General features: G+C 70.6%; 57 protein-coding genes, 4 tRNA genes, 1 other RNA gene and 4 pseudogenes. 37 read left to right on the forward strand and 29 right to left on the reverse strand.

Translation table 11 applies throughout. The features are described from left to right. Window positions 1–1,758, reverse strand: a 1,758-nt coding sequence (locus ACWBNA_RS15840; RefSeq protein WP_482704976.1) for a DNA polymerase III subunit gamma and tau, incomplete at its 3' end; no start/stop codon positions are given. Between the two features lie 59 nt (window positions 1,759–1,817). Further along, an RNA gene (gene ffs / locus ACWBNA_RS15845) (signal recognition particle sRNA small type) lies at window positions 1,818–1,916 on the reverse strand. 72 nt (window positions 1,917–1,988) lie between these two features. Between ffs and ACWBNA_RS15850 the strand changes: the two genes are divergently transcribed. Next, window positions 1,989–2,076, forward strand: a tRNA-Ser gene (locus tag ACWBNA_RS15850). Window positions 2,077–2,188: 112 nt separating this feature from the next. Here the strand turns inward: ACWBNA_RS15850 and ACWBNA_RS15855 are convergent. Next, a pseudogene (locus ACWBNA_RS15855) lies at window positions 2,189–2,831 on the reverse strand (site-specific integrase); the annotation flags it as partial. Between the two features lie 56 nt (window positions 2,832–2,887). Here ACWBNA_RS15855 and ACWBNA_RS15860 point away from each other — a divergent pair. The 6 genes and pseudogenes from ACWBNA_RS15860 to ACWBNA_RS15885 form a co-directional block, all read left to right on the forward strand. Then, window positions 2,888–3,067, forward strand: a pseudogene (locus ACWBNA_RS15860) (hypothetical protein); the annotation flags it as partial. 618 nt (window positions 3,068–3,685) lie between these two features. Further along, entirely contained in the window at window positions 3,686–4,789 is a 1,104-nt protein-coding gene (locus ACWBNA_RS15865) for an SCO4651 family lipoprotein (protein WP_482704977.1), read from the forward strand. Between the two features lie 304 nt (window positions 4,790–5,093). Further along, complete coding sequence (locus tag ACWBNA_RS15870) at window positions 5,094–7,532, forward strand: helicase-associated domain-containing protein (protein WP_482704978.1); 2,439 nt, start codon at window positions 5,094–5,096, stop codon at window positions 7,530–7,532. A 28-nt stretch (window positions 7,533–7,560) separates the two neighbouring features. Beyond that, a pseudogene (locus ACWBNA_RS15875) lies at window positions 7,561–7,841 on the forward strand (type II toxin-antitoxin system VapB family antitoxin). 19 nt (window positions 7,842–7,860) lie between these two features. Beyond that, on the forward strand, window positions 7,861–8,256 hold the full coding sequence (locus ACWBNA_RS15880; RefSeq protein ID WP_482704979.1) for an SMI1/KNR4 family protein: 396 nt from the start codon (window positions 7,861–7,863) through the stop codon (window positions 8,254–8,256). 54 nt (window positions 8,257–8,310) lie between these two features. Beyond that, entirely contained in the window at window positions 8,311–8,814 is a 504-nt protein-coding gene (locus tag ACWBNA_RS15885; RefSeq protein WP_482704980.1) for a DUF5990 family protein, read from the forward strand. A 45-nt stretch (window positions 8,815–8,859) separates the two neighbouring features. Here the strand turns inward: ACWBNA_RS15885 and ACWBNA_RS15890 are convergent, their stop codons facing one another. Then, window positions 8,860–9,150, reverse strand: coding sequence for a zinc-ribbon domain-containing protein (locus ACWBNA_RS15890; protein ID WP_482704981.1), 291 nt, complete (start codon window positions 9,148–9,150; stop codon window positions 8,860–8,862). 156 nt (window positions 9,151–9,306) lie between these two features. On the opposite strand from ACWBNA_RS15890, the gene ACWBNA_RS15895 reads away from it, so the two are divergent. Beyond that, the gene (locus ACWBNA_RS15895) at window positions 9,307–10,239 is read left to right on the forward strand and encodes a DUF72 domain-containing protein (RefSeq protein ID WP_482704982.1); all 933 of its coding nucleotides are present in this window, start codon (window positions 9,307–9,309) and stop codon (window positions 10,237–10,239) included. Here ACWBNA_RS15895 and ACWBNA_RS15900 read toward each other — a convergent pair. The 5 genes from ACWBNA_RS15900 to ACWBNA_RS15920 form a co-directional block, all read right to left on the reverse strand. Then, window positions 10,187–11,923 carry a copper resistance CopC/CopD family protein gene (locus ACWBNA_RS15900; protein WP_482705149.1) on the reverse strand — a complete coding sequence of 579 codons (1,737 nt, stop codon included), beginning with the start codon at window positions 11,921–11,923 and terminating at the stop codon, window positions 10,187–10,189. The genes ACWBNA_RS15895 and ACWBNA_RS15900 overlap by 53 nt on opposite strands. Window positions 11,924–12,049: 126 nt before the next feature. Then, window positions 12,050–12,832: an SDR family NAD(P)-dependent oxidoreductase gene (locus ACWBNA_RS15905; RefSeq protein ID WP_482704983.1), complete on the reverse strand. Its 783-nt coding sequence runs from the start codon at window positions 12,830–12,832 to the stop codon at window positions 12,050–12,052. Further along, a complete protein-coding gene (locus tag ACWBNA_RS15910; RefSeq protein WP_482704984.1) occupies window positions 12,829–13,302 on the reverse strand; it encodes a cupin domain-containing protein in 474 nt (157 codons plus the stop codon). Before ACWBNA_RS15910 ends, ACWBNA_RS15905 begins: the two co-directional genes overlap by 4 nt. Further along, the gene (locus ACWBNA_RS15915) at window positions 13,299–13,910 is read right to left on the reverse strand and encodes a GNAT family N-acetyltransferase (RefSeq protein ID WP_482704985.1); all 612 of its coding nucleotides are present in this window, start codon (window positions 13,908–13,910) and stop codon (window positions 13,299–13,301) included. The genes ACWBNA_RS15910 and ACWBNA_RS15915 overlap by 4 nt, the downstream gene beginning before the upstream one ends. Next, a complete protein-coding gene (locus ACWBNA_RS15920; protein WP_482704986.1) occupies window positions 13,903–15,972 on the reverse strand; it encodes a penicillin acylase family protein in 2,070 nt (689 codons plus the stop codon). The genes ACWBNA_RS15915 and ACWBNA_RS15920 overlap by 8 nt, the downstream gene beginning before the upstream one ends. Before the next feature lie 95 nt (window positions 15,973–16,067). On the opposite strand from ACWBNA_RS15920, the gene ACWBNA_RS15925 reads away from it, so the two are divergent. From ACWBNA_RS15925 to ACWBNA_RS15955, 7 genes are all read left to right on the forward strand, one after another. Continuing rightward, window positions 16,068–16,850, forward strand: coding sequence for a siderophore-interacting protein (locus ACWBNA_RS15925; RefSeq protein WP_482704987.1), 783 nt, complete (start codon window positions 16,068–16,070; stop codon window positions 16,848–16,850). An 83-nt stretch (window positions 16,851–16,933) separates the two neighbouring features. Continuing rightward, a complete protein-coding gene (locus ACWBNA_RS15930; RefSeq protein WP_482704988.1) occupies window positions 16,934–18,418 on the forward strand; it encodes a hypothetical protein in 1,485 nt (494 codons plus the stop codon). Window positions 18,419–18,443: 25 nt separating this feature from the next. Further along, window positions 18,444–19,037 carry an HhH-GPD-type base excision DNA repair protein gene (locus ACWBNA_RS15935; RefSeq protein ID WP_482704989.1) on the forward strand — a complete coding sequence of 198 codons (594 nt, stop codon included), beginning with the start codon at window positions 18,444–18,446 and terminating at the stop codon, window positions 19,035–19,037. Window positions 19,038–19,138: 101 nt separating this feature from the next. Then, the gene (locus tag ACWBNA_RS15940; protein ID WP_482704990.1) at window positions 19,139–19,483 is read left to right on the forward strand and encodes a hypothetical protein; all 345 of its coding nucleotides are present in this window, start codon (window positions 19,139–19,141) and stop codon (window positions 19,481–19,483) included. A 70-nt stretch (window positions 19,484–19,553) separates the two neighbouring features. Then, window positions 19,554–19,712 (forward strand): hypothetical protein, encoded by a 159-nt coding sequence (locus ACWBNA_RS15945; RefSeq protein ID WP_482704992.1) that lies wholly within the window; start codon window positions 19,554–19,556, stop codon window positions 19,710–19,712. A 243-nt stretch (window positions 19,713–19,955) separates the two neighbouring features. After that, window positions 19,956–20,252, forward strand: coding sequence for a type II toxin-antitoxin system VapB family antitoxin (locus ACWBNA_RS15950; protein ID WP_003999914.1), 297 nt, complete (start codon window positions 19,956–19,958; stop codon window positions 20,250–20,252). Window positions 20,253–20,351: 99 nt separating this feature from the next. Next, window positions 20,352–20,996 carry a LytR C-terminal domain-containing protein gene (locus ACWBNA_RS15955; protein ID WP_482704993.1) on the forward strand — a complete coding sequence of 215 codons (645 nt, stop codon included), beginning with the start codon at window positions 20,352–20,354 and terminating at the stop codon, window positions 20,994–20,996. Window positions 20,997–21,138: 142 nt separating this feature from the next. On the opposite strand, the gene upp is transcribed toward ACWBNA_RS15955, so the two are convergent. Then, window positions 21,139–21,774 (reverse strand): uracil phosphoribosyltransferase, encoded by a 636-nt coding sequence (upp, locus tag ACWBNA_RS15960; RefSeq protein ID WP_383862569.1) that lies wholly within the window; start codon window positions 21,772–21,774, stop codon window positions 21,139–21,141. Window positions 21,775–21,881: 107 nt separating this feature from the next. On the opposite strand from upp, the gene ACWBNA_RS15965 reads away from it, so the two are divergent. From ACWBNA_RS15965 to ACWBNA_RS16000, 8 genes are all read left to right on the forward strand, one after another. Further along, window positions 21,882–22,067, forward strand: coding sequence for a hypothetical protein (locus ACWBNA_RS15965; protein WP_482704994.1), 186 nt, complete (start codon window positions 21,882–21,884; stop codon window positions 22,065–22,067). Between the two features lie 335 nt (window positions 22,068–22,402). Further along, a complete protein-coding gene (locus ACWBNA_RS15970) occupies window positions 22,403–22,933 on the forward strand; it encodes a tRNA adenosine deaminase-associated protein (protein WP_482704995.1) in 531 nt (176 codons plus the stop codon). 56 nt (window positions 22,934–22,989) lie between these two features. Continuing rightward, window positions 22,990–23,421 carry a tRNA adenosine(34) deaminase TadA gene (gene tadA, locus ACWBNA_RS15975; RefSeq protein ID WP_482704996.1) on the forward strand — a complete coding sequence of 144 codons (432 nt, stop codon included), beginning with the start codon at window positions 22,990–22,992 and terminating at the stop codon, window positions 23,419–23,421. Window positions 23,422–23,483: 62 nt separating this feature from the next. Continuing rightward, a tRNA-Ser gene (locus ACWBNA_RS15980) sits at window positions 23,484–23,568 on the forward strand. Window positions 23,569–23,657: 89 nt separating this feature from the next. Further along, a complete protein-coding gene (locus ACWBNA_RS15985) occupies window positions 23,658–23,834 on the forward strand; it encodes a hypothetical protein (RefSeq protein ID WP_217235915.1) in 177 nt (58 codons plus the stop codon). An 11-nt stretch (window positions 23,835–23,845) separates the two neighbouring features. Continuing rightward, on the forward strand, window positions 23,846–24,139 hold the full coding sequence (locus ACWBNA_RS15990) for a Dabb family protein (protein WP_482704997.1): 294 nt from the start codon (window positions 23,846–23,848) through the stop codon (window positions 24,137–24,139). A 210-nt stretch (window positions 24,140–24,349) separates the two neighbouring features. Then, window positions 24,350–25,225: an RNA polymerase sigma factor SigF gene (locus ACWBNA_RS15995; protein WP_482704998.1), complete on the forward strand. Its 876-nt coding sequence runs from the start codon at window positions 24,350–24,352 to the stop codon at window positions 25,223–25,225. 289 nt (window positions 25,226–25,514) lie between these two features. Next, on the forward strand, window positions 25,515–26,396 hold the full coding sequence (locus ACWBNA_RS16000) for an RNA polymerase sigma factor SigF (protein WP_383862520.1): 882 nt from the start codon (window positions 25,515–25,517) through the stop codon (window positions 26,394–26,396). 644 nt (window positions 26,397–27,040) lie between these two features. Here the strand turns inward: ACWBNA_RS16000 and ACWBNA_RS16005 are convergent. Beyond that, window positions 27,041–27,244, reverse strand: coding sequence for a hypothetical protein (locus ACWBNA_RS16005; protein ID WP_383876694.1), 204 nt, complete (start codon window positions 27,242–27,244; stop codon window positions 27,041–27,043). 199 nt (window positions 27,245–27,443) lie between these two features. Between ACWBNA_RS16005 and ACWBNA_RS16010 the strand changes: the two genes are divergently transcribed. The 3 genes from ACWBNA_RS16010 (at window position 27,444) to ACWBNA_RS16020 (ending at window position 31,444) form a co-directional block, all read left to right on the forward strand. Further along, the gene (locus ACWBNA_RS16010; RefSeq protein ID WP_482704999.1) at window positions 27,444–27,995 is read left to right on the forward strand and encodes a MarR family winged helix-turn-helix transcriptional regulator; all 552 of its coding nucleotides are present in this window, start codon (window positions 27,444–27,446) and stop codon (window positions 27,993–27,995) included. 85 nt (window positions 27,996–28,080) lie between these two features. Further along, window positions 28,081–30,537, forward strand: a complete 2,457-nt coding sequence (locus ACWBNA_RS16015) for an MFS transporter (protein ID WP_482705150.1) — start codon at window positions 28,081–28,083, stop codon at window positions 30,535–30,537. Window positions 30,538–30,622: 85 nt separating this feature from the next. Next, window positions 30,623–31,444, forward strand: a complete 822-nt coding sequence (locus tag ACWBNA_RS16020) for a YceI family protein (protein WP_482705000.1) — start codon at window positions 30,623–30,625, stop codon at window positions 31,442–31,444. Here the strand turns inward: ACWBNA_RS16020 and ACWBNA_RS16025 are convergent. Then, window positions 31,441–32,142, reverse strand: coding sequence for an ANTAR domain-containing protein (locus ACWBNA_RS16025; RefSeq protein WP_482705001.1), 702 nt, complete (start codon window positions 32,140–32,142; stop codon window positions 31,441–31,443). The genes ACWBNA_RS16020 and ACWBNA_RS16025 overlap by 4 nt on opposite strands. Window positions 32,143–32,195: 53 nt before the next feature. Then, window positions 32,196–32,876 (reverse strand): GAF and ANTAR domain-containing protein, encoded by a 681-nt coding sequence (locus tag ACWBNA_RS16030; RefSeq protein ID WP_482705002.1) that lies wholly within the window; start codon window positions 32,874–32,876, stop codon window positions 32,196–32,198. Between the two features lie 262 nt (window positions 32,877–33,138). Between ACWBNA_RS16030 and ACWBNA_RS16035 the strand changes: the two genes are divergently transcribed. Together ACWBNA_RS16035 and ACWBNA_RS16040 are read left to right on the forward strand one after the other, a co-directional pair. Next, window positions 33,139–33,501 (forward strand): STAS domain-containing protein, encoded by a 363-nt coding sequence (locus tag ACWBNA_RS16035; protein ID WP_482705003.1) that lies wholly within the window; start codon window positions 33,139–33,141, stop codon window positions 33,499–33,501. 35 nt (window positions 33,502–33,536) lie between these two features. Then, a complete protein-coding gene (locus ACWBNA_RS16040; RefSeq protein ID WP_482705004.1) occupies window positions 33,537–34,007 on the forward strand; it encodes a PPOX class F420-dependent oxidoreductase in 471 nt (156 codons plus the stop codon). Between the two features lie 17 nt (window positions 34,008–34,024). On the opposite strand, the gene ACWBNA_RS16045 is transcribed toward ACWBNA_RS16040, so the two are convergent. The 8 genes from ACWBNA_RS16045 to ACWBNA_RS16080 all read right to left on the reverse strand — a co-directional run bounded on the left by ACWBNA_RS16045 (window position 34,025) and on the right by ACWBNA_RS16080 (window position 44,419). Beyond that, window positions 34,025–34,783, reverse strand: a complete 759-nt coding sequence (locus tag ACWBNA_RS16045) for a TetR/AcrR family transcriptional regulator (protein ID WP_482705005.1) — start codon at window positions 34,781–34,783, stop codon at window positions 34,025–34,027. 146 nt (window positions 34,784–34,929) lie between these two features. Next, entirely contained in the window at window positions 34,930–36,429 is a 1,500-nt protein-coding gene (locus ACWBNA_RS16050; protein WP_482705006.1) for an MFS transporter, read from the reverse strand. Window positions 36,430–36,755: 326 nt separating this feature from the next. Beyond that, entirely contained in the window at window positions 36,756–38,864 is a 2,109-nt protein-coding gene (locus ACWBNA_RS16055) for a mannosyltransferase YkcB-related protein (RefSeq protein WP_482705007.1), read from the reverse strand. Then, window positions 38,861–40,459 carry a bifunctional glycosyltransferase family 2/GtrA family protein gene (locus ACWBNA_RS16060; RefSeq protein ID WP_482705008.1) on the reverse strand — a complete coding sequence of 533 codons (1,599 nt, stop codon included), beginning with the start codon at window positions 40,457–40,459 and terminating at the stop codon, window positions 38,861–38,863. The genes ACWBNA_RS16055 and ACWBNA_RS16060 overlap by 4 nt, the downstream gene beginning before the upstream one ends. 14 nt (window positions 40,460–40,473) lie before the next feature. Next, window positions 40,474–42,120: a sensor histidine kinase gene (locus ACWBNA_RS16065; protein ID WP_482705009.1), complete on the reverse strand. Its 1,647-nt coding sequence runs from the start codon at window positions 42,118–42,120 to the stop codon at window positions 40,474–40,476. Then, complete coding sequence (locus ACWBNA_RS16070; RefSeq protein ID WP_482705010.1) at window positions 42,117–42,857, reverse strand: response regulator transcription factor; 741 nt, start codon at window positions 42,855–42,857, stop codon at window positions 42,117–42,119. The genes ACWBNA_RS16065 and ACWBNA_RS16070 overlap by 4 nt, the downstream gene beginning before the upstream one ends. Before the next feature lie 191 nt (window positions 42,858–43,048). Beyond that, the gene (locus tag ACWBNA_RS16075; protein WP_482705011.1) at window positions 43,049–43,927 is read right to left on the reverse strand and encodes a DUF2797 domain-containing protein; all 879 of its coding nucleotides are present in this window, start codon (window positions 43,925–43,927) and stop codon (window positions 43,049–43,051) included. 48 nt (window positions 43,928–43,975) lie between these two features. Continuing rightward, complete coding sequence (locus tag ACWBNA_RS16080; RefSeq protein ID WP_482705012.1) at window positions 43,976–44,419, reverse strand: HGxxPAAW family protein; 444 nt, start codon at window positions 44,417–44,419, stop codon at window positions 43,976–43,978. Window positions 44,420–44,528: 109 nt separating this feature from the next. Between ACWBNA_RS16080 and ACWBNA_RS16085 the strand changes: the two genes are divergently transcribed. The 3 genes from ACWBNA_RS16085 (at window position 44,529) to ACWBNA_RS16095 (ending at window position 46,557) form a co-directional block, all read left to right on the forward strand. Continuing rightward, entirely contained in the window at window positions 44,529–45,041 is a 513-nt protein-coding gene (locus ACWBNA_RS16085) for a MarR family winged helix-turn-helix transcriptional regulator (RefSeq protein ID WP_482705013.1), read from the forward strand. 181 nt (window positions 45,042–45,222) lie between these two features. Continuing rightward, a complete protein-coding gene (locus tag ACWBNA_RS16090) occupies window positions 45,223–45,741 on the forward strand; it encodes a GtrA family protein (protein ID WP_482705014.1) in 519 nt (172 codons plus the stop codon). 96 nt (window positions 45,742–45,837) lie between these two features. Continuing rightward, window positions 45,838–46,557 carry a hypothetical protein gene (locus ACWBNA_RS16095; protein ID WP_482705015.1) on the forward strand — a complete coding sequence of 240 codons (720 nt, stop codon included), beginning with the start codon at window positions 45,838–45,840 and terminating at the stop codon, window positions 46,555–46,557. Between the two features lie 39 nt (window positions 46,558–46,596). Here the strand turns inward: ACWBNA_RS16095 and ACWBNA_RS16100 are convergent, their stop codons facing one another. Continuing rightward, window positions 46,597–46,959: an SCO4225 family membrane protein gene (locus ACWBNA_RS16100; protein ID WP_482705016.1), complete on the reverse strand. Its 363-nt coding sequence runs from the start codon at window positions 46,957–46,959 to the stop codon at window positions 46,597–46,599. Between the two features lie 71 nt (window positions 46,960–47,030). Then, window positions 47,031–47,288 carry a GntR family transcriptional regulator gene (locus ACWBNA_RS16105; protein ID WP_482705017.1) on the reverse strand — a complete coding sequence of 86 codons (258 nt, stop codon included), beginning with the start codon at window positions 47,286–47,288 and terminating at the stop codon, window positions 47,031–47,033. 140 nt (window positions 47,289–47,428) lie between these two features. Between ACWBNA_RS16105 and ACWBNA_RS16110 the strand changes: the two genes are divergently transcribed. The 4 genes from ACWBNA_RS16110 (at window position 47,429) to ACWBNA_RS16125 (ending at window position 49,151) form a co-directional block, all read left to right on the forward strand. Continuing rightward, window positions 47,429–47,677 carry a hypothetical protein gene (locus tag ACWBNA_RS16110; protein WP_482705018.1) on the forward strand — a complete coding sequence of 83 codons (249 nt, stop codon included), beginning with the start codon at window positions 47,429–47,431 and terminating at the stop codon, window positions 47,675–47,677. Then, window positions 47,677–47,991 carry a hypothetical protein gene (locus ACWBNA_RS16115; protein ID WP_482705019.1) on the forward strand — a complete coding sequence of 105 codons (315 nt, stop codon included), beginning with the start codon at window positions 47,677–47,679 and terminating at the stop codon, window positions 47,989–47,991. Before ACWBNA_RS16110 ends, ACWBNA_RS16115 begins: the two co-directional genes overlap by 1 nt. Before the next feature lie 109 nt (window positions 47,992–48,100). Then, entirely contained in the window at window positions 48,101–48,436 is a 336-nt protein-coding gene (locus ACWBNA_RS16120; protein WP_482705020.1) for an ArsR/SmtB family transcription factor, read from the forward strand. Between the two features lies 1 nt (window position 48,437). After that, a complete protein-coding gene (locus ACWBNA_RS16125) occupies window positions 48,438–49,151 on the forward strand; it encodes a cation efflux transmembrane domain-containing protein (protein WP_482705021.1) in 714 nt (237 codons plus the stop codon). Between the two features lie 45 nt (window positions 49,152–49,196). Here the strand turns inward: ACWBNA_RS16125 and ACWBNA_RS16130 are convergent, their stop codons facing one another. Next, window positions 49,197–49,487 (reverse strand): hypothetical protein, encoded by a 291-nt coding sequence (locus tag ACWBNA_RS16130; RefSeq protein WP_482705022.1) that lies wholly within the window; start codon window positions 49,485–49,487, stop codon window positions 49,197–49,199. A 138-nt stretch (window positions 49,488–49,625) separates the two neighbouring features. Then, window positions 49,626–50,483, reverse strand: a complete 858-nt coding sequence (locus ACWBNA_RS16135; protein ID WP_482705023.1) for an aldo/keto reductase — start codon at window positions 50,481–50,483, stop codon at window positions 49,626–49,628. A gap of 74 nt (window positions 50,484–50,557) precedes the next feature. Between ACWBNA_RS16135 and ACWBNA_RS16140 the strand changes: the two genes are divergently transcribed. Further along, on the forward strand, window positions 50,558–51,211 hold the full coding sequence (locus tag ACWBNA_RS16140; protein ID WP_482705024.1) for a DNA-binding response regulator: 654 nt from the start codon (window positions 50,558–50,560) through the stop codon (window positions 51,209–51,211). Between the two features lie 185 nt (window positions 51,212–51,396). On the opposite strand, the gene ACWBNA_RS16145 is transcribed toward ACWBNA_RS16140, so the two are convergent. Together ACWBNA_RS16145 and ACWBNA_RS16150 are read right to left on the reverse strand one after the other, a co-directional pair. Beyond that, window positions 51,397–51,993 carry a DUF2637 domain-containing protein gene (locus ACWBNA_RS16145; protein WP_482705025.1) on the reverse strand — a complete coding sequence of 199 codons (597 nt, stop codon included), beginning with the start codon at window positions 51,991–51,993 and terminating at the stop codon, window positions 51,397–51,399. A 189-nt stretch (window positions 51,994–52,182) separates the two neighbouring features. Then, complete coding sequence (locus ACWBNA_RS16150) at window positions 52,183–52,329, reverse strand: hypothetical protein (RefSeq protein ID WP_482705026.1); 147 nt, start codon at window positions 52,327–52,329, stop codon at window positions 52,183–52,185. A gap of 719 nt (window positions 52,330–53,048) precedes the next feature. On the opposite strand from ACWBNA_RS16150, the pseudogene ACWBNA_RS16155 reads away from it, so the two are divergent. Further along, window positions 53,049–53,209, forward strand: a pseudogene (locus tag ACWBNA_RS16155) (IS630 family transposase); the annotation flags it as partial. 227 nt (window positions 53,210–53,436) lie between these two features. On the opposite strand, the gene ACWBNA_RS16160 reads toward ACWBNA_RS16155, so the two are convergent. After that, window positions 53,437–53,509: transfer RNA gene (locus ACWBNA_RS16160), tRNA-Arg, on the reverse strand. Window positions 53,510–53,706: 197 nt separating this feature from the next. Then, window positions 53,707–53,797 (reverse strand) — tRNA-Ser (locus ACWBNA_RS16165). Between the last annotated feature and the right edge of the window lie 32 nt (window positions 53,798–53,829).

Below are 53,829 nucleotides of genomic sequence, written 5' to 3' on the forward strand. Positions count from 1 at the left end.
AGGCGGGCTGCTCTGTGTGGCCGGGGGCTGTCCGCCGCCGGCGGGCGTCGCGGTGGGCCAGCCGCCGGGGCGTCGACCGCCGCCCGCGGGCGCGGCGGTGGGCCAGGCGCCGGGGGCGGGGGCTGAGGCGGCGGGGGTAGGTGCCGGGGGAGGCGACGAGGAGGGCTGGGACGGGTGCTGGGTTTGAGGCTGGGTCTGGGGTCGCTGAGGCTGTTGGCTCTGCTGGCCCTGCTGGCCCTGCTGGCCCTGCTGGCCCTGCGGGTTCTCGGGCTGAGGTGGCTGCGGGGCGTGGTCGGGACCGGCCGGGCGGGCGACGGGAGCAGCGACAGGTGCTCCAGCCCCTCCGGCCACCGCGGGAGTCCCCGTGTGGGCTCCCTGCTCGGAGGCCCCGCCCGACGCGGCAGCCCCGGCGCCCGCGGGCGCCCCGGAAGCGCGTACCGCGGCCCGAACCGCGGCCGGACCACCCCCCGGCGGAACCGACGCAACCTGCGGAACCGGGCCGGCCGCAGCCGCCGCTCCGCCCACCGCTCCCCCGTGCGCATGCGCGTCCGGCCCCGGCACGTACCCCATGGCCGGCGCACCACCGCCCGCGGAGAAGTTCACGCCGCGCTCGATACGGTCCAGGCGGGCCATGACGGAGCGCTCGTCGCCGTACGCGGCGGGCAGCAGCACGCGCGCGCAGATGAGTTCGAGCTGGAGGCGGGGGGAGGTGGCGCCGCGCATCTCGGTCAACCCGGCGTTGACGAGGTCGGCGGCGCGGCTGAGCTCGGCGGCGCCGAAGGTGGAGGCCTGGGCCTGCATCCGCTCGATGACGTCGGCGGGGGCGTCGATGAGCCCCTTCTCCGCGGCGTCCGGCACGGCGGAGAGGATCACCAGGTCCCGCAGCCGCTCCAGCAGGTCGGCGACGAATCGCCGGGGGTCGTTGCCCCCCTCGATGACATGGTCGACGACCTCGAAGGCGGCGGCGCCGTCACCGGTCGCGAAAGCCTCGACGACGGAGTCGAGAAGCGACAGGTCCGTGTAGCCGAGCAGGGAGGTCGCCATGGCGTACGTCACGCCGTCCGCCGCCGCTCCGGCGAGGAGCTGGTCCATGACGGACATCGAGTCACGCACGGACCCGGCACCGGCACGCACGACGAGCGGCAGCACCCCGTCCTCGACGGGAATCCCCTCCCGCCCGCACACCTCGGCGAGGTACTCGCGCAGGGTGCCGGGCGGCACGAGCCGGAACGGGTAGTGATGGGTGCGCGACCGGATGGTCCCGATGACCTTCTCGGGCTCGGTGGTGGCGAAGATGAACTTCAGATGCTCGGGCGGCTCCTCGACGACCTTGAGGAGCGCGTTGAAGCCGGCCGACGTGACCATGTGGGCCTCGTCGATGATGTAGATCTTGTAACGACTGCCGGCGGGCCCGAAGAAGGCCTTCTCCCTGAGGTCACGGGCGTCGTCCACACCACCGTGCGAAGCGGCGTCGATCTCGATGACGTCGATGGAGCCGGGGCCGTTCCTCGCGAGGTCCTGACAGGACTGGCACTCCCCGCACGGCGTCGGCGTGGGCCCCTTCTCGCAGTTCAGGCACCTCGCCAGGATTCGCGCGCTGGTCGTCTTGCCGCACCCGCGCGGACCGCTGAACAGGTACGCGTGATTGACCCGGTTGTTCCGCAGCGCCTGCTGCAACGGGTCGGTGACATGCTCCTGCCCGATGACCTCGGCGAACGACTCCGGGCGATAGCGGCGGTACAACGCGAGAGACGACACGCATACGAGGTTATAGGCGCCCACTGACATCGGGCCCCGCCCGCAGGTCTCGCCCTGACAACGCAAGCGCCCCCCACGCACCCGCCAGAGCCAACCTACCCTTGCTGCCTTCCGGCCCTGGGGGAGTTCAGTCAGATAGCGCCGCGTGAGGGGCTGCGCCAACAGTACCCGATGACGGCCAGGGGGAACGAGTTCGCGAGCACTCCTCAACGTCTTGTATTGTTTGCGGCGGAGGATTCGCCTAGTGGCCTAGGGCGCACGCTTGGAAAGCGTGTTGGGGGCAACCCCTCACGAGTTCGAATCTCGTATCCTCCGCCAGTGCCTCACCGGGCACGACTCGAAGGGCCCCACCGTTCGCGGTGGGGCCCTTCGACGTTGTCCGTCTCAGTTTCCGTCTCAGTTGGTTTCTTCCTGGCCGTCCGCCGGTGCCGGGCGGCACCCAGAGCACGTCTCCGACTTGCTGGGCGACCTTGCGGAGCATGGTCCCGGTCACGTGCATGTACCGAGCGCGCATCCGGGCCGCTCCCCCGGGCTCCCAACCCATGATCGAGTCGATGACGACGTCCGGGACCCCGAGGATCAGGAGCACGGTCGCGGCGGTGTGGCGAGCGTCATGAAGACGGCCGTTCCGGACGCCGGCGGTCCCGAAGCAGCCGCTTCCAGGTGTGGAAGTCGGTGTTCGGACTCAGCGGCCCACCGATCGGCGACGCGAAGACGTACCCCTTGCCCTTCCAGTCCGCACCGGCCGCGATCCGCTCCCGCTCCTGGGCTTCCTGGTGCTGGCGGAGAATCTTGATCAGCGGATCGGGCAGGCCGATGGTGCGACGTCCGGCCCGGGACTTGGCCGACTCGTGCTCGCGACGCGTCTGCTCCCGCTTGGGGCAGTAGCCCGCCTTCCGGCCATACGGATTGGCACCTCAGCCGTGCGCGTACATGGGGCGGAGCCGGTTCTTACGGATGCGGACGTATCCCGCGTCCAGGTCGACGTCCTCCCAGTGAAGGCCGAGCGCCTCACCTTGCCGGAGACCGAGCGCGAGGGCGACGACCCAACGCTGCTGGCCGGACCGTCTGGAGGCAGCGCGCGAACGTACTCCCCCGCGACTACTGGTGCGAGTGCTGGACCGAGAACATCAGCAAGGACCAACAGCCGGCACTGCACGCGTCATTCGACGCCTACTCGGCCGCTCAGGCAGGCCGGTGGATCGCCATCGCCCTGCGCACCATCAGCCCAGCACTCGACACCTCGGTCTCAGAGCAAGCATGGGAGTGGCTGTACGAGGGCCGCATCGACACCAGGCGAGCTTTGCTCCCGGGATGGAGGAGGCGCCGTTCCCGACTGCGGGCCCGTAGTGGAGTGGACGGTGGGTCGAGGAGGGAAGCGGGTGCGGCTTGGCACGCCCTGTACCGGTGCTTTGCCGCACCGCAAGGCTGCAGGCCCGGCCCGTGCAATAGCCTTCCCGCGGAGGGGTGCCATGTCTGCGTGGATCATGTTGGGTTCCGGCTGCTTTGTCGTAGTCCTGGGCGTGTTGACCTTGACCGGCAGCCGGGGAATCGCAGAGTACGCGCGGTCGCCTAGGGCTGGTTGGGGTCGGATAGCGATGGGTGGCGGCTTCGTCCTGGACGGCGGAGCTAGACTTCTCGACTTCTCTTTCGGAGCGGGGATGGTTGTTTCCACCATTGCCCTGGGGATCATCGTGCTCGGTGCGGTGCTTCAACTCCAGGCTGGAGCGTTCGCCAAGGCTCGTCATGCCGGCGACGCAAATTGAGCGGCGCCTGTACCCCCCGGCCAGGACAACCGTCAAGTGGGTCACCGATGTCTGACACCAGCGGCTGACACCAACAGCCGCGAACACGGCCGGATTCCGACGCACTTCAGCGGCCGGCGTCGAGTCGCTCTATCGGCGAAACGCGGGCTTCGATAGGCGCCGTGATCGACCTGATAAGGATGAGGGCAAGGTCAAAGCCGCTGCACCCCGGAGACGTTGCCCTTAGGCGGGTGCGGTCCGTCGCGCATGACCCACCAGAACCCAGCGGATCACTGGACACACGCCGGGATACGCTCACGGCCTGGCTTGGGTCAGCAACCTTAATTCCGGGGGGAATTATGACGATTTCATCGCGTGGTTGCGTACCGCTCAGAGTGACGAGCGCGACCTTCGCCGCTGTGCTGCTCGCTGGGGGAACGGTTGCCTGCGGAGGGGGCTCGGCGAGTGACACTCCGAATCAGGGCTCGCCCAGGGTGACGCCCGCGACGGCCGTGGCGAAGGCGGCGGCGAACTCCGAGCGCATCACGTCGCTCCACTACCGGGTCACCGGGACCGTACCGGATAAGGGGCGACTGGAGGCCGAGGCATCCATGAACACGGAACCCCTGACCATGAGTATGAAGATGAACGCGACCGACCAGGGTAGAGACGGCCAGCTGGAGATCCGGTTCGTCGACGAAGTGATGTACGTAAGCGGGAGTGCGATCGATTTCGAGAAGCTGGACGGCAAGAGCTGGTTCAGCGCCGACCCGGCTGTATGGGGACGCGGCGCGGTGGACAACCAGTCCTACGGCGTACTGCCGCGTCAGATCGAAGGCAACCCAGCCGTGCAGTCCACGATCCTGACCGCCTCCAAGGACGTGCGGAGCATCGGGACGCAGACGATCGACGGCACCCGGACCACTCACTACAGAGGAACGGTCACCAGTAGCGGCATACGCGCCGCCCGTGACGCTGCCGCGAGCAAGGCGGCTCGGGAGCGCCAGATCGACAGCCTTGATCAGTTCACAGCGTTGCGCATCGAGGGCACGCTCACCGTGGATCTGTGGATCGGCGACAACAACCACCCCAGGCAGTTCCGCATGCGGGGCGATACGTACGCCACACGAAGCGGCGAGGGCAAGCCGCTCGAGTTCGTCGACGGCGAACCCCTCGACCTGACCTTCACCTTCCTCGACGTCAACCTGCCGGCGACCGTCGAGGCACCACCGTCCAAAGACACCGCTGACCTCGCCGCACACGTGGACGAGACACAGGCAGGATGAGCAACACCCGGGAAGACTCCGCCTGTCCCGCACCGTCTCAATTTCCGTCTCATTCAGCGCCGTTCACGACCGTTCAGGTAAGACCCCGCGCCATCCCCGCTCATCAAGAACATTTCGGCGAGAGGTGGCCAGATCTTCTACTGCCGTCGGCTCGTCTTGTCGGGCTGGGCCCGCGGCGGGGAGGTGCCCCAGGCTCTGTCTTCGTACGGCATCCGCGGATCATGGAACTGCGCCATCCTTGACCTTGGCGCCGAAGCAGATTCGGCCCGCCTGTGACGTTCCCTGTCTGTCGAGGTGCACCCTCATGAAGTCCCGATCGACGCTTGCGACTTGGCTGAGCGAACTCGATGGTTCCCGCCTGGCACGCGTACTCGCCATGCGGAAGGACGCAGCCTCCTCTCCGGAACCACGCTCGGTGGGGGAACTGGCGGACCGTCTCCAACGTCCGGGGTCCGTGGCACTCGTCCTGCCTCAACTCACGCTGCCGTGCTTGCAGGCCGCCGAGGCGCTGGCAGCCCTGGGAGCACGAGCGACCCGGGACAGCCTCGCGGAGTTGCTCGGCTCGACATCCCCTGCGGCGGTACACGCGCTGGACGCGACCCTGGAGGCGCTGTCGGACCGGGCGCTCGTGTGGCACGACGGCAACGGGGCACTCCGCATGCCTACGCCCTTGCGGCAGGCGTGGAGCACGCCTCTGGGACTTGACGCCCCGCTGGAAGAGTTGCTGGCCGGCACCACCTCGGAGGAACTGCGCGGCATGCTGGCGGTCCTGGGTATCAAGCCACCCGGCACCAAGCAGCAGCGACTCGCGGCGCTGGTGGAGCATCACAGTGACGCTGAACGGGTCGCCGCGTTGGTGGCTGGGGCACCGGCGGCCACACGCAAGTTGCTTGAGCAGAGCGCCAGGTCCACGCCGCGTCAGTCACCGTTTGTCGTGTTCGGGGATCCTGGCCGCGACCTCCGACCAGGCGCCCGATGGGCACTCGACCGCGGGCTTCTGCTCCAGGACCGTCACCGGTACGGGCCCGTCCGGATGCCGGTCGAGGTGGCTTTGGCTCTGCGGGGCCCCGATTGGCACGCTCCGTTCGAACCTCTGCCGCCCGTCCCACAGTTGGTGCCCATCACCTGCTCGGAGGTGGAGCGGGAGGCCGCGGTGGCCGCCACCGCGTTCGCGGCCCATGCCGCCTCCGTCCTTTCGACATGCGCGACCGCTCCACCGACCCGGCTGAAGTCGGGCGGGATCGGCGCACGTGAACTGGCCAGGCTCGGCAAGGCCGCCCAAGCGGACGACGCCGTCGTACGCATCGCCCTGGAGACCGCGTACGCCGCCGGACTGCTGGCCCGCGACGGCGATCGCGTAGCTCCCACCGAGGCGTACGACGACTGGGCCGAGCAGGAGCCCGCGGAACAACTCGCCGTACTGCTCCGGGCATGGCGGGACCTGCCGCTCACCCCCACCCGGGCGCGCGACGAAGACAACAAGGCGCTTCCCGCGCTCGCCGGCGCCCCTGACTGCGACGGCTGTCTGCAGGCCCGCCACGGGCTGCTCACCGCGGCAGCGGGGCTCCCGGCAGGACAGGGTGTGAAGCTCGCTTCGGAGCTGGGGCCGCTCGTGGCCTGGCACCGTCCGCTCGCCGACGACGCCTCGCCCCAGGACACGGCACCGTTCAGCAGCGTGATCCGCGAAGGCGAACTGCTGGGCGTGCTGGCACGGGGCGCACTGTCCCCGCTCGGTGCCCACCTGACGGCCCACGCCGACGAAGAGCTCGACATCACGGCCCGGCGGCTGCTGCCCCCCGCGACCACGACCGCCCGGATCGGCACCGACCTCACCGCCGTCGTCACCGGCACCCCGTCCGCGCGACTCTCAGCGCTGCTGGATTCGATGGCCGACCGGGAGACCAGTGGCACGGCCTCGGTATGGCGCTTCAGCGCCGGCAGTATCCGCCGGGCCCTGGACGCCGGCCGCACCCCGGACGACATCACGGTCGACCTGGCCGGTAGCTCCGCCACGGCTCTGCCACAGCCGCTGACCTTTCTCATCGCCGACACCGCGCGAGGTCATGGACGGGTGCGCATCGCCCCCGCGGCCTGTGTCATCCACGGCGACGAACCCGCGCTCCTGGCCGAACTCGCCGCCCACCGCGCACTGTCCAAGCTCGCCCTGCGGCAGCTCGCCCCGACGGTCCTGGTCAGCGGCAGCCCACCCGCGACGACTCTCGCCGCGCTCCGTGCCGCGGGCTACGCCCCGGTCGCCGAGACCGCCGGGGGAACGGTACGCATCGAAAAGCGCCTGCCGCAGAGGGCCGCCGCTGCCGTCCCGCCCCCTCGAAGGAACGTCGGGCGGCGCGGCCCCCGGACCACCGCGACCCGCGCCTCGGACATGCCCACCAGCCAGGACGACGCCGGGATGGACGTCCTCGCCGACCGGCTGCTCACAGCCCCGCCGACCCCACCGGAACCCGACCCTTTCGGCAGCGGGGTGCCGTTCGGGACGGACACCGAGGAGATCGTCGCCGGATACGCGAAGCACCTGTCGTACAGCGACGTCCGCCAGGTCGCCCATGCCATCGACACCGGTGCGGCCATCACGGTCGAGTACGTCGCCACCTCGGGCAACCGGACCGTACGCACCCTCAGCGACCTGGAACTCGACCCGCCCTACCTCGACGCCTGGTGCCACCTGCGCGAAGCGGAACGCGTCTTCACTCTCTCCTGCATCCATGGCGTGATGCCCGCGTAGGACTCGGCGGCCAAGGCCGGGTGCCCGGGTGTGCCACCCCGCGGGCACCTCGCGAGAGAGTCGGACCGTTATCGACCTGGACGACGACCTGCTCGCGGACGTGGCTAAAGCCAGGCTAAAGCCCTCGGGACGAGCACCAAGCAGGAGACGGTCAACACCGCTCTTCGCGAGGTGCTGGAGAGTCGGCGTCGGGCCCTGGCTCTCGCCCGGCTGCGGGCCGCGGCCGGGGACGGCGCATTCGATCTGGAGCTGTTCGAGCGGCCGGGGGTTGCCCGGGCCCACGTCTGTCGAGGACGTCGCCGCCTTTGAGCGGGTGGTGGGCCATCCGATGCCCGAGCTGGTGAAGCGGATGTATCGGGAAGTCGCCAACGGCGGCTTCGGGCCGTGGCAGGTGGTCTCGCTGACCGAGACCGACGACTGGTTCAGCGACTGCGCGGACATCACCATGGCCTACCGCGCGTACAACGGGCCCGAGGGGGATGCCCTCCCTTCGGGGATCGTCCCGCTGATGGACCGGGGCTGTGCCATGTGGACGCTGATCGACTTCCGTACGGCGGATGGGCAGCTGTGGGACTGGGACCCCAACCTGTGCTGCATCCCCCATGCCCTCGCACCGCTCGGACAGTCGCCCGCTCAGTGGCTCGCCGACTGGGTGCGCGGCGAAGCACACGCAGGTCCCTCTCCACACCGTGTGTTGGCTACCGCGGACTGTCGCGAACAGTGAGGCCGGCGGAGGGCGGCCCGTCTGGATCCGACGCCGGCAGCGGATGATGGCCGCATGCGTATCCGTATCGATGCCTTCGACCTGCCCGGCCTCACCCGCCCGGCCCCCGCCGACGGCAGCGCGCCCGCCTACGGCAACGTCCACGTCGCCGTGCAGCGCCGCGACCGGCCCGGCGAGCTGCTCGAGCCGCAGCGGGGGGACGCCTCGTCGGCGACCTGGACTCTGGAGTGCACGGCGGTCGTGTCGCCGAGCGGTGTCGAGGTGAAGGGGCCCTATGTGCAGAACCGTCTGGGGCACCGGTTCATCTACCTGTCGTGGGGGACGGTCGACGAGGCGGGCCTCTTCACGATGTTCCGGCGTGCCAAGCTGATGCTCGACGCCGTCCCGGCCGACGTACTCGCCGCCGCCGCGCCCGACGGCCTGCTGGTCGCACGGCTCGGACTGACCGACGCGCACGGCGGGCCCCTGTGCGCGCGGATCACGCCTCCGCACGTCAGCTGGACCGCGGAACCGGCGGCCGGCCACGCGGGCCCGGGGCCTGCCACGCCGGATCAGTGAGACCCGGCCGGCCCGTGAGACCGAGCCGGCCCGCCCAGTCCACCCTCAGGACTGGTACGGCTGCTGCTGTGTCTGCCCGTACTGCTGGCCGGCCTGGCCGCCCGCGCCCTGCGCCAGCAGCTGGTCCGCCTGTTCCTTGGTCAGCTTCTGTTCCGCGCCGCAGAAGGTGCACTGGGTCGTGTACTTCGTCGAGAACGGGAACAACGGCACGAAGAACAGGGTGAACTTCGTGACGCGCTTCCTGAGCGTGTGCGCGGAGGGGTTGCCGCACTGGCCGCACACCAGGGTCAGTATCGCGAGCTGGTACAGGTAGCCCTTGGTGCCGAAGATGATCATGCGGGTTCCTTCCCGAGTCAGTACCTGCCGACACGGTGCCGGTGAGCGGCACGGTGCGGTCACAGATCACAGTGTCCTGCACGCCGACGCCGGGCGTGGATGATCGGGGTCCTGAGGCGTCGCGTTCCTTCCCGGCGGCCGGGTAACCGCTCCCCCATGGGTGACATCCTCGTCGGCACGTGTTCCTGGACCGATCGGGCCCTCGTGAGCAGCGGGTGGTATCCCGCCGGGCGGCGGGACGCCGAAGGGCGGCTGCGGTACTACGCGGGGCGGTTTCCGGTGGTGGAGGTGGACTCCGGCTACTACGCGCTGCCCGGGGAGCGGAACAGTCGGCTGTGGGCGGAGCGGACGCCGGACGGGTTCGTGTTCGACGTGAAGGCGTTCTCGCTGCTCACCGGGCATCCGACCAGGGAACGTGCCCTGCCCGAGGGGTTACCCGCCGACGCCGGGGATCCCGGCGTGCTCGACGAGGTGTGGGCGCGGTTCGCCGCCGGGATCGGGCCGCTGCGGGAGGCCGGGCGGCTCGGGGGCGTGCTGTTCCAGTTCCCGCCGTGGTTCCGGCCGGGGCGGCGGGCCGAGGCGTTTCTGGAGGACTGCGCGGTGCGGACGGCCGGGTGGCCGGTCACCGTGGAGTTCCGGCATCCGGCGTGGTGGAGGAGCGAGCCGGAAGGAGGAGGGGGACCGGACGGACGGGCGGAGGCGACCGCCTCGCTGCTCACCCGCCTCGGCTTCGCCGCCGTCGGGGTCGACATGGTCCAGGCGCTGCCCTCCTCCATACCGCCCGTCACGCCCGTGACGTCGCCGCGCCTGTCCGTCGTGCGGTTCCACGGGCGCAGTGCCGCCTGGGGGACCGGGAGCAAGGAGGACCGCTTCCGGTACGACTACTCGCGCGCCGAACTGGAGGAGTGGGTACCTCGGTTACGCGCCCTCGCGGGCCGGGTCGGTCAACTCCACGTGCTCTTCAACAACTGCTGCGCCGACTCCGCCGTACGCGCCGCCGAGACGATGGAGCGCCTGCTCGCCGGCCAGGCGCTGCCTAGCCCACGATCCGCACCGTCTTCGACTCGCTCACCTGATCGATTTCCGTGACGCGGACCGTCACCTTCATCTGCCAGTCGCCGGCGAGGGGGAGATTCAGGGTGTTCGTGGCCCAGTAGCCGCCCTTGTCGGTGAGCCGGGCGTCGATGGGGCCGATGTCCTGGGCGGGGAGGGTGAAGGAGAGGCGGAGCTCGGGAACGGTGGAGATGCCGTCGTCGGGGCCGAAGACGACGGCTTCGACGGAGTTGTCGCCGGTGCGGCCGGGGTCGAGGGTGATCTGCACCTTGCCCTGGCCGCCGGGGATGCCGACGTCGAAGGGGATGGTGGTGACGGAGGCGGTGGGCAGGCCGGTGGTGGCCGCCGTCTCGGCGGCCTCGGCGGCCGCTCGGCCCGGCAGGGTGCCGGTGAGGACGGTCGTGATCACCAGGACCGCCACGCCCACGGCGACCTCGGCCAGGACCGAGCGGCGCAGCGCTGAGTGGTGCGTGGTCGAGGAGGAGCGGGGGACTGCGGCGGGTTCCGGGGGTGGCGGCGGGGGACCGCCCACCGTCTCCGGGACCCGTTCGGGTACCGCCGCTTCCGCCTGCACGAGCCTGGCCGTCCACCGCCGTGAGACGTTTCCCGCCGCCAGCAGCACGACCACCGCGGCGAGTTTGGCGACCAGGATGCGGCCGTACGTGGTGTCGGTGAGGGCGTTCCCGGAGCCGAGGCCCCGCCAGGACTGGTAGACGCCGGTGACGACCAGGACGGTCACCGAGAGGAAGGCCAGGCGGGAGAAGGAGGCCACGACCGACGCCGGGACGGCTGTCTGTGAGCGGTACAGCGAGGTCAGCAGTGCCGTCAGGCCGCCCAGCCATACCGCCATCGCGAGGACGTGCAGGACGGACGACGTCATCGCCACCGGCACCTGGATGCCGGCCGACGCGTGCTCGCCCGCGGCCCACGTCAGCGCCAGGCCGACGCAGAGGGCGGCGCCCGCGGCGAGCCACGCGCGCGACAGCGACCCGCGCCGCAGCAGTCGTACGACGAAGACGGCCACCGGCAGCAGCAGCGCCAGGCGGGCCAGCAGGACCAGGCCGGGGCGGGTGGTCAGGGTGCGGGCGAAGGCCGACGGGTCCAGGGACGGGGGCCCGCCCGACTCGTAGGGGGCACGCAACGCCAGCAGGGCCACGGTGGCGGCCAGCAGGGTCCACCAGCCCGCTCGCAGGAGCCTCCGCAGGGGAGCGGGGTCCGGGGGGCGGCAGACCGTCAGGAAGACGGCTGTGCCGATCAGCAACGCGACGGCCAGGTACGCGAGGTAGCGGGCGATGTTGTACAGGCCGGCCGTCGTCGGGTTTTCGACCGGGTCCGCGCCGACCACCGCCGTGGTCGTGGAGGGCTTGCCCACCGAGAAGGTGAACGCCCCGGACACCGGGTGGCTGTCCGCCGACACCACCCGCCAGGCCACCACGTACGTGCCCTCGGCGAGCTTCGCGGGCAGGGTGACCCGGGCCGTGTCGGAGCCCTCGGGTGCGTGCTGGGCCTTGCCCGTGCGCAGGCGGTGGTTGCCGGGGTCCAGGACGCGGAAGGAGTCCTCCAGGAGGCCCACGGACTCCGTGAAGGTGAGGGTCAGGTGCCGGGGGGCGGACTTGAGGACGGTTCCGTCCTTGGGGTCGGTGTCGCGAAGAGCGGCGTGGGCCGACGCGGGGCCCGCGCTGCCGAGGAGGAGCAGGACCAGCACGGTGCCCAGCAGCACCAGCCCTTGAAGTCCCCGGCGTCCTCGGCCCGCGCCTGACCTGAACTCACCCGCACGCTCCACGTCTCTTCTCCGTCTGTGGACTTGCCGCCTACCGGAGAGGTACGGACGCGGCAGCGGGAACGCTCACCACGTCGGCCGTGCCGTCACGCCGCCGTCCACCACCAGGTCCTGCCCGGTGATCCAGGACGCGAGCCGCGACGCCAGGAACACGCACGCGTCGCCGACGTCCTGCGGGCGCCCCAGCCGGCCGAGCGGCGCCGCCCGCTCCCAGCGCCGTACCCCGTCCGGCCAGGCCTCTGCCAGCCCTTCCCGGTCGATCAGGCCGGGCGAGACCGTGTTGACGCGGATGCCGTGCGGGCCGTACTCCAGGGCCGCCGCGCGGGCGTGCATCACCACGGCGGCCTTGGAGGCGGCGTAGTGGGCGTGGTCGACGGCCGGGTGGCTCGCCTCGATGGACGCGATGTGGGTCACGGAACCGGAACCCGAACCGGATCCCGGCGCCCCCTGTCCGCGCATCACCTCCGCCGCCGCCTGCGTGCACGCGAACACGCTCGACAGGTTCGTGTCCACCACCGCCCGCCACTGCGCCGCCGTCATCCCGGGCAGCGCCCGCGTCGGCTGGACGCCCGCGTTGTTGACCAGCGCCGTCAGCCGGCCCTCGCCCCACTCGGCGGCCTCCCGCACCAGGCGCCGGCACTCCTCCTCCTCGGCGAGGTCCGCCCGCAGGACGACGGCCCGTCCGCCCGAGTCCCGGATGCGGGACGCCGCTTCACGGGCCGGTTCCACCGCGGTACGGCAGTGCAGGGCGACCGCCGCGCCCTCCTCGGCGAACCGCAGGGCGATGCCCCGTCCGATGCCGCCGCCCGCGCCGGTGACCAGTGCCACGTGTCCTTCGAGGAGTCTCATGGACGGCACAGTCCCGCGATCCGGCCGGCCCGCGCCGGGTAACGCGCCGCCAGCTCCGCCGCGTCGCCGTGCTCGTAGTCCTCGTAGGTGAATCCGGGTGCCATCGTGCAGCCGAAGAAGGCCCACTCCCCGCCGGCCGCCACCCGTCCGCCCATCCAGGTGCCGCCGGGGACGGTGAGCTGCGGGTGCTGGCCGCCGAGTACGTCCGGTCCGAGGACGGCGGTCGTCGTCGTGCCGTCGGGGGCGAGGAGCAGGAGTTCCAGCGGGTCGCCCAGGTAGAAGTGCCAGATCTCGTCGGTGGGCAGGCGGTGCAGGGCCGAGAAGTCGTCCGCGGTGAGCAGGGCGACGATCGCCGAGCCCGTGGGCCGGCCGTCCGGCAGTTCCGGTCCCGCCCAGGTGCGTCGGAACAGCCCGCCCTCGCGGGGGATGGGCTCGAGACCGTAGTGGGCGACGAGGTCGTCTGGGGTCACGCCGGGAAGGCTACCTCCCGGGTGAGGAACGCGAGTTGGGCGTGCTTCTCGGGCAGGTACACGTCCGGGAGGTCTATCTCCGGCAGGACGACGACCGGGCCCGCCTCGAAGCCCTGCTTCAGGAAGCGCGCGATGGCCTTCTCGTTGCGCACGTCGGGGTCGACCACGACACGCGTGCGGCCCAGGCCCCGCAGCACGTACGAGGTGACGGCGGTGAGCAGCGCAGACGACCAGCCGGGGCGCGCGCCGTCGCGCCGCGCGGGCGCCAGCAGCAGGTGGACGCCGATGTCGCCGGGGCGCACGTCGTAGCACTCGCTGACGCGGTCGGCCGCCGGCTCGTAGGTCTGGAGCAGGGCGACCGGCTCGCCGTCCTTCAGCACCAGGAAGGCGTGGTGCGTGTCGAGGGTGTCCATGTGCGCGTAGATCTCCGCGACCTGGTCCCTGCTCAGCCCGGTCATGCCCCAGAAGGACGCCCGCTCCTCACTCACCCACGCGTGGACGACCTCGGCGTCGGCGGTCGCGTCCAGGGGCAGGACGTGGACGGTGCCGAAGCCGTCGACGCTCTTCTCGTGGACGGGCTCGCGGGTGGGGGTGTACGCGTCAGACATCGGTCTCCTTCGTCAGGTGCCGCCAGTCGGTGACGACCGGCACGAGGTCTCCCCTGAGCCACAGGGGGAGTTGGTCACGGTGGTGGTCCGAGCCGGGGATCCCCGAGGCGCCGAGGGGCACCACCCACAGGCTGTCCTCACGCCGGGCCAGGTCCCACACGTACCGGGCCGCCGGGCCGCGCGCGCTGATGTCGGTCCGGCCGGGCACGGCGGAGGTGCACAGCACGCAGTCGTGATCGCCGGACAGGCCCGGCCCCTCCTCGGGCGTGCCGGTGAGCGCGCGCCAGGCGAACAGGCGGTGCGTGTCACCCCAGGTGGCGGGCGGGTTCCCGGCCGCCGCCACCTCCTCGACGGCCTCACGGACGGTCTCCGCTCGGTCGATGCCGTACAACTCCTGTGCCCGCAGCAGGTGTTCGAGGGCGAATCCGATCCGCGGGACGAGCGCCAGCCACGGCAGGAAGACCTCCGGGTACGCGGGCGGGGCGGTCAGGGGCGCGAACGCCGGGTGCGCCGCGAGCCGGCGTACGACCGCACCGCGCACCGCCGCGTACAGGGCCGCGTCCGTGCTGCCGGCGTCCATGTGGCGGTCCCAGCGCAGGAGGCTGTCCCTGAGGGCGGCTGCCTCGGGGGTGAGGCCGACCAGCGCTTCCAGGTGGTCCAACAGCGGTTCGGCGGAGGCGAGTCGGGTGTCCATGTGGATGACCGGCATGTCGGCGGGCGACCAGTGGTCCTTCTCCGTGAGGAGGGCGGTGATGCGGTCGGCGCGGTGGGGCGGGGCGAACTCGACGCCGAGGGGGGCCGCCGGGCCGCGTTGGTTGGCCATCACGGCGATGCCGTCGGTGAGGCCGGCCCGGGGCGTCTCGTGCCAGCCCTGCCAGTCGTGTCCGGGTTCCCAGGCGGGGACGAGGTGGACGCGGTTGGCGTCGGAGCGCAGCGGCACCCGGCCCGCGACCCGGTGCAGCAGGCCGCCCTCGGTGTCGGCGGCCTGGACGACGTTCACGGGTTCGGCCCAGAGGTCGAGGGCGTGGTCCACGTCGGCGACCCGGCGGGCCCGCAGCAGGGGGAGCAGGGCGCTGAAGCCGAGGTCCTCGGTGACGCGGGGCGGGTAGCGGAGGGAGAGCGCGAGCGGGGTGCCGTCGTCGAGTCCCTCGGGGCCGCCGGCGATCACCGGTCCCCGTTCCGTCTCGACGACCTCGACCTCGACCGGCTCCTCCCCCGCCACCTCGACGGTCTCCGTGTGCCGGGCGGCCCGGTGCCAGAGCCCGTCCGGGCCAAGCGCCTCGACGCCGGCGCCGGTGCGGCGCAGCCTCTCGCGGTAGAGGTCCTGGTAGTCGGCCATGGCGTTGGTGATGGCCCAGGCGACCGTGCCGGTGTGGCCGAAGTGGGCGATGCCGGGGACGCCGGGGACGGCGAGGCCGACGACGTCGAACTCGGGGCAGGACAGGTGGATCTGCTGGTAGACGCCGGGGTCCTCGATGAAGCGGTGCGGGTCGCCGGCGATGACCGCCGCGCCGGTGGTCGTGCGCTCGCCGCCGACCAGCCAGCCGTTGCTGCCGGAGGTGCCCGGTCCGTCGGTGGCGAACAGCTGGACGGCGTCCGCTCCCAGGTGCCGGACGACCTGCTCGCGCCAGAGCTTGGCGGGGAAGCCGGCGAAGAGGATGTGCGTGGCGAGCCAGACGCCGAGCGGGGTCCAGGGCTCCCAGCGGCCTGGCGCGAGGCCGACGCGGGCGAACTCGGGTGCCTCGGTGCGCGCGAGGCCCTCGTTGACGCCGTCGACGTACGCCCGGACCCAGTCCGCCGTCTGCGGGTCCCGTCTCTCCAGGGCGGTGAAGCAGCGTCTGGACGTGTCGTCGAGGCTGGCCCGTCTCGCGAAGAGGTCCCAGGCCAGGGCGTCGGTACCGAGGAAGGCGGCCGAGGTGCCCTGGGTGCGGTGCCGCTCGACCTCCAGCTGCCAGGCCCGGTCGCGGGCGGTGACCCGGCCCTGGGCACGGGCGAGCGCCCGCGCGCTGTCGGCGCGGAGATGGGGGATTCCCCAGGCGTCGCGGAAGACCTCGGTGCTCATTGCTGTGCCTCTTCGTGTGCTGGAATTCTACGCTTTTAGGTTAGGCTTGCCTAACTAAATGGTGGTGGAATCGTACGCGAAGGGTGAAAAACACGATGGGGCAGGGGCACGGCTGGGAGGGCGCGGTCCTCAGACTGCTGCGCGCGAAGGACTTCGTCTTCACCGTGACCGGTGCGCAGGACGTCACCGAGAACTACCGGCGCGTCCACCTCACCGACGGCGGCATGCTGGCGGCGACCGGGGTCCACCCGACGATGTGGGTGCGGCTCTGGTTCGACAACGCGGGCAAACCGCACCAGCGCGCCTACACCCTGGTCGACCCCGACCCCGCGGCCGGCACCTTCAGCCTGGAGTTCGCCCTGCACGAGGGGTGCGCGAGCGACTGGGCGCGGGCGGCGAAGCCCGGCGACACCATCGAGGCGACCGTGCACGGCACCGACTTCCAACGGCCCGATCCCACACCCTCGCACGTCTTCGCGATCGGCGACCCGGCCTCGCTGCCCGCCCTCAACTCCCTCCTCGACGCGCTCGCCCCCGCCCCGGCGACCGTCTGGTTCGAGAGCACCCCCGACGGCTCCTCCGACGGCACCCCACCCGGCTCCTCCGACAGCGCCCCCGACACCGCCCTCAACGGCCTCCCCTTCCGCACCGACCCCGCCCGGCACGACGTACGCCCGGTGCCCCGGCAGGACTCCGGCGCCCACCTCGTCGCCCAGGTGAAGGCGGCCCTGCCCGGCCTGCTGAAGGCCAGCCCGGAACCGTACGTCTGGATCGCCTGCGACACGGCGACGACCCGGACCCTGTCGTCGTACGTCCGCAAGGAGTTGGGGCTTCCCCGGCAGCGGATCCACGCGCTGGGGTACTGGCGGGCCGGCTGAACCGGTACCGGGCGCACGTACAACCCTTTGCGTGACCTGTGGGTCGTGTGGGACACCTGTTGCCGCCCGACCCAGGAGCCCCGTTGCGCAGAGCAGTCTTGGCGACCGCCCTCGTCACCGCCGTCGCCGGCGTCACGCTCACCCCGATGACGTCGTCCGCCGCCGCCCCCTACAAGGGCGCCAACACCGCAGCCGTCCAGGACGACTTCAACGGCGACGGCTACCGCGACCTCGCCGTGGGCGCGCCGCACGCGGCCAACGGCACGGTGGAGGAAGCCGGCTCGGTCGTCGTGCTGTACGGGTCGAAGTCCTCGGTCGGCGCCACGCGCCGGACGGTCGTCACCCAGGCGAGCGCCGGGATCCCCGGCGACCCGGAGAAGTGGGACGAGTTCGGGACCACGGTGGCCAGTGCCGACCTGGACCGGGACGGCTACGCCGATCTGCTCGTCGGCACGCCCCGCGAGGACGTCGGCGGCATCGAGTCCCGGGGTTCCGTGACCGTCGTGTGGGGCGGACCGAACGGGCTCAAGGGCGGCGCGAACATCGCCCCGCCCGCCGGGTTCGGGGAAGACAGGACGTACTGCCGCTTCGGCATGTCCCTGGCCACCGGCGACATGAACGGCGACGGCGCCCCCGAGGCCGGCATCGGCTCGGGCTGCTCGGCCGCCTCCTACACCGGCCCCTTCACCCGCACCGGCGGCTCCGCCTCCCGCTACCTCGAAGGGCGGGTCAACGCCCGGGGCGTGGTGATGGGCGACGTCAACGGCGACGGCAGGGCGGAGCGCTTCTACCTGGCCGGCCCCACCGACGGCGACATCCGCGGCCCGGTGGACCTCGACAGCGGGGCCCCCGACGCCGAGAACTCCCGCGAGACCTGGCCCGTCGAACTCCCCTACGCCGACGGCCACGCCGGCCGGATCGGCGACCTCAACGGCGACGGCTACGGCGACCTGGTCACCGGCATCGCGGGCGACCAGTCCCACTTCAACGCGCCCGGCTCCGCCCGCAAGGGCGGCGAGATCCAGGTCCTGTACGGCAGCGCCCAGGGCATCACCACCACGCAGCAGCCCAAGGTCTTCCACCAGGACACGGCGGGCGTCCCCGGCACCGCGGAGTGGGGCGACTGGTTCGGCCGGTCGCTGAGCGTCGGTGACGTGAACGCCGACGGCTACGCGGACGTCCTCGTCGGCTCTCCCGAGGAAGCCGTCGGCACGCGCGCCTCGGCGGGTGCGGCCGTCCTGCTGCGCGGCTCCGCCACCGGCCTGACCACCGCCAAGGCGGCCGGCTACACCCAGGACACGGCGGACGTCCCCGGCGCCGCCGAGACCGGCGACTGGTTCGGCGCCACCGTCCACCTCACCGACCTCAACCAGGACGGCAAGGCCGAGACCGTGGTCGGCGCCCCCGCCGAGAACAGCGACGGCTGCCTGTGGATCGCCCGCGGCTCGGCCGCCGGCCCCGTCCTGAAGGGCTCGGTCAACCTCTGCGGCAAGAGCGCCGGCATCACCGTACGCGGAGTGAAGGGGTACTTCGGCGCGGCGCTGACCAGCCCCCACGTGGAGAACTGAGACACGCGGGGGCATGATCGGGGTCATGGACGTCACTCTTCACCTCGCCCAGGACCCCGAGGCCGACGAGCTGCTCGGACGCTCCCCGCTCGCCGCGCTCGTCGGCATGCTGCTGGACCAGCAGGTTCCGATGGAGTGGGCGTTCAAGGGGCCCCGCACGATCGCGGGCCGGCTCGGCGCCGACGACCTGGACGCGCACGAGATCGCCGCACAGGACCCGGAGGCCTTCGCCGCGCTCCTGTCGGAGAAGCCGGCCGTGCACCGCTACCCGGGGTCGATGGCCAAGCGCATCCAGCAGCTGTGCCGGTACCTCGTCGAGCACTACGACGGGAACGCCGAGCTCGTCTGGAAGGGCGTGACCGACGGAGCAGAACTGCTGCGACGCCTTCAGGAACTGCCCGGTTTCGGCAAGCAGAAGGCCCAGATCTTCCTCGCCTTGCTCGGCAAGCAGCTCGGCGTACGGCCCGAGGGCTGGCGCGAGGCCGCCGGCGCCTACGGCGAGCCGAAGTCCTTCCGTTCCGTCGCCGACATCACCGGGCCTCAGTCGCTGACCAAGGTCCGGGCGCACAAGCAGGAGATGAAGGCGGCGGCGAAGGCCGCGAAGGCCGCCGGGAAGTAGCCGCCGTCCGGGTGGCCCGCCCGGCCGGGGTGTAGGCCGAGCGGGCGGTTCTCACCGCCGGTGGGATGAACGATGTAGCCCGCCCGGGGAGATGACTTCCCGTGAGCACCGCCGCACCGCAAGCCTTCGGTACCGCCCGCCGGCGAGCCTGGCTGCGGGTGCTCGTCCTGCTGCTCGCCCTGTTCGTGCCGGGCGCGCACGCGGGCGCACAGGCGGTGCCCGCCTCCGCGTCGGCCGCCGAGGGCGGCTCGGCGGTCTTCGAGTACGACGTCCTCGACACCGTGTTGCGACCGGTGACACGGGGCGCCGGCCGTCCCGCCGTACCGCTGCGGCCCGCCCCCTTCCCGGACGCGCCGCCCGCCACCCCGGCCACCCGGCCCCGGCCCGTGCCGCCGCGCACCCCGGCCGCTCTGCACACCCTGCGCTCGGTGGTCCTGCGCTGCTGACAGCACCGGCTCCCGCCCTCCGGTCCGTCAGTACGACGCAAGGAACCCAGAGAACGCAAGGAACACCGACATGGCGATCGACCCGTACGCGGTCCTGCGCGCCCTCCTGCGCGCCGAGGCCGCACGCAACGCACCGAAACCGCAGACATCGCAGGTATCGCAGGTACCGAATGTTCCGCAGGTGAAGGAAGCGAAACCGCAGCGGCCTCCGAGGGAACAGGGCCGCTGACCCGCCGGCGGAGGCGGACCCACCGCCTCCGCCGCGCGTGCCCTGCCGTGCCGAAGCCGGAACGGGCGATCTCGAGATCCCGGACAGGACCGGCGGCCTCGGGAACGACGGTCCGACGAATCGTTTCGCTGTCACTCATCTCGGGGCCGCGTCCCTTTTTGCCCCGTTTTACGACGTCTTTTTCAGCCCCGTACTCCGTCGCCATGGCTGCGCCCGGAAGGTCTTGACCGGTAGGCTTTCCGTGTGATCTTCAAGCGCATCGGAAACGGCCGGCCGTACCCCGACCACGGCCGGGAAAGCACCCGGCAGTGGGCGGACGTCGCGCCGCGCCCGGTCCGCCTCGATCAGCTCGTGACGACCAAGGGCCAACTCGACCTGGAAACCCTGCTCGCCGAGGACTCCACGTTCTACGGCGACCTCTTCGCGCACGTCGTGAAGTGGCAGGGCGACCTGTATCTGGAGGACGGCCTCCACCGAGCGGTCCGCGCGGCCCTCCAGCAACGCCAGGTGCTGCACGCGCGCGTCCTCGAGCTCGACTGAGGCGCTCCCCGGCGACGGGTTGACCCTTTCGGGTTCTCCTGCACCGCGTCCAATGATCATCTAGTAGGAATCGTCGCCCGAGCGCACTACGCTGCGCCCATGAGCATGCTGACTCCCCCCGGCATGGGCGGCAAGTACCGGATCACGGGAGACAAGTACCCACGCATGCGCCGGCCTCGGCGGCGCGGCAGGCTCGCCCTCGGGCTGGTGGCCTCCGTCGCCGCGCTCGGGCTGACCGGATGGGGCACCCTTCAGCTCATCGATGTCTTCACCGGCGGCGGCAAGAAGGCCCAGGCGGCCGGTACCAAGGCGGACTGCGGCACCAAGGCGACCCCGTCGGCCTCCCCGCCCGCCCGGACCACGGTCAAGCCCGCCCAGATCACGGTCAACGTGTTCAACGCGACCCCCCGCAGCGGCCTCGCCAAGAAGGCCGCGGACGAGCTGAAGAAGCGCGGCTTCAAGATCGGGGACGTGGGCAACGCGACCAAGGAGTTCGACAAGAAGGTCAAGGGCACCGGGCTGCTGCTCGGCCCCGCGTCCGCCCTGAACACCTCGCTGCCCGTCCTCGCCACCCAGCTCTCCACGGCCGAGCGCCGCACGGACGCCGCACGTAAGGGCACCGAACTCGACCTGATCATCGGGACCGGCTACAAGGACCTGAACAGCAAGGCGGACGCCGACAAGGCACTGGCCGCACTGGCCGCGCCCCAGCCTACGTCCACCTCCGCGAAGCAGGACTGCTGAGCCTCGTACGAAGGCCTTCTTCGTACGACTGCTTCGTACGACTGCTTTGTGACGACCGCTTCGTGGCGACCGCTTCGTGGCGACCGCTTCGTGGCGACCGCTTCGTGGCGACCGCTTCGTGGCGACCGCTTCGTGCCGAGGCCTACTCGGCCGCCCCGTACATCCGGTCCCCCGCGTCGCCCAGGCCCGGCACGATGTAGCCGTGCTCGTTCAGGCGCTCGTCGACCGAGGCGGTCACGACCGTGACCGGGGTGCCCGCGAGGTCGCGCTCCATGAGCTCGACGCCTTCGGGGGCGGCCAGGAGCACCACGGCGGTGACGTCGTCCGCACCGCGCTTGATCAGCTCCTGGATCGCCGCGACCAGGGTGCCGCCGGTGGCGAGCATCGGGTCCAGGACGTACACCTGGCGGCCGGAGAGGTCCTCCGGCATGCGCGTGGCGTACGTGGACGCCTGGAGCGTCTCCTCGTCACGGATCATGCCCATGAAGCCCACCTCGGCGGTCGGCAGCAGCCGGACCATGCCCTCCAGCATGCCGAGGCCGGCCCGCAGGATCGGCACCACCAGAGGGCGCGGGTAGGAGAGCTTGACGCCCGTGGTCGAGGCCACCGGCGTCGTGATGTCGACCTGCTCGGTGCGCACGTCACGCGTGGCCTCGTAGGCGAGCAGGGTGACCAGCTCGTCGGCGAGACGGCGGAAGGTCGCGGAGTCGGTGCGCTGGTCGCGCAACGCGGTGAGCTTGTGGGCGACCAGCGGGTGGTCGACGACGTGGAGGCGCATGGCGCTAACAGTAACCGGGAACCGTGCCGCGCTCCGTTCGTCCTTGCGCTGGCATCAAACCGCCCGTCAGGGGGAAAGTGGGAGGGACGTACCAGGGTGGTGTGCCTATGCCTGACCGCTATATCCGAGAGGACACGTCGGCCCCGAGGACCGACGCCGAGCGCCGTCGGCGCCGCGCCCAGTTCCTGCGCGACCTGGCCGAGGCCCGCGAACTGCGCGACCGCGTCCAGCCCCGCCGCGCCAAGACGGCCCGTCTGCGACACGCGATGCGCATGCGGACGTTCCGTTGGTGAGAGCCCGGTAGGAGCCGAGACACGCCGAACGCGCCGCCGAGTTGGAAGATCGCGGGGCCGTCGCGCGTTGTCCCGGTGGCCGTGCGTGGGCGCCTGGGAAAGCCGCGTACGATCCGCTGTTGGCGGCAACGAGTGCGCTGGTGAGACCTCGACGGACCCTTGGCTGCCGTGCGATCGGCGGCAGCCGGACACACAGGGAGTTCGAAGACGTCCCCTGAGCGCCATGTTTCTGCCACGATTCCGAGTGGGTGGGCTCGGAGCCCAGCTCTCCCCGCCCACAGCCTCCGCCGGGGGGATCCCCAACCGGCACGCCTAAGACCAGTGGGAGAGTCACGGTGTACTTCGCCGCACTGCTCGCGCGCACCGAAGACGGGTGGGAAGCGAGCGACACGGAGCTCGACAATGTGGAGACCCTGTCGGATCTGGCCGACCTGGCTCGGGAAGCCTCTCCCGACGAGGACACGGTGCTCGTGCTGATCGAGCAGGAGGACGCCTGGTTCGGCGTCGTCCGCATCGACGGTGAGGAGGACCCGCGTATCTACGTCTCGGACGCCGCAGCCGCCGCCCGCAGCTCGTACGGGGAGATCCTGCTCACCGACGAACTGCTCGGCAGGGATCCCGACGAGGTCGAGGCCGACCTGGACGCCCTCGATCTCGACGGCACCGAGGACGGCGAGGACGAGGAGGACGGTGACGCCGAGGACGGCGCCACCGGCGAGCTCGTGCCGCACGGCCCGGTCGGCGACATCCGGATCCTGGACGACCTCGGCGTCGGCGAGAAGGAACTGAAGTCGCTGTCGCAGGACGCGGTCACCGAGATCGCCGAGGCCCTGGGCGCCTCGGAGGTCCTGGAGGCCGTCCGCTGACCTCACCGACAGCGGGAACGACACCGGACCCGGTACGCGACCCCTGGCAGGCCGCGATGCGGCTCGCCCTGGAAGAGGCCGGGCGGGCCGGCCGGGGCGGTGACGTCCCCGTCGGCGCCGTCGTGCTGTCCGGCGACGGCAGGACCGTCCTGGCGGCCGGGCACAACGAACGCGAGGCCACCGGCGACCCGACCGCGCACGCGGAGGTCCTGGCGATCCGCCGGGCGGCCGCCGAGCTCGGTGGGTGGCGGCTGGCCGGCTGCACACTCGTCGTGACGCTGGAGCCCTGCACGATGTGCGCGGGCGCGATCGTGCAGTCCCGCGTGGACCGGGTGGTCTACGGCGCCCGCGACGAGAAGGCGGGTGCGGCCGGGTCCCTCTGGGACGTCGTCCGCGACCGTCGGCTCAACCATCGCCCCGAGGTGATCGAGGGTGTGCTCGCCGGGGAGTGCGCCCGTCTGCTGACCGACTTCTTCCGCTCCCGCTGACGTCCGGTACCGACCGAATACCGATTTCAAACCACGCCCCACCGTGCTGTAAGGTCTCCCTCGGTAGCGTGTCCGAGCGGCCGAAGGAGCTCGCCTCGAAAGCGAGTGTGGCGCAAGTCACCGAGGGTTCAAATCCCTCCGCTACCGCAGAAGAAGGGCCCCGTCGAAAGACGGGGCCCTTCGTGCGATCATGTGCGCTCGTTGGGGTCAACGCCGGAGAAAACAGGGAGGCCGCGATGGCGGTGAACGCGAAGAAGATCGCCGTCTACGTTGCCGTGGTCTTCGTGCTCTACGTGATCATCACGGACCCGGCCAAGGCCGCCGACTACGTCCAGATAGCCTTCGAGGGCATATCGGACGCAGCCAGGTCCATCGGCGACTTCTTCACGTGGCTCGCCGACGGGGCCAAGTAGGAGAAGCGCACATGATCCGCCATCTGGTCCTCTTCAAGCTCAACGAGGGCGTCGAGCGCGACGACCCGCGGGTCGTGCAAGGCTTCGAGGCCTTCCGGGCGCTCGACGGCACGATCCCCGAGATCCGCTTCTGGGAGCTCGGCTGGAACCTCAGCGACCGGCCCATCGCCTACGACTTCGCCATCAACTCCGGCTTCGACGACCTGCCCGCCCTGCGCCGGTACGTCGAGCATCCGGCCCACCAGGCGGGCGTGAACCTGTGGAAAGAGTTCGCCACCTGGGTGATCGCGGACTACGCGTACTGAATCCTCGCGCCTGTCGGCCTCCCGTACGCCGCACACCCTGAGCAGCCCTCCGCCGGAACGGCGGAGGGCTTTTCGTGTCGTACGACCCCAACTCTCACCTCAACACGGCGTTATGCGGTGCTTGCACACAGTGCACATGTCTTGTGATGCTATGACCGCTTTTGATGGATGAGTTGACCGACGAAGACCGATGAAGAGGTGGCGTTGACCGTGTCGGCCAGTACTGCGCCGCCCAAGGAAGTCGTCGAGGTCACCGAGGTCGTCGAGGTCACCGACGCCGCCGAAGTCGCGCCGGCCGCCGCGCCGGCCACACCCGGGCGCAGCCGCGGCGCCGACACCCGGGCGCTCACGCAGGTACTCTTCGGCCAGCTCAAAGGGCTGGCGCCGGGCACGCCGGAGCACAACCGGGTGCGCGGGGCGCTCATCGAGGCCAACCTCCCGCTCGTGCGCTACGCGGCCGCCCGCTTCCGCTCCCGCAACGAGCCGATGGAGGACGTCATCCAGGTCGGCACCATCGGCCTCATCAACGCCATCGACCGCTTCGACCCGGAGCGGGGCGTGCAGTTCCCGACCTTCGCGATGCCGACCGTCGTCGGCGAGATCAAGCGGTACTTCCGCGACAACGTCCGCACGGTCCACGTTCCGCGCCGGCTGCACGAGCTGTGGGTGCAGGTCAACAGCGCGACCGAGGACCTGACCACCACCTTCGGGCGCACCCCGACGACCTCCGAGATCGCCGAGCGGCTGCGCATCACCGAGGAGGAGGTGCTGTCCTGCATCGAGGCGGGACGCTCGTACCACGCCACCTCCCTGGAGGCCGCCCAGGAGGGCGACGGGCTGCCGGGACTACTGGACCGGCTCGGCTACGAGGACCCCGCCCTGGACGGCGTGGAACACCGGGATCTCGTACGGCATCTGCTGGTGCAGTTGCCGGAGCGGGAACAGCGCATTCTTCTGCTGCGCTACTACAGCAATCTCACCCAGTCGCAGATCAGCGCGGAACTCGGTGTCTCCCAGATGCACGTCTCGCGGCTACTCGCGCGTAGCTTCCAGCGACTGCGTTCCGCGAACCGGATCGACGCGTAAGCGGGAGACCGGGCGGCTCGTAACCGAATAGGGGATCGAGTCGTCACCGGCAGGACTGAATCGCTCACCAGCGCGGATCCCGGCATTTCTGTGCCGAAATACCGTCAGACCCCCTGTAGGCAGGGCGTATTCACGTCTCGCATGTCGACATGTCACTACAGCGTGTTGCCGACATGTGACATTCTGCCGGAAGCGCGTTTGCCGTGGCTTCGGCTCCGGTATTCAGGTGAAGGCAAACGTTCCTCGATGGAGCGTTCGCCGTACCGTCCCGCGACCCAAAGGGGGTGGCATGTCCGCAGACCAGGGCAGCTCGAAGGTGCTCACGCTCACAAAGAGCGAGCCCGCGCCCGCACTCGACGACGTAACGGCCGTCGAGGCCGCGCCGGCCCCGGCCCTCCCGACCTCGGGAGCTCTCGACACCCGCACCCTGTCCCGCTCCCTCTTCCTGCGGCTTGCCGCACTCGACGAGAACAGCCCCGAGCGCGCGTACGTACGGGACACCCTCATCGAGCTCAACCTCCCGCTGGTGCGCTACGCGGCCGCCCGCTTCCGCTCCCGCAACGAGCCGATGGAGGACATCGTCCAGGTCGGCACGATCGGCCTGATCAAGGCGATCGACCGCTTCGACTGCGAACGCGGCGTGGAGTTCCCCACGTTCGCGATGCCGACGGTCGTCGGCGAGATCAAGCGGTTCTTCCGGGACACGTCCTGGTCGGTCCGCGTCCCGCGGCGCCTCCAGGAACTGCGGCTCGCTCTCACCAAGGCCAGCGACGAGCTCGCCCAGAAGCTGGACCGCTCTCCGACCGTCCCCGAACTCGCCGCGGTTCTGGGCGTGTCCGAGGAGGACGTCGTCGACGGCCTCGCGGTCGGCAACGCGTACACCGCCTCCTCGCTCGACTCCCCGGCCCCCGAGGACGACGGCGGCGAGGGCTCCCTCGCGGACCGCCTCGGCTACGAGGACACGGCCCTTGAGGGCGTGGAGTACCGGGAGTCGCTGAAGCCGCTCCTGGCCAAGCTCCCGCCGCGCGAGCGCCAGATCATCATGCTGCGCTTCTTCGCCAACATGACCCAGTCGCAGATCGGCGAGGAGGTCGGCATCTCCCAGATGCACGTCTCCCGGCTGCTGACCCGGACACTGGCGCAGCTGCGGGAGGGGCTCATCTCCGACTGAGCCTCGGGGCTGGGTCTCTGACGCTGTCTCGGGGCTGGGTCTCTGACTTGGTCTCGGGCCGCGGCAGCCCTCACTTCGGGCTTGCTGCTTGACGGGGCGTCGGCCACCTTTGCGTGATGCCGCGATGGCGCGATGCTTCGAGCGACCCGTTCCGGACGGACACCTGGCCGTCGATGCGCCCTGACCGGCGCGTCGGCGGCCGTCGTCCTGCTGGGCGGCGGGCCGGCCGCGTGCGAGGCCGGTGATGGCGCGGTGTGTTGCCAGGGCGCGGCGGGCGAGCCGCCCCGGGTCTGCGGAACGGCGGTGCCGTCGGCGGGGGATGTGACGCTGGTGCCGCTCGACGACGCCGCCCGGCGGACGACCGGCGGCGCGGCAAGCCGCCTGCTTCGGACGGCAGTTGGGAAGGCAGCCGGAAACCCGGACCGTCCGAAACCAGTCGGCGCCCCATTTCACGCGAGGGCGCCAACTCCGGTCGTATGCCGGCGGGTCCACGACCGGCGTCACCGACGGCCACGGGCTCCCCTGCGGGCCCGACGGCCCCGCCGCCCTCGGCCTGGGCGAGCCCATGCGTGCTGCCGCGGCCGCGGAGGAGCGGTGGTGCGAGGAGGTGACCTCCGGCGTCGGAGGGTGTGTGACCCCCGGCGTTACTTGAGCGCCAGCCAGGCCACCGCCGCGACGATCGCCACCGCGGCGACGATGCCGATGATCAGGCCGAGGCGAGGACCGCCGGAGGAAGAGGGAGCCGCCTGCTGCTGCCGGCCCTGAGGGGCCTCGTCGACGAACGCGCGAAACATCTGGGTGCTGCCGGCGGGGTCGTGGTTGCCCTGGGGGCCCTGCGTGTTAGCCATGCCCCGAGACCCTAGCGAATCCGGGGGTGTGGCCCAAGTGGGGGCTCGGGGTCCGCACCACATCCCCTCAGCTGTGTGTTTACGTTCGCGATGCTTGCCTTTGCCAAGTTTTTGACCGCGAGCACCCGCCCCTTATTTGCCTGTAGCAACCAACCGGTTCTATGGTTGCCCTAAGCAACGAACACGGGAGGTGTGTGTGATGGCCGAGCAGGCGCAGTACGAGGAGCTGATCCGTCAGTTCAGCGCCTTCGGCGCCGTGCGCCGGGAGCTGGGACGGATCATGCCGCCCGACTGCCCGAGCGGTTCCGCCGCCGTGCTCACGCTGCTCGGCCGCCACGGGGACATGCGCATGAGCAAGCTCGCGGAACTGCTCGCCGTGGACATGTCGGTGACCAGCAGGCATGTGGCCCACGTGGCCGACCGCGGCTGGATCGACCGCTCCCCCGACCCGGCGGACAAGCGCTCCCGCATCCTGCACCTCACGCTCGCGGGCCAGGCGCGGCTGGCGGAGATGTCCCGGCTGACCTGCCGGATCCTCGCCGAGCGGCTGAGCGACTGGAGCGACCACGAGGTGGCCCAGCTGACCGTGCTGATGGCACGGCTCCGGGCGAGCTTCGACGACTGCCGCGGCTCGCACGCCCCGCACGCCTCGCCCACCTCGCTCCCTTCGCTCCCCTCCGACGTGGAGCCCCGGCCGCCCACCGCTCCCGTGGCCGACCAGTCCCCCCGTACACCCGCGATCACCAAGTAAGAGAAGGAAGTCCATGGCAACGACCACACCAGCCGGTGTGCGGGCCCACGCCAAGCACGGGGGAGGCTCCCCGGACGGCGTCCAGATGACGCACCGGCAGATCATGGAAGCGCTCTCCGGGCTGCTGCTCGGAATGTTCGTGGCGATCCTGTCGTCCACGATCGTCACCAACGCCCTACCCGAGATCATCGGCGACCTCGGCGGCGGCCAGTCCGCCTACACCTGGGTCGTCACCGCCGCGCTGCTGTCCATGACGGCGGCCACGCCCCTGTGGGGCAAGCTCTCAGACCTGTTCAGCAAGAAGGCTCTCGTCCAGATAGCCCTCGTCATCTACGTGCTCGGATCGGCCGCCGCGGGCCTGTCGCAGAACCCCGGCATGCTGATCGCGTGCCGCGTGGTGCAGGGCATCGGCGTCGGCGGTCTGTCCGCCCTCGCGCAGATCGTGATGGCCGCGATGATCTCCCCGCGTGAGCGCGGGCGCTACTCCGGCTACCTCGGCGCGACGTTCGCCATCGCCACCGTCGGCGGTCCGCTGCTCGGCGGTGTCATCACCGACACCAGCTGGCTCGGCTGGCGCTGGTGCTTCTACGTGGGTGTGCCGTTCGCGGTCATCGCGCTGATCGTGCTGCAGAAGACCCTGCACCTGCCCGTCGTGAAGCGGGACGTGAAGGTCGACTGGGGCGGCGCGTTCTTCATCTCCGCCGCGGTCTCACTGCTGCTGCTCTGGGTCACCTTCGCCGGTGACAAGTTCGACTGGGTGTCGTGGCAGACGTACGCGATGGTCGGCGGCTCGATCGTGCTGGGCCTGCTGTTCGTGCTCGTCGAGTCCAAGGCGAGCGAGCCGATCATCCCGCTGCGGCTGTTCCGCAACCGCACCATCACCCTGTCCTCCATCGCCTCGCTCTTCGTGGGTGTCGCGATGTTCACCGGCACGGTCTTCTTCAGTCAGTACTTCCAGCTGGCCCGCGACAAGTCGCCGACGATGTCCGGCGTCATGACCATCCCGATGATCGGCGGTCTGTTCGTCTCGTCGACGGTCTCCGGGCAGGTCATCACCAAGACCGGCCGCTGGAAGGCATGGCTGCTGGCCGGCGGTGTGCTGGTGACCGCGGGTCTGGGTCTGCTCGGCACGATCCGCTACGACACCGAGTACTGGCACATCGCGATCTTCATGGCGCTCCTGGGCCTCGGCATCGGCATGATGATGCAGAACCTGGTCCTGTGCACGCAGAACCAGGTGGACCCGTCCGACCTGGGCGCGGCCAGCTCCACGGTGACGTTCTTCCGGTCCCTCGGCGGTGCGGTCGGCGTCTCGGCGCTGGGCGCCGTCATGGCCAACCGGATCACCGACTACGCCAAGGACGGCCTGACCACTCTCGACCCCAAGTACGCGGCGGCCGCCGCCGGTTCGAGCACCAGCAGCAGCATCCCGGACATGGACAGCCTGCCCGGTCCGCTGCGCACCGTGATGGAGAGCGCGTACGGCCACGGCATCGCGGACGTCTTCCTGATCGCCGCGCCGCTCGCGCTGGTCGCCTTCCTCGTCACGCTGTTCATCAAGGAGGTTCCGCTGCGGACCTCGGGCGGGCTGGCGCAGGCCGCGGCGGCGAAGGCTCCGGCTTCCGGCGCCGAGGCCGCCGCACCCGCCACCACCACCCCGGTCGCCGAGGAGAAGGTCCCGAGCTGGGCCGTCGCCGAGACGAGCACCGAAGCCGGTCCGCAGGGCGCACAGAGGCTCGCGGCCGTCGCCACCGTCGAAAGGGAGACCGCACCGGTGTCCGGTGGAATCCCGGTCCGCGGCCATGTCCGCGGTGTCGAGAGCGCGCCCGTCCCGCAGGCCGCCGTCACGCTGATCTCGCTGGCGGGACGGCAGTTGGGCCGGTCGGTCGCGCAGGCCGACGGTTCCTACGCGGTGGACGCGCCGGGTGCCGGGTCGTACGTCCTGATCGCCTCCGCCGACGGGTTCCAGCCGCAGGCGTCCACCGTGGTGGTGGGCGACGAGCCGGTGTCGTACGACATCCTGCTCAGCGGGACCAGCGGGCTCAGCGGTGTGGTGCGGGCCGCGCAGGACGCGCTGCCCGTCAAGGACGCCATGGTGATCGTGACGGACGTGCGCGGTGACCTGCTGGCCACCGCCGCCACCGGCGAGCAGGGCGAGTTCGCCTTCGCCGAGCTGGTGCCGGGGACGGTGACCGTCGCCGTGAACGCCACCGGCTACCGGCCGTGTGCCCTGCCCGTCGAGATCGGCGGCACCGGGGTCACCCGGATCGAGGTCGACCTCAATGCCGGGGCGCAGCTCCAGGGTGTCGTCCGGGCGCCGCACGGTCCGCTGGCGGACGCGCGGGTCACGCTCGTCGACGCGGCGGGCAACGTGGTCGGGACGTCGACCACCGGGACGGACGGGGCGTACGCCTTCACCGACCTGGACGGCGGCGACTACACCGTCATCGCGACGGGGTACCCGCCGGTCGCGACGGCCCTGACCGTGAACGGACGCGGCGTCGACGACCACGACATCGAACTCGCCCACCCCGGCGAGTAGTCACGCTCCGGCCCGTGGCGGCGTGCGCACTCCGAGCGGAGGTGCGCACCGCCACGGGCCGGTCTCAGTTGAGGAGTTACGAGAGATGGGACTGACCGCGAAGATCCGTACGCGGGACGGATGGGCCGTGTCGCACGCGGTCGTCACGGTGACCGACATGACCGGCTCGCAGGTGCTGCGCGCCGAGGCCGACGGGGACGGGGCGGTACGGGACGCGACCGAGCTCGCGCCGGGGGCGTACACCGTCATCGTCACGGCGGTCGGGTACGCGCCCGCCGCCGCGAGCGCCCTGGTCACCGCGAGCGGGCGGGCCGAGGTCGGCGCGGTGACGCTGGCCCGGCAGGGCGGCAGCGAACTGCCGCCGCCCGGGCCGTGGACCGTCGACCCGGCACACTCCAGTGTGGCCGCGGTGGCCCAGCACCTGGGCATCTCCAGCGTGCACGGACGGTTCACCGACTTCACGGCCTCGATCGAGGTCGCCCCCGACGACGTGTCCAAGTCCCGGGTGGGGGCGGTCATCCGGGCCGCGTCCATCGACACCGGCAACGGCATGCGGGACACCCATCTGAGGTCCGCGGACTTTCTCGACGTCGAGCGCTTCCCGGAGATCACCTACCGGTCCACGGGGCTGACGGCGGCCGGTTCCGACCGCTGGACGGTCCACGGGGAGCTGGAACTGCACGGGGTCGTACGACCGGTGGACCTGGACCTGGCCTACCTCGGCACGGGTTCGGACCCCTGGGGCGGCACCCGGGCGGCGTTCCGGGCGACGGCCCAACTACGGCGCGAGGACTTCGCCATGGACTACAACCAGGTCGTCCAGGCGGGCATCGCCGCCATCGGTACGACGCTGAAGGTGGAACTGGACATCCAGGCGGTGCAGGGCGAGTCGCTTCCGCAGGGCTAGGGCTGTCGCCGGTTGCCGCCGCGGCTCGCTCGGGTCACCAAGTCGGTGCACAGGTCGCGGAGTTTGACGTTGTGGTCCTGCGAGACCCGGCGCAGGCGTTGCAGGGCGATGCCGGCGTCGATCCGTTCCTGGGCCATGAGGATGCCGATCGCCTGGTCGATGACGCTGCGGGAGAGCAGGGCCGTGCGCACGTCGGCGGCGGACTCGCGCTGGCGCTCGACCCGCAGGGCGACGTTGACCGCGTCGCCCACCCGGGCGGCGAAGGCGCGGGCCGCGTCCCGGCCCCGGCCCAGTGAGCCGGTCTCCACGCCGTAGAGGTTGAGGGCGGCGCCTCTCTCGCCCTCGACGTCGATCGGCAGCGCCAGCACGCAGCGCACGCCGGCCGAGAGGGCGTACGACGTGTAGGTGGGCCAGCGGGTCTCCGTCTCCAGGTCGGGGGCGTACTGCTCGGCCTGGGTCTCGGCGGCCTCCACGCACGGTCCCGAGCCGTTCTCGTACTGGCGCTGGTCGAGGCCGCTCGGCATGCCGCGGCTGCCCGCGAGGGTCAGCAGGCGGTCTGCGCGGCGCACCGTGATGCTGCACGCGGCGGCGCCTGGCACCGCCTCGACGGCACGGTCGGTCAGATCGCGTAGCAGCGTGTCGAGGCCGCTGCTGCGCACGATGGCCATTTCCAGCGTGTCGGGCGTGTCAGGGCTCATGACCGTACGGATATCCCGTCGACGGCCGTTAACGCCTCGGCGCACCCCGACGGTCATGTGGGGCTGTTCGCATCGACGATGCGGCGGGCGAGGTCGCGCAGCTTCACGTTCTCCCGCTGCGAGGCCTTGACCAGGGACTCGAAGGCCTCGGCCGCGTCCATGTCCATGCGTTCCATGAGAATCCCGGTGGCCTGTCCGATCAGGTCCCGGGTGCGCATGGCCTCCGTCAGCTGTTCGCGTACGGTCGCCGAGTCCAGGGCGAGGCTGACGTGTGCGGTGAAGAGGCGTCCGACGCGGGTGGCGGCCTCGTCGAAGGCGCGCGGCTTGCGGGAGTACGCCGTGAGGACGGTGAGGCGGCGGCGGTCGGCGCGCAGCCGCAGCGACAGCGCCGAGCGCAGGCCCAGCTCCGCGAGGGCGCTCCCGCCGTCGTCCGCCTCGCTGTCCTCCAGCCGTACGACGGGTGCCGTCCACAGGCCCTCCCAGTACGGGCCCTGCTCGCGCCGCGGGTGCCCTGACTCCGCCGAGCGCACGACCTCGTCGGTCCAGGCGACCGCACGGCGGTGCTGGCTGCTCTCGATGACGGAGATGCCCGCCTGGTCGGCGCCGGGCACGATGTGGACGGCGAGCCGGACCGCGGTCCGCATGGTGCTGTGCGGGGTGATCGTGTCGTGCAGTTGCTGAGCCGCCACCGTCAGGGCTTCCGCGAGCTCGAAACCGTCAGGGAAACGGGGCAAATCAGGAAACTCGGACGCAGCCACCACGAACCTCTTCGGCGTGCACGGCCAATGGCCGTGCGCAGGAGAGCTCCGCAGCACATTCCTGACTGCGAGCACAGGACGGACAGCACTTTATCTGCTCTGTTGCGTCGAGGTGACGTCCGGCCGACGGAGCGCAGAGGCACTTTCGGACGCACTCGTCGGCGTGGTGGAATGGGGGCGACAGGTCAGGAAGTGGCCTCCCCGGAATCCGGACGAACGTCTGCCAGGTGAGAGTGTCATGACCTTCATCCCGAATCCGTGCGAGCTGCGTGATCTGCGAGATCTGCCCGGCTGCACCGTGATCGCCCTGCCCCCGGAGATCGACTTCTGCAACGCCCCGGACCTGTACGCCCGCGTCAGGTCCGCCGTCGACGCCCGTGCCGACCGGCTGCGCCTGCTGGTCCTCGACCTCACGGGAACCCACTTCATGGACTCCCAGGGCGTACGACTCGTCAACGACATACGCCACCGTCTCCCGCCGCGGGCGCGGGTCCGGGTGGTGGCACTGCCCGACGGGATGGTCGGCCGGGTCCTGGAACTGACCGGGGCACGGCGGGACGTCCCCGTGTACGACAACCTCGCCGAGGCGCTGGAGTCGTAGACCGGTGTGATGGACCGGCGTCCTAGGCTGAGTCCATGGCACCGAACATCGCGACCAATACCGCCGTATCACTGGACGAGTTGCTGGACTTCGTACGGTCCCGTCACCACGCCATCCTGCTCACCCGCCGGTCCGACGGCAGCCCTCAGGGGTCGCCGCTGACCTGCGGGGTCGACGACTCGGGGCGGATCGTCGTCTCGACCTACCCCGAGCGCGCCAAGACCCGCAACGCCAGGCGGGATCCCCGGGTCAGCCTCATCGTGCTCAGCGACGACTGGGACGGGCCGTGGGTGCAGATCGACGGCACCGCCGAGGTCATCGACACTCCCGACTCCGTCGAACCGCTCGTGGAGTACTACAGGAACATCGCCGGTGAGCACCCGGACTGGGACGAGTACCGGGCGGCCATGCTGAAGCAGGGCAAGTCGATCATCCGGGTCGAACCGGAGCGGTGGGGGCCGGTCGCCACCGGCGGTTTCCCGGCGCGGCTCGCGTCGGACGACTGACCCCGCGGCCCAGGAGGCTAAGCCCTCGCCACCATCGCCTCGATTCCCGCCACCAGCAGCTCCAGCGCGAACTCGAAGTCCCGCTCGAGCATCTCCTCGACCGTGTCGCCGCCGCGGGCCTCCATGATCTTCGCTGACTCCTGGATGACCTCGGCGGCTTCCGGGGTCTGCGTCGCCGTGCTCATGGCGTGCTGGAAGTACTCGTCCGGGGTCACACCGGCGCTGGCGACGCGCGCGAAGAAGTGGCCCTCCAGCGTGCCGTAGCCGTACACGAACTGGAAGACGGCCGAGATGGCCCCGGTGACGCCGTGCACGGGAAGGCCGGTCTTGCCGATGACCTGCTGGACGACACGGGCGAAGGCCAGGTAGTTCGGGCCGAGGTTGAGATAGGTGCCGGCCAGCGGCGACACCCAGGGGTGGCGGACCAGCAGCGCCCGGTATCCCCGGGTCAGCGTCCGCAACTGGTCGTGCCAGTCCTCGTCGGCCTCCGGGTCGGGCAGGCCCAGCTCGCCGAAGACCGCGTCCAGGGCGAGTTCGAGGAGGTCGTCCTTGGTGTCGACGTACCAGTAGACGGACATCGCCGTGACGTTCAGCTCGGCGGCCAGCCGGCGCATGGAGAACCCGGCCAGCCCCTCCGCGTCCAGCAGCCGCACCGAGACCTCGGTGATCCGGTCGCGGTCCAGCCCCGACGGCTGCCCGCCACCACGGCCGCCCCGACGCGCCTTGCCCTCCAGCCAGACGCTGGTCCGCACCGCGGACCGGGCCGTCTTCGCCATGGCGCACCTTCCTAGACGTACGAATTGCCGCTCAGCTTAAACGCGCCTCCTGGGGGCGCGGGGCTGAGACATGTGCGGCTCCGCCGCGTGGGCGCGACCAGCCACAACGTGCCCGAAGCCCTCCCACTACCCAGGGACCCGAGCTCCTAGGCGGAGTCTGCCCGCTCCGCCCGACGCAGCAACGCGGCGGCGACCAGTCCCCCGAGCAACACGGCCACCGCCCCCACCAACTGACTGCTCTCCAGCCCGGAGGCGAACGCGTCCGTGATGCGCGCCCTCTCCTCGGCCGACCCCGCTTCGGCCAACGCCCCCGGCAGGGACACCGCCGCCACCGGGATCAGCGCCGCGAACCGCGAGTTCAGCACGGCACCGAGCACCGCGACACCCAGCCCCTGCCCGAACTCCGCCACCGTGCCGTTGATCCCCGCGCCGACCCCGGCCTTCTCCGGCGGGATCGCACTCATGATCGCGTGGGACATCGCCGGGCTGGCGATCGCGGCTCCCGCCCCGATGAGCAGCAGACCCAGCAGCGTGCCGGTGTAACCGCCGGAGGAGATCACGGCGATCGAGGCGAGGCCCGCCGCCATCACCGTCATGCCCAGCCCGATGGACAGGGGGGTCCCGAGCCGGGCCGCCCACTTCGCGGACACGCCGGTGAAGTTCAGCGCCACGATCACCAGGGCGAGCGGGGCCGTACGCAGGCCCGCCTCCAGGGGACCGTAACCGAGCACGAACTGCATGTGCTGGGTGAGCAGGAACAGCGATCCGCCCATCCCGAAGGTGATCAGCACCGCGCCGGCGACCGCTCCGGTGAAGCGCCGGTTCCTGAAGAAGTGCATGTCGAGCATGGGGTGGGGGATACGGCTCTCCCAGTACCCGAAGGCGGCCAGCACCACGACGGCGACGGCCGCCGGAGCCATCACCCGGCCGGAGGTCCAGCCGTGCTCCGGCCCGGAGATGATCGCGAACACCAGGGAGGCCATGCCGATGGTCGACAGCAGGGCGCCCAGCAGGTCGGGCCGGTCGCCCTGGGGGTTCTTGGACTCGGGGACGAGGGCCACGACCGCCACCAGGCCCAGCGCCGCGACCGGCAGGTTGATCAGGAAGATCGCTCCCCACCAGAAGTGGTTGAGCATGAAACCGCCGATGAGCGGCCCGGTCGCGAAGCCCAGCGAGTTCACCGCGGCCCAGATGCCGATCGCCTTCGGCTGCTCCTCGGGGGCGAAGATCTGCATCGCCACGGCGAGGGTGGTGGTCATCAGCAGCGCGCCGCCGACGCCCATGCCGGCCCGCGCCGCGATCAACTGGCCGGTCGAGTCCGCCAGCCCGGCCACCAACGAGCCGACACCGAACAGGACCAGCCCCGCGATCAGCATCTTCTTGCGGCCGTAGCGGTCGGCGGCGCTGCCCGCGGTGAGCAGCAGGCCGGACTGCACCAGCGAGTAGGCGTTGATCATCCACTGGATGTCGGAGGTGGCCGCCCCCAGCTCCCGGGTGAGAGAGGGGATCGCCACGTTCAGGACGGTGTTGTCGAGCAGCACGGTGAGCTGGGCGAGGCAGATGACACCGAGGATCAGCCAGCGCTGGGGGTGGCCGCCTGTCTGCCGGGTCTGCGCAGGGGTCTGCTCCTGGGGGGACGTCGTCATGCTGTACACCGTAGAACAGTTCCCATACGGCGTACAACGGAGATACGGGGATACGGGGATACGGGGATACGGGAACAGAGGGGAAGGGGGGGGGGGGGGGGCGCCCCCCNGTCGGTTCGGCCACCTTCTACGACCTGACGCAGAAGGCGTAAGGGGCCCGCGGGAAAAACGCTCCGGGAGATGCTCACGGGAACGTCCACAGGAACGTCCACGGGAACAGAGGGGAAGGGCGGTGGCCGCGGCCACCGCCCTTCCCCTCTGTTCCCGTGGACGTTCCTGTGGACGTTCCCGTGAGCATCTCCCGGAGCGTTTTTCCCGCGGGCCCCTTACGCCTTCTGCGTCAGGTCGTAGAAGGTGGCCGAACCGACCGTCACCTTCTTGAAGGTGGCCTCGATCCAGGTGGTGATCTGCGAGGACGTGCCGTCGCTGCTGCCGCCCATGCCGCCGCCTCCGGTTCCCGACGAGATGAAGTAGTGGATTTTTCCGTCCGTCACGTACTGCTTGAACTGGGCCAGCGTCGGGGAGGGGTCGGTGCCGTTGAAACCGCCGATCGCCATCACCGGGTCGCCGGTGGAGAGTTGGTAGCTCGCCGCGTTCTGGGCGCCGATGGCCGCCGCGGCCCAGGTGTACTGGTCGGCGTCCGTCTCCAGCAGCTTCTTGGCCTCGTCGGTGACGGTGGCGCCGTTGAGCAGACCGCCCACGCCTCCGCCGCCGCCCATGCCGCCGCCGTCGCCGGTCCGGCCGCCGGGAGCGCCGTTGCCCTGGGTGGTGCCGTTGCCGTTCTGCTGGTTCTGGCCGCCACCCGGGAAGCCACCGCCGCCGGGACCGCCGCCCCGGCCGCCCATCATGCTCGCGCCCGCCGGACCGGCGGTGGGGATGGAGCCGGTGTGCGCGGAGTTCACCGTGCTCAGCGTGTACGCCGCCGGGCCGGCCAGCGAGGCCACGATGCCGAGGCTCGCCGCAGCGAGCGCGAGCTGCCGGCCGAGCCTGGCCACGAAGATCAGACCGAGCGCGGCGACCAGGCCGCCGACCAGGACCAGCCACTTCAGCCAGGGCAGGTAGTCCGGGGTGCGGTTGAGCAGGACGTAACCCCAGGCGGCGCCGGCCACGACCGCGGCGGCGAGGGTGAGTGACGCCCACATCTCGCCCCGCTTCTCCCACAGGGTCGCCGAGCCCATGCCGATGACGGCGGCGAGGTAGGGGGCGAGGGCGATCGTGTAGTACTGGTGGAAGATGCCCGCCATGTAGCTGAAGACCACCATGGTGATCAGCAGCGAACCGCCCCACACCAGGAACGAACTCCGCCTCACGGACGTCCGTTCGAACTTGCGGGTGGCCACCAGACCGGCGACGAGCAGGATCAGCGCCGCGGGCAGCAGCCAGGAGATCTGGGAGCCGATCTCGGAGTTGAACATCCGGTCCCAGCCGGTCTCACCCCACTGTCCGGTGCCGCCCGCGCCTCCGCCGCCGACGCTGCCGGTCTCCTCGCCGTTGATGCGGCCGAGGCCGTTGTAGCCGAAGGTCAGCTCCAGGAAGCTGTTGTTCTGCGAGCCGCCGATGTACGGGCGGGACGACGCCGGCCACAGCTCGACGATCGCCACCCACCAGCCGCCGGCCACGACCATCGCACCGGTGGCCAGGGCGAGTTGTCCGAAGCGCTTCTTCAGGTTCACCGGCGCGCAGACCGCGTACACGATCGCCAGCGACGGAAGGATCACGAAGGCCTGCAAGGTCTTGGCGAGGAACGCGAAGCCGATCGCGACACCGGCCCACACCAGCCACTTCGTCCGGCCGTCCTCCAGGGCCCGGACCACGAAGTAGCAGGACAACGCCATCAGCAGTGCCAGCATCGCGTCCGGGTTGTTGAACCGGAACATCAGCGCCGCGACGGGAGTGAGCGCGAGCACCGCGCCCGCGATCAGACCGGCCCCGGGGCTGAACCTGCGGCGCACGGACGCGTAGACGACCGCGACGGTGCCGACGCCCATGAGGACCTCGGGAGTGAGGATCGCCCACGAGTTCAGGCCGAAGACCCTGACCGCGATCTCCATCGGCCACAGGAAGGCCGATGGCTTGTCGACGGTGATGGCGTTGCTCGCGTCCAGCGAGCCGAAGAACATCGCCTTCCAGGACTTGCTGCCCGCCTGGACGGCCGCCGAGTAGAAGGAGTTGGAGTAACCGGAGGCGCTCAGGTTGTACAGGTAGAGCGCGGCGGTCGCGAGCAGGAGGCCGAGGAACGCTGGGCGCGCCCAGCGCGGATCCTCGGGCCGCCCCCGCCACAGTCTGCGGACGAAGGGCGGCTTGGGCTCGCCGGACTCGGGGGCCGGCGGAGCCGGGATGGCCACCGGTTCCTGAACGGCCGTGTCCGTACCGGCTGTCGGCGGCTCCCAGGCCGAGGGGCCCTGGGGGGTCGGATGGTCGGTGTGGGTGGTCATCGGGCGTCCCTGGGGTCGGTGTCGGTCGGGCGCACCGGCTGCAGCTGCATGGTCGCGTCCCTGCTGGTGCGGTCCGCGGCGTCACCGGCGCGGAACTGGGTGGTGTCGAGCTGGTCGGTCTCGAACCGGTCGGCGTCGAACTGATGGCCGACGTACGGCGATCGGGGCGCAGTGGCGTACCGGGGCGCCTGCGTCGGCGCCTGCGCCTGCGCCTGCGCCTGCGCCTGCGCCTGCGCCTGCGTCGGCGCCTGGCCCGTCGGGCGTTGCGGCAGCGGCGCGTGCGGCTGCCGGTGGGCTCCGGGTGCCGTGAAGTAGGTCGGGGCGGACGGCGTGTGCGAGGCCACGACCGTCGACTCGCGCTTGTCCGGGAACACCCACGCCCGGAAGAGCAGGAAGCGCAGGACCGTCGCGGCCAGGTTGGCGGCGATGAGGACCGCGAGTTCGGTGGAGTGCGCGGGGTCGGAGGCCGCCGCGTTCAGGGCCGCGAGGGAGCCGCTGGTCAGGGCGAGGCCGATGCCGAAGACGACCAGGCCCTGCGCCTGGTGCCGGACGGCGCCGCCGCTGCCGCGCACTCCGAAGGTCAGCCGGCGGTTGGCCGCCGTGTTGGCGACCGCCGAGACCAGCAGGGCGAGCGCGTTGGCGATCTGCGAGCCGCCAAACTGCCGGAAGGCGCTGTAGAGCACCAGGTAGAAGAGCGTCGACAGACCGCCGACGACGCAGAAGCCGACCAGCTGGCGGGCCAGGCCCTTCGGCACGTCCTGGATGTCGCGGTCACGCGGGTCGTCGCCGAAGGGCCGGGTGATCCGGTCCAGTGGCAGCGAACCGGTGGCCAGAGCCTTGCCCACGCGCCATACCCCCTTCAGATCCTCGGTGGCGGTCTTCACGATGTGGACCGTCGAGTCCGGGTCGTCGACCCAGTCGACGGGAACCTCGTGGATCCGCAGCCCGGCCCGCTCGGCGATCACCAGCATCTCGGTGTCGAAGAACCAGCCGCTGTCCTCCACGAGGGGCAGCAGTACCTGGGCGACGTCCCGGCGGATGGCCTTGAAGCCGCACTGCGCGTCCGAGAAGCGGGCCTGGAGGGAGCCGCGCAGGATGAGGTTGTAGGAGCGGCTGATGAACTCCCGCTTGGCGCCGCGCACCACCCGCGAGCTGCGGGCCAGCCGGGAGCCGATCGCGAGGTCCGAGTGGCCGGAGATCAGCGGTGCCACCAGCGGCAGCAGCGCGTTGAGGTCGGTGGACAGGTCCACGTCCATGTAGGCGAGGATCGGGGCGTCCGAGGAGGACCAGACGGTGCGCAGCGCCCGGCCGCGGCCCTTCTGCTCCAGCCGGAAGGCCCGCACCTCCGGGATCTCCGCCTCCAGCCGCGCGGACACCCGCGGGGTGGTGTCCGTCGACGCGTTGTCCGCGATCGTGATGCGGAACGCGTAGGGGAACGTGCGCTTGAGGTGCTCGTGCAGTCTCAGCACACACGGCTGGAGGTCCTTCTCCTCGTTGTAGACGGGGATCACTACGTCCAGGACAGGCGTACCGGCATCCGTGGCCGGGAGGTGCTCCCGCGCCGGCAGGGTGCCGGGAGAAGAGTCGGTTCGCATGCCAACGACTCTGGTCAGGCCCCCTGTTGTACCCATATGGCGGCGCTGTGCTGTGCCTGTGAGTGCGATTGCCAGTTGGTTTCGGGCGCCGGACGGGGCACCACCGGGCCCAGCGCGGGCAGGTGCACGGTGAACACGGTGCGCCCGGGAACGCTGTCGACGGTCACCGCACCGTCGTGCGCGGCCGCGACGGCCTGCACGATCGCGAGGCCCAGGCCGGTGGACCCGGAGGCCCTGGAACGCGAGGAGTCGCCGCGGGCGAACCGTTCGAAGACCCGCGGGAGCAGATCGGGCGGGATGCCCTGTCCGTCGTCCTCCACGTCCACGCACAGCCACGGCCCGCGCCGCTGCACGCGCGCGGTGACGGTCGTACCGGGTGGGGTGTGCTTGCTGGCGTTGGCCAGCAGGTTGACGAGCACTTGCTGCAAGCGGGCCGCGTCCGCGGACACGAGCGCCGGCTCGTCGGGCAGGTCGAGCCGCCAGGTGTGGTCCGGTCCGGCCGCGCGGGCGTCGCTGATGGTGTCCACGACGAGCGGTACGAGGTCGGTCTGCTCGAACTGGAGGGGCCGCCCGGCGTCGAGGCGCGCGAGCAGCAGCAGGTCCTCGACGAGGAACGTCATGCGGCCCGCCTCGGACTCGATACGGCCCAGGGCGTGCCGGGTGTCTGGCCCGACCTGCTCTCTGCCGCGCCGGGTCAGCTCGGCGTACCCGCGGATGGAGGCCAGGGGAGTCCTGAGCTCATGGCTGGCGTCGGCCACGAACTGCCGTACCCGCATCTCGCTCTGCTGGCGGGCGTGCAGGGCGCCGTGGACGTGGTTGAGCATGCGGTTGAGCGCCGCCCCCACCTGCCCGACCTCGGTGTGCGGGTCGGTCTCCGACTCGGGGACCCGCTCGCTGAGGTTCACCTCGCCGGTGTGGAGCGGCAGTTCGGAGACCCGGGTGGCGGTGGCGGCGACCTTGCGGAGGGGGCGGGTGGCGACACCGACGAGGACGTAGCCGGCGATAGCGGCGGCGACCAGGCCGGCGGCGGTGACGCTGACCTCGACGAGGATGAGGGTGTTGATGGTGTCGGTGACGTCGGTGGTCGGCAGCGCCACGTAGTAGGCGCCGTTGCCGCCCTGGCGGTACTCCACGCGGTACTGGCCCAGCCCCGTGAGGGTCACGGTGTGGGCTTTGCCGTCCCTGGAGACGGCGCTCAGATCGGCCTTCTGCGTGTCGCTCAGATCGGCCGACTTGGCGTCCGTGACCCCGTTGTCGTCCTGCGCGGGCTTGCCGACCTTGGCCTCGGTGATCTCACCGCTCACGACCTTCGCCGCGACCGTGCCGATCATCTGCTGCGGGCCCCTGGTGACGAATTCCGAGAGGTTCTGGACCTTGGGCACCTTCTTGTCCGGGTCGTCATCGGGCTTGGGCTGCTGCGCGCCGGGCAGAGACTGGGGGCCGGCGCCCGCCGCACGTCCCACCACCTCGCTGAGCGAGCCGTCCAGCTGCTGGTACAGGCGCGACTGCATCGCGATCGTCGTCACCGTGCCGATGACGGCACACACCACCGCGATCAACGCCACCGCGGAGACGACGAGCCGCGTACGCAGTGTGCGCGGCTGTCGTCCTCGCCTCAGCTTCTGCTTTTTCTGCGTACGCGTCCGTCGTCGTCCGCTCATGACGCCGCGGGCTTGATCAGGTAGCCGGCTCCACGCCGGGTGTGGATCATCGGCTCACGACCCGCGTCGATCTTCCGCCGCAGGTAGGAGATGTACAGCTCGACCACATTGGCCTGGCCGCCGAAGTCGTACGACCACACCCGGTCGAGGATCTGCGCCTTGCTCAGCACCCGGCGCGGGTTGCGCATCAGGAAGCGCAGCAGCTCGAACTCGGTCGCGGTGAGGTGGATGTTGTCCCCGCCGCGCGACACCTCGTGGCTGTCCTCGTCGAGGGTGAGGTCACCGACGACCAGCATGGAGTCGGACCGCCGGTCGGCCGCACCCGAGCGCCGGATGAGCCCACGCAGCCGGGCCACGACCTCTTCGAGGCTGAACGGCTTGGTGACGTAGTCGTCGCCACCGGCGGTGAGCCCGGCGATACGGTCCTCGACCGCGTCCTTCGCGGTCAGGAAGAGGACCGGCACCTCGGGCAGCTCACGCCGCAGCCGTCCCAGAACGGCCAGCCCGTCCATGTCGGGAAGCATCATGTCCAGGACGACGGCGTCGGGCCGGAACTCACGGGCGGTCTGGATGGCGCCCGTGCCGTCACCGGCACTCCGGATCTGCCATCCCTCATAGCGCAGGGCCATGGACAGCAGCTCGGTGATCGACAACTCGTCGTCCACCACAAGCACTCGGACGGGGCTCCCGTCCGGCCTCAGCAGTTCGGTGCGCCCCTGGGGCGAGGTCGTGGTCATGCTGGACACGATGTCGGTGGCCTCTGAGAGCACGCTTTCGAGAACCTGTGATTTTCCTGAGAAACGCACAGGAGGCTCTCAGGGAACACCTGGGAAGCCCACCGGCACGGCCGCCTTCAGGCGCCCGGTTCTCAGGCGCCGGGTTCTCAGGCGCCGGGTTGTCTGGCGCCGGGTTGTCTGGCGTCCTGCCGTCAGAACAGCCCGGACTGCACGCCCGGCGGCGGCGCCTTGAACTGCCGCACCGGCACGGTGACCTGCTCGCTACCGGCGGGAACCAGCTCCCACCCCGTCATCAACCGCGTGTCGAGTACGACTACGGCCCCGCCCTCGGGCAGCAGATGCAGGTCGGGTCCGGCGGCCGCCACCAACCGACCGCTCACCGCACCGCCCGCCACGAGCTCGCTCACCTCGCCGATCGCGGCCGGCAACCCGGCGAGCCCGAACACCCCGGCGTGATCCACGGGTTGGCAGGCCGCCCGCTCCAGCGACTCCGGCCAGCCACCGAGCCGCACGGCCCGCGCATGCAACTCCGCGACCTCGGACGTCCGTTCGGCCTCCGTCTCCGGCAACGCGGCCCGCACCGCCCGCTTCACGGCGTACGGAATCCGGTCCGGCACCCCGAGCGCGGCACGCAGCAACTCCTCTGTGCGCCGCGCGGCCATGAGGGGCCCGGTGCCCAGCCAGGTGAAGCAGACGGCACCCTGCTCAAGCAGCCGGGCCGAGCCCCGTTCTTCGGCGGTGATGCCGACCTTGAGCAGGCCGGGACCGAACCAGGCCAGATAGACGCGGTACGGCCTCGGGTCGTCCGCGATGGTGTCGGCGGCCACGGAGTGCGCCCGGTCCAGCCGCGCACACTCCTCGCAGCGCGCCCCCATGCTCCGCCCCGGCACGGCCGCCCGCACCGGACACGCATGCCCCCGCGCTCCCACACACGTCCGGCCACCCCCCTCCGCGACCCCGAAGGCCACCCGCTTCCCCCAGGTCAGCGCACTGCGCCGACCCCCGTCCCACACCAGCACGGGACCCTCCGCCGACCAGCGCAGTCCCGAGCACTTCCATGCCTGTGCCATCTCTGTCGAGAGTAGGGGGCGCCACTGACAATCACGTCCGGGTGCGGCTCAGCCACCGGGATGGACGGTGGCGGGCGCGGACTCCCCGGCCGCAGGCACCGGTACCGACCCGGACGCCGATACCGACCCCGACGCCGGTGCTGCCATCGACACGGGTGCCGACACCGGCAGATCCGCCACGGCCGTACCCCGCACCCCCCGCCCCGCCACCCGGCACCCGACACACCCGGGATGCCCGGCGCGCGCCGACCGGTCCCGCACCCGCATCCCCCATTCCGCCCTGGGCCGCCGCCCCGACGGCTTGCCCCAGCCGGCGAGATGCAGGTACCAGGTGACGAGAAGGCTCACCACCACGATCGCGAGTCCGCCTGCCAGGAGCGGGACGGACACCAGGCACACCCCCGCTCCCAGGACCGCGGTCCCCACCGTCGCGATGGCGACGCCGGTCCATCCCGCGACCGTATGGCCGTGGTCATACTGATGTGCGCTCACGTGTCCGCCTCCCCAGAGCCGAAAGCCCGGTCTCCCACCAGGTATCTCACCGCGTGAGAAATTTATCGCATAAACCTCTCACGAACTAAGGGAATCAGGAAGTACCCGGATGCAAGCCAAGCCGCGCCCCACCGCCACTCCGGCCCAGGCGCTGTCGGCGATGGACTCCCTCGTCGCCGCCCATCTGCTCGGCCAGCAGGAGATGGCCCAGCGGCTGGGCCTGAACGTCACCGACCTCCTCTGTTTCGCGTGCGTCCTCAAAGCCGGCGAGGACCTCCTCACGGCCGGCGATCTCGCGGAGCACGCGCACGTCACCACGGGCGCGGTGACCGGGATCCTCAACCGCCTGGTCCGTGCGGGCTTCGTCACCCGGGTCCCCGACCCGACCGACCGCCGCCGCGTCCGTGTGGCCGCCGTCCCGTCCGCGGTGGCCCGTGTGCACGCCCTCTACGAGCCGTACTACGCCCGCCTGAACGCCCTCTTCGCCGACTACACCGCCGACGAGATCGCCGTACTCACCGACTGGTTCACCCGCACGACGACCCTCGCGCACGGGTACATCGAGGAGTTGCGGGTGCAGGACGCGAGCGGCGCCGCCCCGGACGTTCGTACGGGGGGATAACTCCCCGTACCGCTACTACCCCCCGGGCTGCCACCCCGTCATGGTGGAGCCAGCCCTACCTCCGGTTCGGTAGAACACACCATCGTTCCCGGCGGCGCGCGACGGCATCGTTGACCTCGGTCGATCCCCAAGTGGTCGAGCAGGTCAGAGAGTTCGAGCCCGTCGCCCGGAAGGAAACGTCATGGAGTCGCCGCTCCCGCCGAAGCCGCAGTCCCAGTCGGCGCCGGGCCCGCTCTCCTCGTTCGCCCGCTTCGTGGTGTGCGGCGGCGGCATCGGAGTCCTCTCCAGCTTCGCCGTACCGCTGGTGGCCATGACCGTGCCCTGGGCGGTGGCGAACGCGGTGATCACGGTCGCCTCCACCCTCCTGTGCACCGAGATGCACGCCCTCTTCACCTTCGGCACGGGCCGGCGTCCCGGCTGGCGCCGGCATCTGCAGTCCGCGGGTTCGGCGACGGCGGCGTACGTCGTGACCTGCGCCGCGATGTTCCTGCTGCACGCGGTGCAGTCGTCGCCAGGCACCCTCCGGGAGCAGGCGGTCTACCTCTCCGCGTCCGGCCTCGCCGGTGTCGGCCGCTTCCTGGTCCTGCGCCTGTTCGTCTTCGGGGGCGGCAAAAGCCTGCCGAGCCGGACGGCCACGCCGAAGCGGCCGGCCCGCGACTGGAATCCTCCGTTTGTGAGGACTGAGGCGTTTGCCGGGTGACAGATGATTGGCGGGCTAGCGTGCCCGGGTCACTGTTCGTGTGAGAGTGCACCACGTGCACGAGGGGGATTCCTTCACATGCGGAACATGCGGAACATGCGGAACACGGGGACCACGCAGAACACCCGGAACGTACGGAGCCTTCGAAGAACACTGTCGCGACTGACCATCGCGCTGCTCGCCGGAACCGGTCTCGCCCTGTCCGGCCCGGGCACCGCCCACGCCACCACCACGACCGACATCCCGGCACCCACCACCGACGGCGTCTCGGCCACGGTGACGTTCTACGACACGGTCGTCCCGCAGCCCTACAACCCGGACCCCGCCGCCTACTTCGGCGACCGCAAGTGCCTGAACACCTACCACGACTACACCCCGACGCCCGGCTGCGGCGGCTTCAAGCTCGGCGTCACCCTGCACAACGTCCGCAACCAGCCGGGCTACCTCGCCGGACTGCGCAGCACCGACGACTACTTCGACGCGTACGCCGACACCGCCCGCACCTTCGGCTGCCTCCGGCCCGACGGCACCTTCGACCACGGCACCAGTTTCGTCGTCCGCACCGAGCAACAGCCCCTGCAGCCCGTGTACTACACCACGCAGACCTCCTGGGTCCTCTACCAGCAGGGCCAGTACCCCGACCAGGACACGGGCCCGGGCTTCTACATGAACTTCCCCGCGGTCGAGGTGAACTGCCCCGACGGCATGACCCCGGCCCAGTACGGCCTGAAGGTCACCAACGTCAACGTCACGGTCGAGGACGACAACGTCTTCGGCCACACGACGTGGAGCGCTGCGGGACCGTACTACGGCTGAAGCAGCCCAGGTCGGCGGGTTCCGCGTCCGCGCACCGTCTCAGCCGGCGTGCGGACGGGGAACCCGGCGCCGCTGCCGCCCGCGCAGGGAGTCCAGCACCGCCCCGAGGGCCAGCGACTGAGCCAAGGCGGCGACGACGATCCCGCCGACGAAGAACCACGCGGGCGCCTCCGCGCCGAACACCGCCTCGCCGAGCCCTGCGATCACCCCGAACACGGGGAAGGTGAACAGCGCGGGCCACACCCAGATCATCGAGGCGTCCGGGCTCTCCCCGAACAGCGGCTCGGCCGCGGCGACCGCCACGGCGACCGCGACCAGGCCGAGGTAGACGGCCGAGGCGGGGTTGGCGAACATCAGACGTACGAGAGTGCGCGTGCGGGTACCTGCAGAGCGAGCGTTCATCGGTTTCTCCCCCGGTTGTCGTATGCCTCCAGGGTCGGTCGGCGGCCCGCCGGTGTCGTGAGTACCCGTACTCAGCTCGGCGACTCAGGCGCTACGGGTCGCTCGGCGACGAAGGAACCGAGACCCACTTCGGCTCGGACGAGTCCCTCTGATTTGAGATGGGCCAGTGCCTTCTGCGCGGTCGAGGCCGCGATGCCGAACTCGGCGGACAACTCGACGACGGACGGCACCCGAGCCCCCACCGGGTACTCGCCGGACGCGATGCGATCGGTGATGGCTGCGGCGACCTGTCGCCAGACGGGCCGGGTGCGGTCAAGGTCGGGACTCATGCGGTGGACGCTAAAACTCTGCGGTAGACCGCGCGACCGCAGTAGACTTCGGTAGACCGCGAAGAGCAGGCCATGGAAAGCCCCCGCGACGGGTGGAGCCGTCCGGGGGCATGGCCACCAGCCGCACTGGAGCTGATGACATGACCGACCTTATCCACCACCCCACCACCTGGGTGACCCTGCTGTTCAAACCACCCAGCGCACCCGACCGCGCGGAGCGACCGCCGCTCCCCACACCCATCGCCGCACCCCTCCTCCCTCCCCACCGCAGCCCGTACGGCCTCGACACCCCCCTCGACGCCACCGCGAGCCGCTCCGTACGCCCGTACCTCGCCGCACACGAACCCTGGTTCCACGGACTGGAGATCCCCGGGCTGGGGGCCGCCTGATGGAACCGCAACCGCGATCACAGCCGCAGCCGCATTCCTCGTGCGAACCCCGCCTCCTCCCCTGGACGGGCCCGGAAGGCAAACCCTGCTACCTGGTCACCGACGACCACGCCGGCCCGGTCTCCCGCCTGGCCGACGCCACGGAGTCGATCCAACTGGGCATGGGCTCCGAACTCCTCGAACACGCCCGTGACCTGCTCCCGAACACCCCGCCCGGCGAGGCTCGGTACCTGGCGGAACGCCTGACGGAGGCCCTCCGGGACACCCTCCGCATCGCGGAGAGCCGGGGAAGACGACTGAGCCGCCTGAACTGAACGGACCCCTCGTCGACGGCGTGGCCCTCACCGAGGATCCAGCCGTCGGCGAGGGCGTCAACGATTATCCAGGATTCCCTGAATTCAGGATCGCGTGTACTTTCGTGGGGTGCTGACTGTTGCTTCCGACATCGAGGTGCTGGCCCGCTTCGGCCGCGCGCTGGCCGACCCGATCCGCTGCCGCCTCCTGCTGGCCCTGCGCGAGGCCCCCGCCTACCCGTCCGAGCTTGCCGAGGTTCTGGGGATCTCCCGCACCCGCCTGTCCAACCACCTCGCCTGCCTGCGGGACTGCGGCCTCGTCGTCACGGTCCCCGAGGGCCGCCGCACCCGCTACGAACTCGCCGACGAACGCCTCGGCCACGCCCTCGACGACCTGCGCACCGCCGTCGTCGCCGTCGAGACCGACCGCACCTGCCCCGACGCCGAGGAAAAGGGCTGCTGCTGAGATGGCCGCCACGACTCCCATGTCCCTGGGCCCGTCCCCGGCCCGCCGAGACGTACTGGCGAAGCGCATACGGCTGCTGGTCGCGGCGACGATCACCTACAACGTGATCGAGGCGGCCGTCGCCATCACCGCCGGAACCCTGGCCTCCAGCACCGCGCTGGTCGGCTTCGGCCTCGACTCGGTCATCGAGGTCTCCTCCGCGGCCGCGGTCGCCTGGCAGTTCTCCGCCCGGGACCACACGGTCCGCGAAGCCCGCGAGAAGACCACCCTGCGGATCATCGCCGTCTCCTTCTTCGCCTTGGCCGGCTACGTCACCCTGGACGCCGTCCGCGCGCTGACCGGCACCGGCGAAGCCGGGCACTCCACCCCCGGCATCGTGATCGCCGCCCTGTCCCTGCTGGTCATGCCGTTCCTGTCCGCCGCCCAACGCCGCGCCGGACACGAACTGGGCTCCGCCTCCGCCGTGGCGGACTCCCGGCAGACCCTGCTGTGCACCTACCTCTCCGCCGTCCTCCTCCTCGGCCTGCTCGCCAACAGCCTCCTCGGCTGGAGCTGGGCCGACCCGATCGCGGCCCTCGTCATCGCCGCGATCGCCGTCAAGGAAGGCCGCGACGCCTGGCAGGGCAAGGGCTGCTGCGCCCCGACGGCACTGCCCGCTCCCGGCGACGGGGCGGCGGACGCGTGCGGATGCCGACCAGACTGCGACTGCTGCTGACGGGCTGCTGAAGAGCTGCCGAGACCGCCGGAACTCGAACGGGCGTCAGGCAGCGCCGCTGACTCCCGGGGCCACGAAGCGCCTGTGGAGCGGGAAGAACTCCGGCTGGGGGTCGCTCTCCACGCCCAGCTCGCCCTTCAGCACGGGTTCGATCCTGGAGGCGATGAACCGGCCGAAGTGCTCCTCTGACTCCCAGATGTCGAGCACGTGGAAACCGTCGTCGGCGAACCACGCCACGTGCAGCACACACCCGTCCGGAGAGTCCTCTTCCCAACGCACCCTCTCGCGGGCCTCCTTGTACAACTCGGGCGTGATCTCGGGCCACACAAAAGTCATGACGACGGCCATGGAGGTCCCTCTCGATCGTCTCGGCGCGCCACGATCCGCGCGGCGCGCACGACGACGCTAAGCAGCCCGCTCCGCCCGGGCACGCCAGGCGAGCCATCCGTGCGACGGACTCGCCGAAGTGCGGTGTCAACCGAGGTCGGAGAGGTCCTCGCGGGTGAGGGCGATCGACCCGGCGGACGTGTTCTCCTCCAGGTGGGCGAGGGAGCCGGTGCCGGGAATGGCGAGGGTGACGGGGGACGAGGCAAGCAGCCAGGCCAGGGCGATCTGAGAGACCGTGGCGTCGTGCCGTTCCGCGACCTTGGCGATGCGGTCACCGCTGAGGTCGCTCAGGCCGCCGCCCAGCGGGAAGAACGGCACGTAGGCGATGCCTGCCTCCTCACAGGCGGCCAGGACCTCCCTGTCGTCGCGCTTGTCGGCGTGGAAGTGGTTCTGAACGGCCGAGACGGGTGCGATCGCCCGAGCCTCGGCAAGGTGGCCGGAGTCGACGTTGCTCAGGCCCAGGTGCCGGATCAGGCCCTCCTCACGCAGCGCGGCCAGCACCTCGAATCGTCCGGCGACGGATTCGCCCCGTGGCGGCGGCTCAATGCCCCCGATGCGCAGGTAGACGAGATCGAGGCGATCCACACCGAGGGTTTCGAGGTTCTCCTCGACCAGCGCTCGCAGAGCCCCGGGATCGGTGGTCGCGGCCAGGCCGCCGTCGGGGGTGCGGACCGGGCCGACCTTGGTGGCGATGACCAGGTCGTCCGGATAGGGATGCAGGCTCTGCCGGATCAGGGAGTTGGCACGGACGCTGCCGTCGCCGCTGGCGTAGAAGGCCGCGGTGTCGATGTGGTTGACGCCGAGTTCGAGGGCCCGGCGCAGGACCGCGCGACCGGTCTCGGGGTCGCGGGCCGGACCACCGAAGCTGTTCGTGGGCAGGCGCATGGCCCCGAAGCCGAGCCGGTTGACCAGAAGGTCGCCACCAAGGCGGAAGTCATCACTCATGAACACAGGCTGGGCGCAGGGCTGTTCGGTCCGCGAACCCGTGGCAGCTTCCTGCCATCGGGCAGAATGAGGACGTGGCAGAGATCGTGACGATCCGCGGCGACCTGGAACTCCTCACTCGCACCGAGCACGTGTTCTCCTCGGTCCGCGAGGAGTTCGTCTGCGTCGCCCGCGACCTCGACACCTGGCCTCACCCAGGAGCCCGCCGGCTCACCGGCGACCGGGCCCGCTCCAGCGGCACCCACCGGATCCGCAAGCTGTTCAGTCCGGCCGCACTGGCCGACGAGCGCAGCCGCGACCACCTGACCGCACTCGTCGACAAGGGCGCCCACGTGCGGATAGCCGCCACCGCCCTCCCACACGAGACGATCATCATCGACCGCCGCTTCGCGATCCTCGCCGGCGTCAACGCCCCCGGCGGCCGCGACTACACCCTGACCACCGCCCCCACCCTGGTCGGCACGGTCCACGCCCTGTTCGAAGCCGCCTGGGAAACCGCCACCGACCTCAAAGCCCTCCTCCGCGGCGACCAGCCCCACCTCACCCCCGAGAGCCGCACCATCCTGCGCACCCTGGGATCAGGCGCCACCGACGAGACAGCCGCCCGCGAACTCGGCATGTCCCTGCGCACCTACCGCCGCCGAGTCGCCGACCTCCTCGCCACCCTCGACGCGGGATCACGATTCCAGGCGGGGGTACGCACGGGGGAGCTGGGCCTGAGCGGCTGAGAAGGTGACCTCGGCACTCCAGTTCGCGCCGGACTCCGTTCCTACGTCAACCCGCCCGACCGGCCACAACAGCCCTGACTTCCCGGTCTTGGGCTCATAGGCAGCCACTTTGGCGCAAGCCTCGAAGATCATGGTTTCACGTCGTTCTTTACTTCAGAAGGCCCTGCAGGCATGAGGTCGTAGCGCTAATGGCGGTGACGGGGCGACGCTTGCCGCGGCGGCAGAGTCAATGTGATTTGTCGGACGAGTTGCTGGAAGCATGCCAGGGACGCGAGGGCGGGCAGGGCGGCTCCGGCGATACCGGTGAAGGTCCTGTCAGCCTGAGCTACGCACAGCAGGATAGCGACGGAGGAGAACAGCAGAACGATGAACCATGAGTGCAGAGCCCGCCTTCGGTGCAAGGCAGTTCGGAGGATGGAGAGAGACGCCACCATCCAGGGGCCATACACGAGAAGAGGCCACTGAGGAATCATCCCGCTCTTCGTACCGGACGAGATGTTCTGCAGAGGCTCGTAGGCCACCATTCCGCCGAAGACGCTCACCATCGCCACGATGACGGCAACGAATGCGAGGATGACGAAGCTGCCAGTCTGCATCCACTTGAGTCGGAGTTTTCGGGCTCGAGTCTTCCGATGCCCGGCAGAGGAGCGTCGGATAGGCGGAAGCTGAGCGGTGATCTGCGCCAGGTTCTCCAACGGGTCGGTGAAGTTGACGCCGGACGGAGAATCGCTGCGAGGTGGCGGCGCTGCGGCCGCCTGCTCCGCCGGAACGGCCTCCTGCAAGAGATAGGCAAGTTCCTCGACCGGGTCCCAGCCTGACTCGGGAGGTGCCAGGGGAACCCCTGAGTGAAGGACATCGGCAGGACTACTGTGCCAACCGGTACCCGACTCATATGGAGATGCGTCGGAATGCCATTCACGCCGCGCAAAGGAGGGATCCGCATAGTCGTGATTCATGTAAATCCGCCCCCGTCACGCGCGGTCCGCGTGACAGCCGGACTTTTCGTGGTCGTTCCACCGCTGATTGAGCTCCTCCTGGGCCGCCTCCAGCAGCGCGAGGAACTCGCCGAGCAGGGACTCGGTAACTTGGAGTTCGGCGTGCGCACCGCCCCCGTGCAAGGTGCCACACGACTCAAGCGCCGAGTGTGCCAGACCAGGCACGTAAGTGTATTTTTTCACTGTCACATCATGCTTCGTAGGCACTTTATCCTTCCGCGTGCCGCGGTGAGGCAAGCCTTGGGACCCTGCTTTCGTCATATCCCGCTAACGCTGCTCCCTCTCCTCCAGATGCGCGGCAAATGAGTGACCCTGGCGTAGGGGAAACGTTGAGGAGAGCGTTTCTTAATTAATGTCATTCGCGTCTCGCTCTGCATTTTATGAGTCGAGCGGGTTGTCTCTCAAATCTCCTTGAGCAAAAAATAGGATTCGTCGTCAGTACTGATCTTCACAGCGTGGTGTCGGGGAGGCAGACGTACAGCGGCGGACACCCACGCTCACCAGCGGGCCCTCGCAGCAGCTGAGCGGAACACCGGTCCGAGGTCGAGCGCCCACCCAAGTCGCTTCGGGACGAAGGCACCGTGTGGCTGACTGTCGTCGGCCGCGGCACAGGAACCAACGCTCTGTCTCCTCTGTTCAAGACGAGGGCGTGAAGCCAGCGGACTGGTCGAGGTGGAACGCGGAGCCCTGGGTCGTCGGAGTCCAACCCCCGCGAAGGGCAAGCTGGATGGCCGCCGGTCTCCGCACGAGCTTGTCGCCTACCTGCGCAAAGCCCATGGCCGGGTCATCCGCCCCTGCCGCGAGGCGTCACGTGGCCTGCCCGCCCGCCGCGGCGTCACCTCAACCACACCGTGCAGACCCGGACCCTGCACGCCTACCTGCGCTGGCGCAACGCCAACGCCCGCCACCGCTATGTCCTGGCTGCCGAACGCAAGGAACGCGCCCGCGTCCGCAGAGAGAAGGGAATCCCTGGGGAGGCCGCGCCGTCACCTCCGTTGCCTGAGGGTGGCAGTCACCACCCAGTGGCGGACCACCCCATGGAGCAGCACCGCCGTGCCACCTGTTCCGTGACCGTGGACCACGACACGCCTAAGACGTCCACCGCCTCAGGGCCGTCAAGCGCTGCTTCCTGCTCCGGCTTCTGAGGATGCTGCGACGCCCGGCGACGTTGATGTCACGCCCTGATGTCAAAGGCCCCCCGGGATGATCCCGGGGGGCCTTTGGCTTGTGTGCACTCGGCAGGATTCGAACCTGCAACCTTCTGATCCGTAGTCAGATGCTCTATCCGTTAAGCTACGAGTGCTTGTCTTGTTTTCCCGCCGCTCCGGCCTTCCGGCCCGCTCGCGGCGACAGGAAGAACATTACATGACTGCCGCCGCCATGTGAAATCCGTTTGCCATACCGCTTGTGAGCTGCGAAAACGACCCTCAGAGCGGGTTTGGAGCGACGAGGGAAACACCGAAGCCCCGGCCGTGTCGACCGGGGCTTCGTGATCAGGTGCGGAGGCGGAGGGATTTGAACCCTCGATGGGATTGAAGTCCCAAACCGCATTAGCAGTGCGGCGCCATAGACCGGACTAGGCGACGCCTCCAGCACAGCCGCCCGCGCGAGCGCGAGTGGTGC

It is taken from the genome of Streptomyces sp. Q2, assembly GCF_056820935.1.

Coding starts and splice junctions, on each gene's coding strand:
- ACWBNA_RS15870 (WP_482704978.1), top strand. CDS start 5,094: ATGAAGTCCCGATCGACGCTTGCGACTTGGCTGAGCGAACTCGATGGT.
- ACWBNA_RS15880 (WP_482704979.1), top strand. CDS start 7,861: ATGCCCGAGCTGGTGAAGCGGATGTATCGGGAAGTCGCCAACGGCGGC.
- ACWBNA_RS15885 (WP_482704980.1), top strand. CDS start 8,311: ATGCGTATCCGTATCGATGCCTTCGACCTGCCCGGCCTCACCCGCCCG.
- ACWBNA_RS15890 (WP_482704981.1), bottom strand. CDS start 9,150: ATGATCATCTTCGGCACCAAGGGCTACCTGTACCAGCTCGCGATACTG.
- ACWBNA_RS15895 (WP_482704982.1), top strand. CDS start 9,307: ATGGGTGACATCCTCGTCGGCACGTGTTCCTGGACCGATCGGGCCCTC.
- ACWBNA_RS15905 (WP_482704983.1), bottom strand. CDS start 12,832: ATGAGACTCCTCGAAGGACACGTGGCACTGGTCACCGGCGCGGGCGGC.
- ACWBNA_RS15915 (WP_482704985.1), bottom strand. CDS start 13,910: ATGTCTGACGCGTACACCCCCACCCGCGAGCCCGTCCACGAGAAGAGC.
- ACWBNA_RS15920 (WP_482704986.1), bottom strand. CDS start 15,972: ATGAGCACCGAGGTCTTCCGCGACGCCTGGGGAATCCCCCATCTCCGC.
- ACWBNA_RS15925 (WP_482704987.1), top strand. CDS start 16,068: ATGGGGCAGGGGCACGGCTGGGAGGGCGCGGTCCTCAGACTGCTGCGC.
- ACWBNA_RS15935 (WP_482704989.1), top strand. CDS start 18,444: ATGGACGTCACTCTTCACCTCGCCCAGGACCCCGAGGCCGACGAGCTG.
- ACWBNA_RS15945 (WP_482704992.1), top strand. CDS start 19,554: ATGGCGATCGACCCGTACGCGGTCCTGCGCGCCCTCCTGCGCGCCGAG.
- ACWBNA_RS15955 (WP_482704993.1), top strand. CDS start 20,352: ATGAGCATGCTGACTCCCCCCGGCATGGGCGGCAAGTACCGGATCACG.
- upp (WP_383862569.1), bottom strand. CDS start 21,774: ATGCGCCTCCACGTCGTCGACCACCCGCTGGTCGCCCACAAGCTCACC.
- ACWBNA_RS15965 (WP_482704994.1), top strand. CDS start 21,882: ATGCCTGACCGCTATATCCGAGAGGACACGTCGGCCCCGAGGACCGAC.
- tadA (WP_482704996.1), top strand. CDS start 22,990: ATGCGGCTCGCCCTGGAAGAGGCCGGGCGGGCCGGCCGGGGCGGTGAC.
- ACWBNA_RS15985 (WP_217235915.1), top strand. CDS start 23,658: ATGGCGGTGAACGCGAAGAAGATCGCCGTCTACGTTGCCGTGGTCTTC.
- ACWBNA_RS15990 (WP_482704997.1), top strand. CDS start 23,846: ATGATCCGCCATCTGGTCCTCTTCAAGCTCAACGAGGGCGTCGAGCGC.
- ACWBNA_RS16000 (WP_383862520.1), top strand. CDS start 25,515: ATGTCCGCAGACCAGGGCAGCTCGAAGGTGCTCACGCTCACAAAGAGC.
- ACWBNA_RS16005 (WP_383876694.1), bottom strand. CDS start 27,244: ATGGCTAACACGCAGGGCCCCCAGGGCAACCACGACCCCGCCGGCAGC.
- ACWBNA_RS16010 (WP_482704999.1), top strand. CDS start 27,444: ATGGCCGAGCAGGCGCAGTACGAGGAGCTGATCCGTCAGTTCAGCGCC.
- ACWBNA_RS16015 (WP_482705150.1), top strand. CDS start 28,081: ATGACGCACCGGCAGATCATGGAAGCGCTCTCCGGGCTGCTGCTCGGA.
- ACWBNA_RS16020 (WP_482705000.1), top strand. CDS start 30,623: ATGGGACTGACCGCGAAGATCCGTACGCGGGACGGATGGGCCGTGTCG.
- ACWBNA_RS16025 (WP_482705001.1), bottom strand. CDS start 32,142: ATGAGCCCTGACACGCCCGACACGCTGGAAATGGCCATCGTGCGCAGC.
- ACWBNA_RS16035 (WP_482705003.1), top strand. CDS start 33,139: ATGACCTTCATCCCGAATCCGTGCGAGCTGCGTGATCTGCGAGATCTG.
- ACWBNA_RS16040 (WP_482705004.1), top strand. CDS start 33,537: ATGGCACCGAACATCGCGACCAATACCGCCGTATCACTGGACGAGTTG.
- ACWBNA_RS16045 (WP_482705005.1), bottom strand. CDS start 34,783: ATGGCGAAGACGGCCCGGTCCGCGGTGCGGACCAGCGTCTGGCTGGAG.
- ACWBNA_RS16050 (WP_482705006.1), bottom strand. CDS start 36,429: ATGACGACGTCCCCCCAGGAGCAGACCCCTGCGCAGACCCGGCAGACA.
- ACWBNA_RS16055 (WP_482705007.1), bottom strand. CDS start 38,864: ATGACCACCCACACCGACCATCCGACCCCCCAGGGCCCCTCGGCCTGG.
- ACWBNA_RS16060 (WP_482705008.1), bottom strand. CDS start 40,459: ATGCGAACCGACTCTTCTCCCGGCACCCTGCCGGCGCGGGAGCACCTC.
- ACWBNA_RS16065 (WP_482705009.1), bottom strand. CDS start 42,120: ATGAGCGGACGACGACGGACGCGTACGCAGAAAAAGCAGAAGCTGAGG.
- ACWBNA_RS16070 (WP_482705010.1), bottom strand. CDS start 42,857: ATGACCACGACCTCGCCCCAGGGGCGCACCGAACTGCTGAGGCCGGAC.
- ACWBNA_RS16075 (WP_482705011.1), bottom strand. CDS start 43,927: ATGGCACAGGCATGGAAGTGCTCGGGACTGCGCTGGTCGGCGGAGGGT.
- ACWBNA_RS16085 (WP_482705013.1), top strand. CDS start 44,529: ATGCAAGCCAAGCCGCGCCCCACCGCCACTCCGGCCCAGGCGCTGTCG.
- ACWBNA_RS16090 (WP_482705014.1), top strand. CDS start 45,223: ATGGAGTCGCCGCTCCCGCCGAAGCCGCAGTCCCAGTCGGCGCCGGGC.
- ACWBNA_RS16095 (WP_482705015.1), top strand. CDS start 45,838: ATGCGGAACACGGGGACCACGCAGAACACCCGGAACGTACGGAGCCTT.
- ACWBNA_RS16100 (WP_482705016.1), bottom strand. CDS start 46,959: ATGAACGCTCGCTCTGCAGGTACCCGCACGCGCACTCTCGTACGTCTG.
- ACWBNA_RS16105 (WP_482705017.1), bottom strand. CDS start 47,288: ATGAGTCCCGACCTTGACCGCACCCGGCCCGTCTGGCGACAGGTCGCC.
- ACWBNA_RS16110 (WP_482705018.1), top strand. CDS start 47,429: ATGACCGACCTTATCCACCACCCCACCACCTGGGTGACCCTGCTGTTC.
- ACWBNA_RS16115 (WP_482705019.1), top strand. CDS start 47,677: ATGGAACCGCAACCGCGATCACAGCCGCAGCCGCATTCCTCGTGCGAA.
- ACWBNA_RS16125 (WP_482705021.1), top strand. CDS start 48,438: ATGGCCGCCACGACTCCCATGTCCCTGGGCCCGTCCCCGGCCCGCCGA.
- ACWBNA_RS16130 (WP_482705022.1), bottom strand. CDS start 49,487: ATGACTTTTGTGTGGCCCGAGATCACGCCCGAGTTGTACAAGGAGGCC.
- ACWBNA_RS16135 (WP_482705023.1), bottom strand. CDS start 50,483: ATGAGTGATGACTTCCGCCTTGGTGGCGACCTTCTGGTCAACCGGCTC.